Here is a 57671-nt window from a genome sequence, read left to right on the forward strand (position 1 = left end):
TTGTGTTTTCATACAAAAAAGGCTGCCACAGCAACCTCTTAGTTAAGTAAGGACTCTTGGATTATTTTAATAAAACATTCTTAAGGAAATTGGAACAAATATTATAATTGTTGCAAACCAAATGGGGTAGCTAAACGAGCAGAAGAAATTGCTTAATCAACAATTATGGCTAACGTAACCCGCAACGAGGAAAGTACCACATTGAGCACGTGGATGAACAAAATGGAACAGGTACGATCGTTTCACTTGATTAACCCAGTAAAAAACAAAATGTTGTGCAACCGGATTAAAAGAACAGTACTAATTTCCTCGATACATTAATTAACTTCCACCTTCGGGTTTGGTTTCATGACAGATTAAGTTCATTGACCATCTTCTTTAACAATCTATCCCCTTGTTTAAGCCTACACTATATCTATTTAGCGGATTCCTGGTTTTACCCACATTCCTCGCAATTTTGGGAATAATAAGATAGCAGATCCTGCTACTACGGTAACTAACGTAAACAACCAATGTTGGTCCGTCATCATCAATTCAGGAGCAGAACTAACAATTACTATTTCAACCATTCCAACACCAACATCAGCAAGCGCATAATCATCTAACGTTTTACTTTTCCCTTCCGGATCTACGATATTTAAAAAGACTATTCCCATTGCTACTATACCAGTCGAAAATCTCCATACTTGGAACGATGCAGGATGATCGGGAATACATGATACATTACCTTCTTAAGAATAAAAATATATTTATTATATTGTGGCAGTCAACGGATTATGTTGCTTAATCTCTTGTATTGATAGATATAAAGAATAGTTCCCATAATCGAGAATTTTATTAAGAAATAGATTCAATAGTTCTTGAGAGTTAACTTTTATTTTTAAATGGTAACAACCTTCTCCCGATACTCGGTGAGCTTCAACTATCTCATTTCTATCATTAATAAAACGTATAAACAAATCATGGTTTGCTGTTTTCATATAAATAATGACAAGTGCTGTATAAGAAAGTCCTAATTTCATTTCATCGACTATTAGTGAGTAGGCTTTAATTACTCCATTTTCCTCAAGTTTTTTAATCCGGTTTCCTACTGCTTGTCCCGTCATATGAATTTGTTCACCTAAGTCTTTCCATTGAATACGTGAATTTTCGGATAATAACCGAAGGATTTGAAAATCAATGTTATCAAGTTCCATAATAAATTCCTTTCACCATGAAATCCTTTGATAAAAAAGTGATTCATCAAAGTATCGATAGAAATCAATATATCATTTATCATTATATTGTACTAAAATTTTTTAAAGAGGTGGAAATAATGAGCACAGCTTTAATCATTGTCGATATTCAAAATGACTATTTTCCAAAAGGAAAGATGGAATTAAGTAACCCTGAAAAAGCAGCCGCTAATGCTGCTAAAGTTCTTGAATGGTTTAGGCAGAATAACAAAGATAATATTTTTCATGTCCAGCATATCGCTAGTGATCCTGGGTTAGGCTTTTTTCTTCCGAATACGGATGGAGTTAAACTAAATGAAGCTGTTCTACCATTAGAACACGAAAGCATTATCGTAAAACATTTCCCCAACAGCTTTTTACAGACTGAATTAGAAAGCAAATTAAAAGAAAAAGGAGTAACAAAGCTAGTGATTGTAGGTATGATGACGCATATGTGCATTGATGCCACAGTCAGAGCTGCAGTGGATCTAGGCTTTGAAACTACACTTATTGAAGATGCATGTGCGACAAGAGACTTACCTTATAAAGATAAGGTCGTTCCAGCTGAACAGGTCCATTATTCCTTTGTCAGCGCACTTAACGGTATGTATGCCAATGTAATTTCGACCGAGGATTTCCTGAAATAAAAAATAACACAACCTTGTAAAACCAATACTTTATTATAAGTGGGAGCTTGTTTTAAAACAAGCTCCCTTTTTCACTGATGTTAGACTGTTATCCAAGTTGTAGCTTGCAGTTTCCTGCTAATGTTCAACTACCCGTTGCACAAAAAAACTCATACAACAATAAAAGAGAAATGATGTTAAAGGTATACCCTCACATGCCATCAAGCCGGGGCATGTGACAGTACCTCAATACTAAAATGCCGCATCAAATAAACACTAATCTCACTCCCAAAATTTCACTTTCATTATTCCCATTAAAAACAAAAAATGATGAATTACTTCTCTGCACCTTTGGGCCTGGTTCGTAAAATTGAAGCTGTCATTGACTTCTCTTTCCTTTATGATTTGATGAAAGATATGCATTAAGAGATTTTTTAATTCAGTACCCCCTTTGTCAACAAACAGAGGTAAGACCATGCAATTGCATGAGGGACTAACGACCAAAAATCATTTTCAATGATAAATCTAGGCATAAAATATATTTCCATTTCATTTTACCCATTATCTTAGTAGAATCGATTTTTGTTGTGTTGCAACTCGATAAATTTCATCAAAACACTCTATGATTTGGAAGGGCTGGCAAAAGCGGAGAATACCCCTAGAACAATATATAAATAACCAGTTATTCGATTCTGCAACCTAGAATTCACTTCACTACCCAGGATCCGCTTTCTAATACTTGCTGCAAGAAATGCATAAAGACCATCACTAATGAAAGCTAGGATAATAAATATAATTCCTAAAAATAAAAATTGTATTGTGACTGATTCGGCCGAAGGTGATATGAATTGCGGAAAGAAGGCTAAAAAGAAGAGTGCTGTCTTAGGATTCATTACTTCTACGAGCGCAGATTCGTAAAATATCTTTAATGACCGTTTACGAGGGGCTGTTGGAATTGCTGAAGCCGTTCGATCAGATGTTGAAAATAAAGTCCTGCACCCGAGATAGATTAGATAAACAGCACCCAAGCATTTAACGATATTAAAGGCTGTCGCTGATGTCATAAGAATCGCTGAAACTCCAATCGCTCCAGCTAAAACGTGAACAGAACCACCAAGAGATACACCAAGAACTGATACTATACCCGCTTTCTTACCTTGTTCAATACTTCTTGCCATAATATACAACACAGCCGGTCCAGGTATTATTAACAACGTAGCAGCAGTAAGTACAAATAGCCAAATATTTGAAAACTCCATAAAAAGCAACTCCTTATTGTATTTTGGCACATGATTTATTGGGCTCCTCCTTGATGGTGAAAGGAAGGTTACACTTTTTTAAGGTTCGCTTTCATCAAGGAGGCGATTTGTTTCTCATTTAGAAAAGGAATCTGTTCCAACTGTTTTATAAACTCTTGTCTGTAAGGAATGGTATTTACCTAAATGATAAACACCATTTTTGCATTTGCCACAGCAAACCCTAGTAATATGCCAATCATTCAATTAACCCTTTCCTTTGCTCACGCATCCATTGCGCAACCTGAATTTCCCCTTGTTCATTTGATTTTTCAAGCTCTGTAATAATCGCTTTGTAATCGGTGTCATTACGATTTTGACTCATTTTGGCTGCAGCTTGAATAGATGTGATTTCAATTTCAAAGCCCACTATTCCTTTCATTTCACTCTTTATCAACTCTGGATCAAAGGTTTCCCAGGTCCGGCCATTTTCCCGGTGACCCTCATAATGATTAAGCATAGTATCCAAGGAGGAAATCAGCTCGTCTTCAGTGATTAAACGCGCTGATCCATACGCATGTATAGCTAGATAGTCCCATGTAGGAACCTCTTCGCACTGATACCAACTTGATGAAATGTAAGCGTGCTGCCCTTGAAAAATCAGTAACACATCACTATTGTTGACTAAAGTCTTTTTCTGCATGTTTCCATATGCAATATGCCCAGTCGCATAGATTTTTCCTTCGTCTTCGCGAATTTCCAAAGGAATATGAGTAGCCAAAGGACGATGTTCATTAACAGTAACTAATAAGGCAAACGGGTTGGACTTCATAATTTGAACTGCTTCTTCATTTTTCATACGATATTGCTTAGGAATGTACACAGCAATCTTCCTTTCAACTTGTTTTGAATTTTAAAAATAACTATTCGATAAAAAAATATTATTATACAAGTTGACATAAAAAAAGGTACAATAATAAACAAAAATACATGTCAGAGGGAATGCAAATGAATAATACCATTTTTACGTTCAATGATAACGCCCCAAAATACAAACAAATCTATGAGAAATTTAAATCATATATTGAACAAGGAGACATTCTGGCAAATGAGCAATTACCCTCCATTCGTCAACTTGCAGATTCTTTACATGTAAGCCGCAATACAACTTTACTTGCATATGAACAACTTGTTGCTGAAGGGTATATTCGCGGAGAGGGCAGAAAAGGTTATTTTGCTAATGAGTTAGAACCCCGTTTATTTCAGGAACCCTTAATCTCTTATGATAAAAAGCAGACTGAGTCCAAGAGACCTCCAGTAGTAAATTTCAGGGCAGATGCCGTTGATCAAACCCATTTCCCACTGAAGATTTGGAGGAAAATTGCTAATCAAGTATTAACATTACAGGATAGCTTTCGATACGGGGAACCATTTGGGGAAGAGTGCCTGCGGGAACAAATCTCCACATATTTATTCCAATCACGCGGCGTGAAAACAAATGCAAATGCAATTATTATCGGAAGCAGTACCCAACAAATGCTTGTATACCTTGGACATATACTGAAGGATGAATTCCAGAGTATTATAGTTGAAGACCCTGGTTACGACGGTGCTAGGGAAGCTTTTCATTTCCATCGCTTTAAGTTTGAAACTTTGCCGGTTTATGAAACAGGTGCTGAACTTTCACAATTAGAACAAATGAAATCAAGATTAATCTATGTAACTCCTTCCCATCAAAGTCCAATTGGAGTAAGCATGTCTATCCAACAACGGCAAATGATTATTCATTGGGTTAACAAGATGCGTGGATACATTATCGAAGACGATTATGATAGTGAATTTCGCTATACACAAAAACCATTCCCTGCTCTTGCCTCCATTGATTCAGCAAAAGTCATTTATTTGGGGAATTTCTCGAAGTCCTTTCTTCCAGGAATTCGTTTAAGTTATATGGTCTTGCCACAGCCACTTTTAAATCGTTATAAAAATCAGTTTCTTCATTTTGAAGCTACTACATCCCTGCTTAGCCAGCTTACAATGGCTAAATTTATGGAAGAGGGAGAATGGAGTAGACATATTAAACGCATGCGCCTAGTTTATAAAAGAAAAATGCAGCACTTAGTATCCGCTTTAAAAGAGCAATTCGCTCAAAATATATCCATTATTGGAGAACAATCTGGTTTGTACGTATTAGTCAAAGTACATCTGAAGCATTCAGAAGAATGGTTAATTCAGCAAGCTTCCTTACATGGAGTTACTGTGTATCCTACTTCCCTCTACTACGTTAAAAATAACACCGACGGACCAATGGTTAAATTAGGTTTCAGTAATCTTTCTTACAATGAAATTGATGTGGGTGTGAAACTCTTAAAGAAGGCTTGGTTCAAAGAATAACTCCACCATTCTTTGAACAAACGGATTGTAGCTGTTTTAATTGAATGTTTGGTGCTGCAATGATAAATAATCTTCAAAGTGCACTTAATTTTTTATTGCGATGACATTAAGTGCAGCTGTATTCTATTCTTCATAAATAAATTAGAGGGTATTTTTTAGCCTAATTCCCATCTGAAATTAGGCTTATTTTTTAAAGAAATCTACCACATTAGTTGAACAAGACAAAGTCGAATAACTTTTATTTTTGTAGATTTTTCTTCATAAGAGATGCTACTTGTATATTATCTTGTTGAGAAGTGTTTTCAAGATGCTTAACAATTAATTCTTGACGTTCCACAGGGTGATTTTGACTTAATTTAGCTTTCGCTTCAATTTTTGTGATTTTTATTTTAAATGCTACAATCCCTTTACCCATTCCTTCGATAAATCTGGAATCCACATCAATTAAATTGTATGGGCTATCTGTACTTTCATATTTGTTTACCATATCATTCAAGGAATCGAATATGACTTTTTGATCTTTGACAATCTGCATCTTTCCATATAAATGGATAGAGACATAATTCCAAGTTGGAACTGCCATCGTTGTTTCATACCAAGAAGGAGATATATAAGAGTGAGGACCTTGGAAAACTGCAAGAACTTGTTGGTATTCTATATCCTTCCATTGTTCGTTTGGGCGGGCAAAATGACCATATAAGGCACTTTCACCTTTATTTAATGTGAGTGGAAGATGGGTAGCGTATGGTTCTCCATTGTGTTGAGAAAATAAAGTGGCAAAGCTGTACTTTTCAATAAAGTCATAAATTATTTCTTCATCCTTTAGTTGAAAATGTTTAGGTATATACATGATTAGCTCCTCCTCGATAAAGCCTTTATATTCGGCTATCTCAAATTTTAAGTATTATAGGAGATATTCTATTATGTAATTTGACATCTAAAAAGATACAATTATTATTAATTGTACATGTCAATGGTGATTACAATCTTCATATAATGAAGACCTTTGACGTATATAAACTTACATTTAGTGAATTAATTACGACTTCAATTTTATTCAGTAATTAGACATGATTTCACTTTAACCAGACCCGTTATCCACAATCATAGCAAGTTATTTATGAACCAAAATAATAGATAGCTATTAGTGTTTTTTAATTTTATTCCAGCCTTCAACTAAAGTAACTTAATAACTAGATTATTTTATTGGAAGCATACAGATTTAATTATTTTCATTAGAAAGGATTGATATAGTATCGAAATAAGACATTTAGAATATTTCTTAATGGTCAGTAAAGAACTACATTTTACAAAAGCAGCTGAAAAATTAGGAATTTCGCAACCAACTTTAAGCCATCAAATTAAAATGCTTGAACAAGATGTAGGCTATGCACTATTTAACCGTATTGGGAAGAAGATTGAACTTACTAAGGTGGGGGAAATCGTACAACAAGAAGCATTGAATATTCAAAATTCCTTACAAAGTATATCTTCTCAAATTAGAGCAATTACAAAAGTAGAAATCGGGGAATTGAAAATTGCCGTGTTACCAGGAGAAATAACTGATCTGGTATCCACTTTGTGCATTAAATTCAACCAATTATATCCAAACATAAAAGTGCTTGTTCAAAGTACGGATCAAGTGGAAAAGGCTGTTTTAGAGAATCAAGCTGATTTTGGTATTGGTTTTGAATTCAATCGTGAGGATATGTTGATGGTGACGAAGTTGTATGATGAAGAATTTTACCTGATTAGTAATCAAAGTACAGGAGAGCAGAAGGCTTCATTTTCCGATGTTATAGAAAGTCCGCTTATTTTATTTCCAAATATCCATCAATGCAGAAAAATACTTGATAAAACGAGTCTTGAGGTTGGCAGGCAGTTAGAACCTATCGTCGAAACGTCTAGCATTGAATCTATCTTGAAGCTCGTTCGAAATGGGGTTGGCCGCAGTTTTGTTTCGCGTACATTATATGAGTTTTATGATACAGAGGATTTATTTTTCCAGCGTATTGAAAAACCAACTTTGACTAGATCTGTCTATCTCGTGATGAAAAAGAATCGTTTTATCAATTATGCAGCACGTAAGTATATAGAGTTATTATTATGTGAAATCGAAAGGCTGCGTTTTCATACAGAAAAAGATGAGATAGCTTCTTTAAAAAGTTCTATATTATAGTTTTTATCTATTATTATCATAGAAATGATTGGATGGATAAATGATAAATTCCTCTTTACAATGAAAACAAGTTCATAATCAAATTGTAAAGGGGATTTTCATATGTTTCAAGAAGTAGCAGGTATTAAAATTCCAGATTCTCGATTGGCTAAAGAAGCAGCAGATCTTTTACGCGAGCATGGGGACGACTTGTTGTGGAATCATTCAAATCGCGTATTTTTATTTGGTGCAGTCAACGGAAAAAAAACGAAGCGGACTCATGATTTAGAGCTGCTATATGTTAGTGCATTATTCCATGATTTGGGTTTAACAAAAAAGTTCAGCAGTCCAAATTTACGATTTGAAGTAGACGGTGCAAATGCAGCGAGGAGCTTTTTACAACAGTATCAAATTCCAGATGAGTCGATTCGTCTTGTATGGGATGCTATTGCATTACATACGACACCTGGCGTTGCAGAACATAAAGAAGCTGAAGTGGCACTACTCTTTTCAGGTGTCGGTTTAGATGTGATGGGAGATGGCTTTGAACAATTCCCTGACGACTTGCGTGAAGAAATTATAAAAGCCTTCCCACGCAACAATTTCAAAAAGGACATTATTCCAGCGTTTTATGAGGGCTTTAAACATAAGCCAGAAACTACTTTTGGCAATATGAAGGAAGATATTATTGAATATTTTAGACCGGAATATAAAAATAAAAATTTCTGTGATTGTATTTTGCATTCACCTTGGACAGAATAGGGTACAAAAAAGACAGAAAGTTTTTACAAAAAGGTTATATCGACCAAGGAAGCTACTAAAAAATAAAGGCTGTTTTCGCGTACTTTGTTGCTATTTACCAAGTAGTGCGGTGTGGTTGATTTCCCCTCCAGATGCTCGCTTTCCGCGGGGCGGGCGGTGAGCCTCCTCGGCGTAAATGCCTGTGGGGTCTCACCTGTCCCGCTGCTCCCGCAGGAGTCTCGCACTTCCGCTCCAATCAATCTTAAAAAGTTTCGTATTAAAAACAACAATCTTTACGAAAGGAGCCAAAATAAAAAATAAACAACCAATTAGGGTTCTCCCTTGGTTGTTTATTTTTATTCATGACCCCTGTGTTTGAAACAGTAATATTCAACTATTTATACTTTATTCTATTCTGAAATAAAAATCGATTAAGACTTTCCAGCCCATTTTCTGACCTGCCAAACGGATGACTTCCTGCCAGTCACCTATCGGAAGCTTTCGGGAAACGTCCACATACTTATATTCTTAAAGCCGTAAAGCAAATTCCCCCTACGGTTAAGATTAATCTTGAAATGCCTGACTCGGCTCTCTCCTTCTGCCCCAGCCAGACCAATCATTACTAATGCCTTCATGATTCGATACTTGCCCATATACATTGCATCAATGCCGAACGCACTTAAATAGCCTTTGCTGCATTGAGCAAAGGCTTACCTTTTTGACGAGTTTCTACTAATCATAAAAATAAAAATTCCGCCATGCAATTTCGTTTTTCTTCAACCTTTTTTTAAAAAAACAACTCTATTTCTCCACTTTTTCCTTATTTCTTAACTTCTCCACTTTTTCGGGAGTGAGGGTGATGTCCCTGACAGGAGAAACTCTTCCCCATTCATCCTTGTGAACGATGTGTTTTCGTTCAAATTTGGTCGGAGTATCTATACCTGCGGCAGCTGCAAGGTTAAATAGCCCCTCTCGGAGGGATATAACGTAATTGGCGACTCGGTATTGTTTTTCCTCAATGACCAGACCTTCCTGCAACTTTGAATCAGTTGTGGCTACTCCGGCAGGGCAATGATTTGTATGACAGATTTCAGCCATGATGCAGCCAACGCTAATCATAAAACCGCGGGCTATATTGACTAAATCTGCCCCCATCGCTAAAGCGACCGCCACTTTATCTGGAGAAGTCAGCTTGCCTGATGCAATCAGCTTGACCCGGTTACGTACACCATATTTTTTTAACATCTCATCTACGATTGGCAAGGCTGACATAATTGGGAGTCCGACTGCATCTGCAAGCTCCTGATAGGTTGCCCCAGTTCCGCCTTCTCCGCCATCCACCGTGATAAAATCCGGCCCTTTACCTGTATCTTTCATGGTTTTCGTCATTTCCTCAAGTGCATCAAGATCCCCTACAACAATTTTGATACCGATGGGCTTTCCGCCTACATCCCTCATTCTTTCCACAAATTCGAACAATTCATTAAAATTCTTGAATTCATAGAACCGGTTTGGGCTATTGATCGTTTGGCCAGGTTCTACCAGGCGGATTTGTGCAATTTCTTCTGTCACCTTTTGACCTTCAATATGCCCTCCTCTGATTTTGGCACCTTGTGCCAGCTTAATTTCAAATGCCTTTACTTGTTCTATTTCACTTTTCTTCTTGAATTCTTCCCAGGAGAACTCCCCACCTGGTGTCCTTACTCCAAACAGTCCCGGACCGATTTGCATCATGATGTCAGGATTTCCGGAGAGATGATATTTGGAAAGACCACCTTCACCAGTATTCATCCATGTTCCCCCTGCAAGCCCTAATCCTCTCGACAGTGCAGTGATGGCATTCTCACCGAGTGCCCCGTAGCTCATTGCAGATTGTCCTACGAGCCCCTTTAATTTAAAGGGATTCCGGCATGTATCCCCTCCGATTATGACAGCATCCTCGTCTCGTAAAAAGTACGGTTCTATTTGTCTATCTTCCCGCTTCTCCTTTCTGGTCAATAGACCTTCCTCATCTACTTCATATACCTTTGTATTGATTTTTTGGCTATTATCTATTCTCAATTCTTCCCGAAGATTGGGAAACATACTATTTCGAATATAGTATCCAGCCTCATTGAAGTCACGTTCCGATCCAAATCCGATTAAACGCTCCTTATATTTTCCTGCTTTTACAACATCCTCGAATTCCTTTCTTGAGAAAGGGGTGCCTTCATTATTATTTTCAAATAAATACTGCCTAAGTTCAGGTCCTATTTGCTCTGTCATGTATCTTATTCTGCCGATTAGGGGGAAATTCCTCAGGATTGAATGTTGTTTTTGTGTATCATCCTTTCGGTAAAAGTACGCTGCGGCCGCAACTGTCCCTAACACGGCAGATCCTTTTAAAACTGTAGGAAGGTAATTTTTTAACTTGGACATTTTATCACCCTTTGCTTCTTATTTTTTGTGCAAGTTACTCGAGTTATCTATAATCTTTGGAGTGCTTCATTAATCAGAATTTCTCCAGAAGTTACATGGAACGTTTTATTAAATACTTCTTTAGTATCCAGCGCTTTGACCAATACAGAAGCAATATCCTCTTTTGGTATCTCGCCTTTGTCATGCACAATTGATGGTCCAGCTTCTACTTTACCTATTCCCGGCTTATCCACAGGCATACTTGTCCGTATAACCGTATATGTAAGCTTTTCCTGTCTTAATAGCTCTTCCGAATGGTACTTGACATCGCTTGTACTAGAATCTAAGCTCTCCACTTCTTTTGCTCGCATGGTGTTCATCAGAACAAAGCGCTTCACCCCATGTTTCTTAGCAGCCTCAACTGAGTCCATTATTGACTGATGGTCAACCAGTATTGGTTTGCCCTCCCCCGTCCGAGGACTGGCGCCACTCAGGTAGATTACTGCTTCACAGCCCGAAAAAGCACTGGAAAAATCCCTACTTTCCAAAGAAACTACATCTCTTGCTCCAAGTTTAACCATTTCCTCTACTTTATTTTCTGCTCCCACCAGTGCTACCGGGCTATGGTGCCTGTCTGCCAGCTGTTTTACAACGTGCTCTCCGGTCATGTCCTCTGTTCCTATTACTAGAACTCTCATTTTAATACCTCCCTGCTAGTTTCATAATTTATATTTACCACTTTAATGTATAATGAAACAATTAAGCGTCTTCTGCCGTTTCGTTAATTTTAACGATTCTTTGATTGTTAAATATTAGGGAACCCTATTTATTCACTTTTTTTACTTATATTGGACGTACGTAATCTCTATCTGACATCCATTATTACTGAAGCTGTACAATTTAAAAATAAAGAAACCCAACTACACTGCTCTTGTGGAGTAAATTGGGTTTGATTTAGGTGATTATAAAAAACTTGACATTAATGAAGATTATTTCCTGGGGAAACTAAACCTAAAATTATCTCTTATAAAAATTAGTTTTTTCATACATTCCATAGTTAATCGCACCCAAACTTTCTTACGAACACCATATTGAGGAATTCCACACGAAGGATACTGGCCATCTATAAAGTATAAAAACTATATTTATCAATCCGGAAATGAGGATCCCCATTTTTTTCAAAACTGAAAAATTACTAACTACAGGAATGCTAAACTGACAAGCTTTCCATATATGAAAAAAGAACCTCTAGTAATAAACTAGAGATTCGGGATTAATAAATATATTGTAATTTTAATATATTAAATGAAAGCAATTAAATTAATATATTTCCATAATACGAGATAAACGAATAGAGAAAATCTTTTGATTTTCATCCTTTAAGGAAAGGGTTTGTTCATTAAGGTTAAGTTTATGCAATTGTCCCTTGCATGTTTTTAATACTCCTTCTTTATTATAAATAATGGTTGTTATACCCTTTTTTTTCAACGATTTCAAGATCAACTGATTATCTCCTTTCTGTCGATTCAATTATTTATTAAAATTGTATGATAAGTGGTGCAAAACTATGAAATCAATTAGGATATATATATTATACAATGAAAACAGTAAGCGTTTTCATTGTTGTTGTGAACAATTTGTGAAAGTTTGAACATTAGAATATTTTAGGAAAATCAAATAGCCTAGGAAATAGTAAAATCAGTAATAAAAAAATGGATATTAAGTGAATTGACTTTTAGACTGAAAATTACTTAACGTATAATATCCGCGTCTTATTGGCGCACTCCCTTATCGACAAAACGGGCTGATTTCTTTCATGATATATCCAAAGTCATTCCAAGATCATTCATAGATTTTCTAGTCTAGAAAGAATTAAACTTCCTATATTTTTCAAATTGTCATTTGGACTAAACGGTATTGCTTTTCAAAAGTTAGGTTTAAAAGAGATTGATAGATTTGAATGTTTGATCATTTTTTTACAATACAATTTATTGATGGCTTGAATACGTGATGCAATTCTTCATTAAGAAGGATCGCTTTTTCTTTGCGGCATAATCTTAAGGGAAAGCGGGTGTCAGATACCGATTGATATTCGGAATTTAAAGACTAATGCCTCATTTACAAATTATTCAGTTAAATGCATAATTAGGAAGATTATGAATAAGGAGGGATTATATGTATAGAAAATCACTAACAGTACTATTAGCTGCGGGTATGGTTCTATCTACTGGTACAGTATTTGCACAAACAAACGGAGCAATAAATGCCCAGTCTGACACAGCTTTTGATAACAAAGTTATCAAAAAAATTAGTGCGGACAATATGTATAATACGATTGCCTATCTATCAGAGCAACCGAGGGCTGCTGGTACAGAAGGGGAGCTCCGTGCAGTCAAATACATAGAAAGTCAGTTTAAAAGTCTTGGTTTTGAAACAAAGATTCAGCCTTTTCCCATCTATGATACGGTGCAAAATGTAAAAGTGAAAATTGGTGAAAGTGATTTAGGAGGAACACCGCGTGCCCTTAGCGGCAGTATCAGCGGGAAGGTAACGGCCGAACTTGTTAATGTCGGAAAAGCAAAGCCAGAGGAAGTTGGAGAAAATGTATCCGGGAAAATTGCACTAGTTGAACGTGGGGACATTACCTTTGTTGAAAAGGTTCAGAATGTCTTAAATAAAGGAGCGGTTGGCGTTTTAATGTACAACAACTCACCATCAGGAAATAATTTCGGACAAGTATCAGCGGGGCAAAATATACCTGCTGTAGCCATTACCCAAGCCCAAGGGTTAGAGTTGGTCGAACAGCTTAAAACTAAACAAATCACGTCCACTCTGGAAGTGGGAAAAGCTGAAAGAATCGAAAAGACATCCTACAATGTCATCGCTTCCCTAAAACCAAAAGCCAATAAGGATAATGGTCAAATCGTGACTGTGGGAGCCCATCATGATTCTGTCCCGGGCGGCCCTGGTGCAAACGATGATGCTTCGGGTGTATCAGCTGTGCTGGAACTGGCAAGGATCCTGGCCAAAACGCCAATTGACACTGAAATTCGCTTCCTCACGTTCGGATCTGAGGAAAGAGGGCTCGTTGGATCATCCTTCTATGCTGATTCCCTTCCCAAAGAGGATGTTGACCGCATGGTGGCTCACTTCCAAATGGATATGATAGGCGGACGTGATGCTGGCGAGGATAATCCTGCAGGTGGTTTGATTATGTATACCATTGATGGAATGAAAAACCTTGTGACGGACCTGGGTTCCTCAGCAGGGGCCAGAACGATGGATGTTGCGATTCCTTATGGACAGCTGGGCAGGAGTGACCACCAACCATTCCATGAACTTGGCATTCCATCCGCCTTGTTTATTCATTCCCCTGTAGAGCCTTGGTATCACCAGCCTACAGATACACTGGATAAGATATCGAAAGAAAAATTGCAGCAATCAGCTGAAATTGTCGGTGCCAGTGTGTATCAAATTGCCCGTCCGGAAACTCCGGCATTAACAAATGCACGTGTAGCTCCTGGCACGGTAGACTATGATTTTGATGACCGTCCGGTAGATTAGTTGTACAGAATTACTAGATTAATAATGGATCTTGGAGAAAATCAGGAGGGCACCTGTGTAGTTTACAGATGCTCTCTTCTTTTTATCGGCCAGCCTATAAAGCAAAAACCTTTTTAACTTACGCTATCATTTTGCAAAGCTTCCGAAACTTTTTTTAATAGGTATTATCTAATTCGACCAATGAAGTTCCGATTTAGATTTTTAGCTGCTTGTCCTGTTTACCCTTAACCCATAAAACAATCTAATTTAGTTTCACCTTTATTATTGTATGGATTTTATGACTATAACTGGCTTTTGACTTTGACAAATAAATTAATTTAATTGCTTTCATTTATCCCCAACAAAAACAAAGGATGATGAATTACTAGAAAACAGCGTATAACGACATATTTGTTAGATAAACTGATCATCCCTTTTATAAGCCAAACTATTCAAAAAAGGTAAGAGCATACAAGTAGCTCTTACCTCCCTTAAATTTTCCCCTGTTACTCTTCCTTACTTGCTGCCATATTCATGCTCGCTTTGACATTCTCCTGGCTGATGGTGGTGAATGGTAAATTTCGTTTTCCCGAGAAATTCTCAAGCAAGTCTTTGACATCAATTCCCGAAGATGCTTTTAATGACTCCTGCAAGGATGCCATTAAATCCGTTGCATACCCAGTCACTTTATTAGCCCCGCCATTCGCAACAACTCCAAACGCATTATTCTTGAGGTGCTCTTACACTTGTACGCAAAGACTTGTCGGTGATTTCTAAGTTGTGGATTACTGATCTTTCACACACCACCACTTGGCTTCGAGATTCTTATTCTGTTTTTTGTATCATGGATTCTGTGCGGCAGGGTCTCACAAATATTAGCTTATTTCCTCTCTAATTACGAGAGCCGCGAATGGCCTTAAACTACACTGATTCCCCTTTCGCATCCAAAGATGGTTGGAATTGAGATTGCCGTTTTTTTACTATTAATATTAATGTGACACCAACTACAAACAATGTGCTCGTCAATAATAATCCGGTGCTGAATCCAAAAAAACCAAGCAAAGCAGCCCCTACTAAACCACCTAAGTTACCTACAGAATTTATAATGGCAATGCCGACTGCAGCTGATGTTTCTGTAAGAAATAAACTCGGAAGTGACCAGAAGGGTCCTGCACCTGCAAAGATACCCATTGATGCAATCGTAAACATAGCAACTGCGATATATGGATTGTCAGTTAATGCACATCCGATAAAACCTGCTGCGGCAAAAATAGACCCTGCTATCGTGTGGATCCATCTTTCACCCTTCTTATCCGAATGACGAGCCCATAATACCATTGCAATAACCCCTGCAATAAATGGAATCATCGCTAATAAACCGATCAATGTATTAGACAACGTCCCAGATAGCGAATCTATAATAGACGGCATCCAGAAACTTAATGCATACATTCCTACCAGCGACGTAAAGTAGGCGAATCCCAGCATCCATACATCAGCATTTTTAAATACTTCCTTCTTTGAGTAGTTGTTCACCTTGACCTTTGCCTCATGTTCAGCTTTCAGTTCGCCCTCCAGCCAAGTTTTCTCTTCTTCTGTAAGCCATTTTGCATCTTTCGGACGGTCAGTTAAATAAAATAAGGTAACGATTCCGAGAATAACAGCAGGGATTCCTTCTACAATAAATATCCATCTCCATCCTGTCATGCCGAACCAGGTGATATTGTCAAGAATCCAAGTGGAAACCGGAGCGCTAATGATTCCTGCTACAGGGACAGACATGGTAAACAGGGCGACTGCCCGGGCCCGTTCCTTGCTTCTAAACCAATAAGTAAGATACAGAAGGATCCCAGGAAAAGCCCCTGCCTCAGCAGCCCCCAATAAAAAACGTAAAATATACAGATGAGCAGCGGATTGCACCCAACCGGTCAAAACAACGATCAAACCCCAGGTTATCAAAATTCTTGCCAGCCAAATTCTTGCCCCGATGCGGTCCATCAAAATATTGCTCGGCACTTCAAACAGAAAATATCCGATGAAAAAAATACCCGATACAAGTCCAAACACTTCGGCTGCTAAAGCAAGGTCTTTATTCATCTCTAAGGCTGCATACCCCAAATTGACCCGGTCAAGGAAGGCGATGACATACAAAATAAAAACAAACGGAATAATTCTTCTCATCACCTTTTTCATCGTACGATTTTCAAATGAGACTTGACTTTCAGTCACAGAGCATCTCTCCTTTATAGTTTAGCGATACCTGCTGTGATATAAGATGTAATAGACACTGGAGGTGTAATACCGGTGAAAATATCAAAATAAAAGACAAAGAAGTGGGCGGCGAAGACTCCGACATTTGTGAGTGAACTCACAACAACTTAAGAAATGGCTATTCCAATAAATCAGGCTGTTCTTTGACAATTCGACTCCATAAAGGCTGGAACTGAAACCAACCCGTTTGCGGAGATCCGACATAGTTACTTGTACGCTCTGCATGATGTTCGTCAATGAGCACAGGATTACCGACTGATTCAGCCATTAGTTGCGCTTGACAGGAACGTTCCATCGTGATGAACCACCATGCACACTCATCTACCGTTTTCCCAACAGTGAGTAAACCATGGTTACGCAAGATGACCGCTTTATGAGGCCCAAGCGCTTTGCCTATACGTCTTCCTTCTTCAAGGTCATGGACCACACCTGTGTAATCATCAAACACCGAATGATCCTTGTAAAAAGCACAGGCATCCTGCGTGATGGGGTCGAGCAAACGTCCCAGGGTCGACCACGTTTTCCCGTATACGGAATGCGAATGGGCCGCAGCGATAATATCCGGACGTGTAGAATGTACTTGGGAGTGAATAGTGAACGCTGCCCGATTAACAGGCCTCTCCCCTTCTACCACATCACCATTGTGATTAACCAGAATCAGATCAGAAGCCTTGATTTGGCTAAAGTGCATGCCGAACGGGTTCACCCAGAAACAATCTTTTTCTCCCGGATCTCTTGCCGTGATATGACCGGCTACGCCTTCATCAAATCCAAATTTGGAGAACAAGCGAAAAGCAGCTGCAAGACGTTGTTTGATATGTTTCCTTTCTTCTTCAACAGAACTGAAAGTCGGTGGTTCTTTTAAATTTTTTGTTACCATATTTTATCTATCCTCCTTAATTTTTGGCCTCTACCAAAAGGGTTCGGTCAAGTTCCACCACAGATTTTCTGCCGGAAAGGGCTATTGTTAAATCCATATCAGCGATGAGATTCCGAATAACCTTTTGGACACCTTGTTCAACTGCTAATGCCAATCCATAGTCATAAGGTCTTCCCAGGAGAACAGCAGACGCCCCGAGAGCCAATGCCTTTACTACATCTGCACCGCGTCTAATGCCACTGTCAAACAGTACAGGAACTTTTCCCTGGGCAACGTCACACACTTTTGGCAGCGCATTCAGTGCCGCTATCGCCCCATCCACCTGCCTCCCACCATGGTTAGATACGATTAAACCATCCACGCCGTAGTTTAACGCCAGTTCTGCGTCTCCAGAGTGAAGAATTCCTTTCAATAAGATTGGTAATTTCGTGTGATCACGGAGAAACTTTAAGTCTTCCCATGTCAGACTGGTATCTCCAAATATCTGCGACCAAAGGGAAATGGCACCACTCATATCTTCTTTAGGCGGTTTCAGTAACTTTGCACAAAAAGCAGGATCATTCAAATAGTTACCGAGTCCTTCTCCAAACGAGAATGGATGATACATATTTGCAAGATCGAACTCTCGCCATGCCATCATCGGGGTATCTAGTGTAACAACAAGCGGAATAACCGGCCGCTTCTGCACGACGGAGCATACTTGCAGCTATGTTGCGATCTTTACTCCAACACAATTGATACCACCTGGGTGAAGTATCCATGACATCAGCCACCTCTTCCATGGAACAACTCTCTTTCTTTACTCTTTCAAACAGTTCTACACCGGCAATCGCTGAGACCACCCACCATCGATGTTGTACAATCCCGTTCGGTATTACCGGGTCATATTCGCCACTGCCAGCCTGCTGACTTAATCGGGCTAAGGCATCATAGGATAGCGATGACAGATTTTCCGAGAAGGGAGTTAAAATATATCACTCATACTAAGAATGAAGTGTACATTCCATTCAGAGGGTATCTACCTAGAATTATGGAAGTTTCCACAGTACAGACAACTTCACTAATATACCAATGCTGATTAGTCAGTATATAAATAACTCTACTATTTAACTTTTTAAAAAATCTGGTTTCATGTAATTAGGGTTAGGATATTTGTAGAATCCTTCTCCTGATTCTCTTCCAAATTTCCCTTTATCGATAAACTCTGTTTTTAACCACTCAGCAACTTCAGCAGCTTGATTATCACCAGCTTTTGCTTTTTCAAGAAGGGCATTGTATGGAGTATTAAAACCAATAACATCATAAGCACCAAACGGCCCTATAGGAGAACCAGAAGCTATCATCCAAGTCTTATCAACAGTTTCTGGATCAGCAATCCCTTTCATCACCAAATACGTAGCAGCCTCTAAAAACGGACTTAATAAAGTATTTAGAATATATCCTGGCTGTTCTTTGTATAGGGGTATAGCCACCATACCAATCGTTTTTGCAAATTCAATCACTTCATCAAACACTTTCATGTCGGTTTCCTTGTGTTTCATGATTTCTGCCGTATTGTTTTTCCAAATTTCATTTGCAAAATGTAAAGCCAGAAATCTTTCTGGGCGTCCTGTCGCTTCCGCAAATTGGCTTGGTAATAATGTAGAGGAGTTTGTCACAAATGTGGTCTTCTCAGGTGCTACTTTCCCTAACTCCTTATAAAAATCAACTTTAATTTGAACTACTTCAGAAATGGCTTCAATCAAGAGGTCAGCATTGGACACAGCTTTCGATAAAACACTGCAAAAAGAAATGCGATTATAAGCCGAATTCACTTCTTCCTCTAAAGCTCCTAAATCTTCTTGATAACGCAGTTCTAAATTTCTGATTCTTACCTTTGCACGTTCTAAAGCTTCATCATCAATATCATATACTGTTACATTGAATCCCTTAAACGCAGTTTGAAAGGCAATCTGACTTCCTAAAACACCACTACCAGCAATGGTTATATTCATATATTCCATACTTTCAATCTCCTCTTTCATCCTTTTCAAGGTTCCTGTTTACACTTGTTATGACTATTTTTGAAGATTTACAAGTGAAACCTATTTACCAAATGAAAGTAGTATATTCTTGTCCTAATGTATAGTTCTTTATATTAGATTCGGAAAGGAATCGCCTGACCTTTTCTATTGTCTATATGGAACATTCCCAGTGTTTCACGTCCTCTGATTTAATTAATACAATGGTACTGATACGATATAATTGAATTAATATTTTCACATATATAGCTGAGTACTCATCTCGCACTTCTTGTACACGATTTTTGAAGGCATGATATATAGCCTTCAAAAATCGTGTATTATTACCAACTTTGTTGTATTATAAATGGAGTATTTCTCCCTATGAACGACCTCATCGACTGTTATTTCAGACCATCTACTATTTGGACGATTGCCCTATGAGATGAAAGACACTAGCATCCTAGTAATGAATATGGATTGAATTAAAATCTTGTTACATCAACCGGTTCGATACCGTTTTCAGCACAATATTGGTGATATTTCTCCAATGACGTTTGCCAATTGCTGATAAATAAGGTGTTGCCGTTTTCATCTTTAAACTCAAGTGCGCCATCAATGACAACAAATGTCATGATATCTTCATCTTGAGATATAGCCACTGGCCTATGCAGTGAACCAGCTGGTTCAAATACCACGTCCCCTGGTCCTGATACCCATTCCTCTTCAACATACTTCCATTTACCTTGAATAGTATAGACAATTATTGGGCCATGATGAAGGTGGGCAGGCACGTCTTGGTCACCCCCAGGGCTTTTGGTGAGCACAATATATTGACCTGTTATTGGGTTTACCTTACATAATTTTGTTTCCATACCACCTAATCCAGTCGGAACCCAAGGCAACTCCTTCGGGTCAACATAATTAGACGGTAGTACGTTGTTTGCAAATTTCATTTCCATTCCCCTCTTTCCATTTATTTACAGTCTTTTTCTCTCTTAACTTATACTTCTACCGAACAAACTGCACATCATTACTGTAAGCATCGGAAAAACAAATATTATATTGGTAGTGAAAACCTCCTATTCTTTATATTTTTTTGGAATATTCAATATATTCACAAATATAGTGTACCAATTAATTTCATTCTGATAAAATAGCTATTAATCATGATAAACATGACTAACAATCATATATAGAAAGCAAGTAATGGGTGAGTTGGTCATAAGTTCCTTCTGCACCATTTTTTGCGATCCCCCAAAGCTCTTGGTTTCCTCCTCAATTTAGGATCCAGGCTCTCATTCATCGCAAGAGTAAGCTGCGACTATTAAACATAAAAAAACACCTTGCTTTCGATCAAAAATTAAGGATTTTTGGCATTTTAATGGACTTAGGGATACGAATAATCTATGGTTGCATTGTTGAAGAAACGCACCATTTCATATTATAAGATCTGCCAGATATTTAAAGTGTACCCTTTGTAAAGGACATTTTTAAAAAGGGCACATGGAGAAGATGATTCTGTATTGAACAGGATTTACTTTTGGGGACAAGGATTCATAATAAAATATATAGAAGGATACGGGGAATGATCCATGCATATTGAGCAATTGGAATATATCGTAGAAATATCAGAAACCGGTTCATTTTCTGTTGCTGCAGAAAACCTTCATGTAACCCAATCCGGTATCAGTAAATCAATCGGAAAACTTGAAGAGGAATTAGGGATCAAAATATTTAACCGGTCACGGTCAGGGGCTTTGCCAACTGAGGAAGGAAAAACTGTAATTGAAAAAGCGTATGAGGTAATAATAAAACTTCAAGAATTCAGGAAAACAGCAAAAATACAATCGAGTCAAGCGCTTGAAGATCTGAAAATATCTGTATATCCACTTCTTATAGAATCTATATTTAAAAGCCTGTCGTCCTTTAAAGAGGACAACCCACACATCCAAATTGAAATAAAAGAAGCTCCTTCACATATCATTATTGAAAAAATCAAAAAAAAATCGGTTGATATTGGGCTTACGTATATCACTAAACAGATAATAGAGGATGAGGAATTAGATTCTGAGGTATTATTAAATAGTAAAGCGAAAATATGTGTAAGTAAAGACTCCCCATTGGCTTCTAAAGATTACTTGACGCCCCAAAATTTGCTCAATCAGTCTATCATTTTATATGATTCAAAGGAAATGAGAGAGGAAATGCATAATTTTTTAAAAAATTACGGGAAAATGAATGTATTGTGTGTTACAAATAACGTTAATTTGATTAGACAATTTGTTGCAGAAGGTTTAGTCATTTCCGCTACTTCTGACATATTCTTAAGAAACAATCCTTATATATCATCCGGGAAAATTATCCCAATTGATTTATTGCAATATTCCAATACATCAACATCCATAGGATGGGTAAGATTGAAAGAAAGAATGATTACGAAATCTACTAAAACATTCTTAAACCATTTGAAAGATCAGTTCCTAAAAGGTAATTATTAATTACGTGAAACAATTAGGATGTTAGTTATTTCCCAGATAGAATCTGTAAACCCAAGCTAAAAGGTTCTGGTGCAAATATGACCTGTTAGAAACATAGAATCTCAATATCCTAATCATCTATGAATTATGAGGCTACTCCAAATAAGTGAGACGTTATAGATATTTAAACTTCGCAATCACATTATATATTATATAATTAAATGCATCCCATTTTATTCTCTGTTACGGTAATAAATAGAGAATAAAAGCCTCTAGGTTCATCTTAGAGGCTTTTATTTATTGTATCTCATTGCAAAGAGTATTCTTACCTTATGAAACGATAAAAATAAAAAAAGAAATATTACCAATTAATACTGTTTCACCTTTATTAGAAATGGGTTGCAATTATTTTTTCGAGAACAGCAACTGGCTTTTGACAAGGGTGAAATCTCACTATTCCACTAACTATAGGTGCTTCATAAGAAGCCCTATCATAATAGGAATTAAAAGTTCTTTTTGCCCCTTTAGTATAGGAAATAAAATATTCTCATGAGTTTGACAAATAATTTACTTTAATTGCTTTCATTATCCCCAACAAAAACAAAGGATGATGAATTACTAGAAAACAGCGTATAACGACATATTTGTTAGATAAACTGATCATCCCTTTTATAAGCCAAACTATTCAAAAAAGGTAAGAGCATACAAGTAGCTCTTACCTCCCTTAAATTTTCCCCTGTTACTCTTCCTTACTTGCTGCCATATTCATGCTCGCTTCGACATTTTCCTGGCTGATGGTGGTGAATGGTAAATTTCGTTTTCCCGAGAAATTCTCAAGCAAGTCTTTGACATCAATTCCCGAAGATGCTTTTAATGACTCCTGCAAGGATGCCATTAAATCCGTTGCATACCCAGTCACTTTATTAGCCCCGCCATTCGCACCGCTCCCACCTGTGTCCACTACAGTGATCTTGTCTATATTACTAAGCGGGCTTGCCACTTGTTTTGCATATTCCGGCAGCATTTTCAAAATCATGTCCATTACGGCGGCTTGCCCAAACTGTTCAAATGCTTCAGCTATCTTCTGCTTGGCTTCTGCCTCCGCTACCCCTTTTAACCTGATGATTTCCGCTTCTGTCGTACCTTGTGCCCTTTGGGCGTCCGCTTTAGCGAGACCATCCATACGAACGCGTTCCGCTTCCGCTTTCGCCATGGCTTCAATTTTATACTTATCGGCATCCGCTTCTGTAATCTGTTTCATCTTGTTGGCGGAGGCTGCCTGCTCTACCGCATAACGGTCGGCATCGGCCTTTTTCTTCACTTCCGAATCATATTGCTTTTCACGGCGAAGGATTTCTTTTTCCTCCAGCTCAATTTGCTTTTGCCGTTCGATGATCCTGATTTGCATTTCCTGTTCGGTTACGTCCTGTTTAGACCTGGCGGTTTCAAGATCGTAAGCCTGGTCAGCCCGTGCCTTGGCAATATCCTGCTCGCGACGGAATTCCGCAACCTTTAGCTTGTTGATTTTTTCGGCTTCGGCTATTTCTGTTGCCCTTTCAAGTTCGGCACGCTGCGCTTCCTTAGAAGCTTCGGCTCGCTTGATTCGCGTTTCTTTCTCTGCATCGGCGGTAGCTATATCGGCATCCCTCTTTACCTGTGCAATCCTTGGCTTTCCGAGCGATTCAAGATAGCCATTTTTATCCCGAACATCTTTAATCGTGAACGATACGATAATGAGTCCCATTTTAGCCAAATCCTGCGAGGCAACCCTCTGTACTTCCTGGGAAAACTTTTCACGGTTTTTATAAATTTCCTCGACGGTCATCGAACCAAGGATGGAGCGAAGATGCCCTTCCAATACTTCCCGAGCTTCCTGTTCACGGTCATCTTTTGATTTACCAAGGAACTGCTCTGCCGCTGTGGCTATATCGGTGATTGAACCGCCAATCTTGATGATTGATACACCATCTGCCATGACAGGAACTCCCTGTTCCGTATATACTTCCGGAGTTGAAACCTCAAGCTTGCTAGACAATAAGCTCAGTGGTTCCGCTTGCTGGAATACCGGGAGAACGAAAGCCCCCCCGCCGCGGACGATTTTAATTTTATTTCCTGATTCGTCGATGTGAACATTTTTGCTTCCTAAGTAGCTTCCGGTCACGATCAATGCCTCATCAGGACCAGCCGTGCGATATTTCGTAACAAAGACAGCAATAAGTGCGATAAGTAAAACTGCAACAATGGCGACAACTATCCAAATCAAATCAAACATACCTTACCTCCTATTCTTTTTTCAATCCTGGTGGGGTATAACATAGATAACCCCATTTTTCACTTCGATGATCAAGACCTTTGTATCCGAAACAATTCCTTCATTCTTAAAGCTAGCCGCAGTTTTTGCGATGCTTCCACTGATGCTTTCTATCAGTACTTCCCCAAACCCGTCAACAGGGATTGATGTGAGAACCCTGCCGACCCTTCCTCTCAGGTCATTATCATGAAATGTCAAACTTTCTTCCGCTGATGAAATGGGAATCAAAACAAATACATTCAGTAAAGTGACGATGGTAAATGAAATGATGAGGGAAATGCCGCCACACAATCCAGCATTAAGCCCTGAAAGCGATTCAAGCAAAAAACCACTTGCAAAAAACACGGTCAAAAAGCTAAAAATGAGTGTAGGATTAAATATATCAGGTAATTCCAGGCCGGAAAATATATCATTAAACAAGATAAATAAGAATGTTGCCCCCCCGAATATAATTAACCCATATAAATAGACTGTTTCTAATGGAACTCCAAATAACTCCATCTCTGTCATCCTTTAAATTCGATTTTTCCAAGCCGCATAGTGCTTTAATGGCCTATGATAAGCGTTTTACCAATATTATTAATCTATGGTTTTAATCCCCTCCATTTACTTCGCTTACCATACATACGAATGATGCATAAAAAAGTTTCATTTATTTTCCAAGTTTTGAATTTACATTTAGAAAACCCTGTATTCTCTAGGACCATTATTGAAATAAAATGCATAATACCATTGACAGTGTTTACTTAACATATTAAAATTCTTTATATGTTAACTCGTTACATAACCAGGTTTACATTAGGAGGAAACACGATGAAGGAGCGTCATGAGAAGTTAAGAATGATGATGGTTACAGCATTATTTGCAGCACTTATAGGAATACTTGCCCAAATTACAATTCCACTGCCCTTAGTTCCGATTACAGGACAGACTCTAGCTGTTGGACTGGCAGCAACGATACTGGGTTCACGTTATGGAACCTCTTCCGTTTTATTATACCTGTTCATAGGGGCAGCGGGCGTACCGGTTTTCGCTGAAATGTCTGGGGGACTAGCTAAGATATTCGGTCCGACTGGCGGTTATTTATTATCCTATATCCCGACAGTATATATAACGGGTCTGATATTGGAAAAAACCCGTTTCTCAGTTGCAATGGCTTTCGTTGCAAATACAATCGGGATGATAATTACTTTGGTAATCGGTACGGTTTGGTTAAAATATATGAGTTCATTATCTTGGCCAGTGGCATTTGCCAGCGGTTTTGCACCATTTATAATCGTAGGCGTTTTAAAGGCATTCCTTGCATCTTGGCTTGGCATCACGATCCGTTCAAGGTTAGCGTCGGCTAATATGCTGCCTAAAAAAAATGCACCAATTTCCCAATGATGGGTATATGAAAGAGAGGATACCGCTTATGGTATCCTCTCTTTTCTTCTATATTAACTTCCAGATGACTGCAAAAAAAAAGACTCTTAAAAAAGAATCTTTTTTGCAAGTGTTTATTGCGGTCCTATCCCCATAAGTCCGAATATGAATAGCAAATGTATATTATCCCCTTTGCTAACCGAAATCATTTTACTATAGGAACAGTAATTTGACAACTATTGTCGGCACATATGAATATGTGGAATATAGTAACGTATTTTAGTTACTTATTATTCACTTTATATTCTTTTTTCGTACTATCTTCGAAAACGACCTCTAAATCAAATTCTTGATAGTCATCCTTCAAATTAAAAGCTTTTGTCACTTCTTGAATGACTTCCTCATCTGTTGAATCTTTATTGAATGTCAATTTTTCTAGAATCGGCGTCAATTCTTTCATTGCTTCATCACCGTGAGCTTCGTGTTTGTTAAGTTTGTCCTCGATCGAAGCTTCAGTTTGTGCTCCCATTGTATCATATTCAGCTTCGTATTCGTTATCATTGCCGGTATAATCCACTTCTAATTGAAAGTCCTTATATGTGAAAGGCAGTTTTTCATTATTATCCGTACCTGTTTCAGGATTATTTTCCGCTTGATTTTCATTTTCCTGAACCGGCGGGTTTTTCACTTCATCGTTTTCTTCGCCGCATCCGGCCAAAACAATCATAGCGGCAAACGGCACTGATAATATTTTGATTGATCTTCTCATTAGTCTTTTCCTCCTTTAGATTGTATACCTAAATTATTTCCTGATCGGGGTCATTTAAAACCTCAACCGCTCTCTCAAATACATCAAATCGGCCAAGTGATCATAGTGGAAGGATATAAAACAATACCGCAAAAAAGTGTGTGGCAGTTCCCCCAAGCACGAATACATGCCAAACCGCGTGATGGAACGGAAAACCTCGCCAAACATAAAAGATGGCTCCAAACGTATAAAGCAATCCCCCTGCAATCAGTAACTGGATACCCGCTGCAGGCATCGTAGCTGTGAGTGGTCCCCAAACGATAACGATCATCCACCCCATGGCAATATAAAGAATCGTCGAAAGGAAGAGGAATTTTTTCACATAGAAAGCTTTGAAGATGACGCCAATGATTGCAACTCCCCAAATGATACCTAGCAGGGTCCAGCCCAGTGACCCTTTGATCACAAGAAGCATGATGGGCGTGTATGTTCCTGCAATGAATATATATATGGCTGAATGATCAAAGATTTCAAATATATCCTTTGTTTTACCTTCTGGAAAACTATGCACTAAAGTGGAAGAGACGTATAAAAGAAGCATGGAAACACCATATATGACCGAAATGACTACATTCCACGGCGACCCTGTTTGGTCTGAGAATATGATTAAAAACACAAGTGCGGCAATACTCAACAAAACGCCGACACCGTGGGTTATCGCATTGACCACTTCTTCTTTTTTTGTATAAACATGAGTATTGGCCATGTTACAGCTCCTTAATTCCGGATTTTCTTTTAGTATTCCCCTAAAGTATACATCAGATCTTCCAAGCAATATAGAAAAGTGAATAGTAACTTGATTAACTGCCACTAATTAGATTATTATCTAATTAGATAATAATCTAATTAAAAGGAAGGGGATAAAAGTGCAGTTAGAAAAATTGGTGGCTTTCCACAAGACGATTGGCGATGTGACAAGGATCAGGATAATATCCATCCTGTCAAACGGTCCAAAACACGGACAGGCACTTGCTGGAATACTTAAATTGACGGCTCCTACCATCTCACACCATTTATCGAAATTGAAAGACATTAATTTAGTGAAGGATCGGAGGGAAAAAAATACGGTCTATTATTTTTTAAATGAAGATGTACTGAAGCATTATTCATCAGCATTACCTAAAATCGTTTCAACTAAGGGGGACTCCAATAAAATGGATAATCAAAAGCTGATTTTAGAACATAAAAAGATTCTTGAAAACTTCTTTACTCCAGATGGTCGCCTAAAAACTATACCAGCACAGAGAAAAAAGAAAATGATCGTACTTCATCATATTGGAAGCCTTCTGGAAAAGGGACGTAAATATCCAGAAAAAGAACTGAATGAAGTCATCCAGTCTTTCCATGATGATTATGCAACCATAAGACGTGAACTCATTATCGGAAGCATCATGTATCGCGAAAACAGCATTTATGAACTGAATCCCCGCGAAATGTGGGCTGATATCGGTTAAACTATTCTAAAATAAAAGAACCGGCTCCCCATTTGGAAAGCCGGTTCTTGTGATGCAGTTTATATGGCAAAATGGTGTCCGCCGATAATTTTTATTACTTCTAATTTTTTCATCCATTCGCTGTCCGAAATACTGGGATTCCAAAAATACAAGGCATCATTTGTGTAGCCATGAATAGCCAATGCTTCATTGACAGCTCTCTTGGCATCATTTCCTGCCGGTTTGTTAATACTGCCATCACCAACAGGCGAGAATTGGTTTTTTTGATAAATCACTTCCCGGACCGTATCAGGGAATTCATTGCTATCAAGGCGATTCAAAACAACTCCCGCCACCTCGACCTTTCCTCTGTATGGTTCCCCTTTGGCTTCTGCATGCACAAGCCTTGCTAATAATTCTTTATCTTTATCATTCATTACATGCGGAATAATCAATGTTTTACCAGGTTCGGCAACATTATTTACGTTATGATTGACTTCTTTTAATTTTCCGATCGGCACACCGTGCTGCTTTGCGATATCCCAGATCGATTCACCTTGTTTAATAACATGTTTGGTTGCCCCATCAGAAGCTTCACTTGTCGTTCCCTTAGGAAAAGCTATACCAAGTACGATGACACTTAGAGTCATTATCACGGATATTAATACTGATAATTTCATCCTGTTACCTCCTCGTTAAGCACCTTCCTAGGATAACAGACCATATGGGAGAAAACAGTGCTAAATTTTTTCCAAGGAAATGAAGGAAAAATTTTCTCGGTTCCATTTACCTTCGGAATTTTAATGATTCCCACTCTTCCCGCAGCATTCCCATTCTGATTGAATCATAATAATAACCATCATGATAGCGGCATTTTCTCAGTCTTCCCTCTACTTGCATGCCCACCTTTTTGCCAACTGCAATCATGCGTTCATTACCTGACCAAGTTGTAAGTCCAACCCGTTCAATCTCCAGGCTTTCGAATAAATACCCAATGAACATCATTAATGCTTCTGTCCCATGACCGCCATTCCAATACTTGGGATCAAAAATAGTAATCCCGATTTCAAGCCAGCGTGAAGGTTCATGTTCCCAGTAATATACAACAGATCCTATAATTTGATCGTTTTTTTCCATTAATAGCTCAGAGTGAGCCCCGATTTTCTCATCATAGGTTTTATGTTTCGTTTCTTTATCGATAAACGTATGGAAATCAATGAGTTCAAGAGGGAGATAAGGCGCATCCCACTTTTTCCATTCTGGATCTGTTTCGCCATATTTGAGGCTCCATAAACGTTTTAAATCGTCTTGTTTAACATTCCTCAATATGACTTTGCTTCCTTCAATCCGAACATCGTCCAATCCGCTTCCTCCCACTTCATCCATGCTGTACCTTCCATTTTACTGGTCGACACATAATTTAATAAAATATTGCCTTTCTCTTGGACCATCGAATTCACAAAAATACACACCTTGCCAAGTACCAAGGACTAAGCTCCCTTTATGGATGATCACCTGTTGTGAAGAACCAACCGTACTTGATTTCAAATGGGCAGCCGTGTTTCCTTCCATATGTAAATCCAATGTATGATTCCATGGGTATTGCTCATCCAGTCTTCTTAATATATCCTTTTTGACATCGGGGTCAGCATTTTCATTGATCGTGATCCCAGCAGTCGTATGTGGACAATATATAAGAGCTACCCCTTCTTGAATCCCCTTTTCCTTGATGAATGCCTGTACTTCTGTCGTAACATCAATCATATCATCCCTTTTCATCGTTTTTAAGGTATTTTTCTTCAGCATGTACATTCACTCCTTTTGTTCATTTTAATCACCTTTACCCATAAACATAAAAATCCATGCTTTCTTAAACCAATCACGACTAAAATATAAGGAAATCTTATCGATGGCAATTAAAAAAATAATCTATCCTTATTAATCTTTTTATTTTAAAATTGGATATATAAGGAATTGGAAGGGGGTGCAAGATGAACTTCATTTTTAAGTCAATCGACCATTACCAATTAGCATCTCCTAAAAATACCGAGGACCAATCAAGGAAGTTTTTCACTGAGATACTAATGTTCCGGGAAGTGAAAAAGCCTCCGTCATTAAGTTCCAATGGCGGGTTATGGTTCGAATCGGGATCAATCAAGATTCATGTCGGAACGGAAGATCATTTCATTCCCGCAAGAAAAGCGCACCCAGCAATTGAAGTTGAAAATCTCAACGAATTTAAACAACATTTAATGACTAAGCATATTTCTTTTACAGAAGATGGAAGGTTGCCCGGTGCGAACCGTATATATTTATCCGATCCCTTCGGCAACCGGATCGAAATATTGGAATGGAAATAATAAAAAGCGGGTCCATTTATCCCGGACCCGCTTTTGTAGAATATTTATTTTTGTTTCTTTTTCCAGAATCCCAATATTAAAGCGGTAATGAGGGCTCCTATTAAAATCGCCAGCAAATAGCGGAAAGGATGGTTGACTAGGGGGATGACGAATATACCCCCATGCGGCGCTGGCAATGTTACACTAAAAGCCATTGACAGCGCTCCTGCCGTCGCTGATCCAACAACACTGCTGACAATAACCCGCAATGGATCCGCAGCCGCAAAAGGAATGGCTCCCTCTGTAATGAATGAAGCACCCATGAAGTAATTAGTGAAACCGGATTTCCTTTCCATTTCACTGAATTTACTTTTAAAGAATGTAGTTGCAAGTGCGATTCCAAGAGGAGGAACCATTCCGCCAGCCATAACTGCAGCATGCGGTCCAAAACTTGATGCTTCAATGGCTGCAATCCCAAAAGTGAATGCCGCTTTATTTAAGGGGCCACCCATATCCACAGCCATCATACCCCCAAGTATCAAGCCCAGGAATATGGCGTTCGTGCCGGATAAGCCCTGCAGCCAATTGGTCAGGCCTGTGTTAATTGCAGTTACTGGTTCATTTATGAGAAATATCATGATAAACCCTGTAATTAACATCCCGAATACAGGATAAAGTAAAACCGGTTTAATGCCATCAAGTGTTTGCGGTAACTTGGAAAACAATTTTCTTAATAGTAAGACGACATAACCTGCAAGGAAACCTGCGATCAGTCCACCAAGAAAACCGGCATTAGCCTGTGCTGCCAATAATCCCCCTACCATACCAGGGGCAAAACCTGGACGGTCGGCTATACTTGAAGCAATGAATCCTGCGAGTACTGGGACAAGTAAGAAGAAGGCTCCATTTCCCCCACCAATATCACTTAATGCTTTGGCAATGGGATTATAATCCGGATTTGCCGGATCGGCTGCCTCAATTCCAAAAAAGAAAGAAAGCGCAATCAAGATTCCGCCCCCGACGACAAATGGAAGCATATTACTTACGCCATTCATTAAGTGCTTGTAAATCCCCAATCCTCTTTTAGCTGAATCACCTTCATCATTTTTATCATTTCCAGTTCCTTTGTAAACAGGTGCATCCTGATTCACGGCTCTGGTTAACAGTTCCTCGGTCTTCCGGATCCCATGGGCAACAGGGACAATAATGACATGTTTTCCATTAAAACGATCCATTTCAACCTGCTTATCAGCCGCAACTATAATGGCATCCGCCTCTTCAATTTCTGTTGCGGTTAGTCCATTTTTTATACCTGTGGAACCATTTGTTTCCACTTTGAAATCGATTCCCATTTCCTTCGCTTTGGCCTTTAACGCATCGGCTGCCATATAAGTATGGGCAATTCCTGTTGGACAAGCTGTAACGGCAAGGATTTTACCCCCTTTATCGTTACTGCTGGCGCCATTACTCGATTGCTGCTCTTCACTTTCTTCTTCATAAGCTTCCATTTCTTTCTGATTGATTATCTCCAACACTTCCTCACCAGAAGAAGCAGAAATCAATCGGGTCCTGAATTTATCATCCATCAGTAACGAGGAAAGCCTGGAAAGGGTTTCCAAGTGATCTGCATTCGCTCCTTCACTGGCTGCAATCATAAAGAACAAATGGGCCGGCTGTCCATCAAGCGATTCATAATCCACACCACTGACCGATTTGCCGAAACAGATGGCAGGTATCTTTACAGCATTTGTTTTTGCATGCGGTATGGCTATCCCTTCACCAATCCCGGTTGTGCTTTGCTCTTCACGTTTTAAGATGGCAGCTTTGAAACCATCGACATCATTTAACCTGTTCGCCTCGGCTAACTTTCCTGATAGTTCATCAATGACTGCTTGCTTTGTAACACTTTGAAGATTGATTATGATTGTATCCAATTTTAACAAGTCTGTAATTTTCATAGAGTCAGCCTCCTGTTAGTTGATTGATAGCAATTTGCGGTAATAACTCTTCAATTTTATCCAATGTACCGAGATCGGATGAAAAGGCTGTAGCACTTCCTGCCGCAAGACTGAAGCGGAAAGCGGATAGAATATCCCCTGTTCTTTCATATGTCCCGATGAAACCTGCGACCATGGAATCACCGGCACCCACTGAGTTGATGACGTTCCCTTTTGGAACATTTGCGGAATATGATTCTCCACCCGAGCAAAGCACGGCACCCTGTCCCGCCATTGAGACAATAACGTTTTGTGCTCCTGCTTCAACCAATTTAGCGCCATATTCCCTAGCATCATCAATGGTACTTATTTCGGTGGAAAAAAGCTCACCCAGTTCATGATGATTGGGCTTTATTAAAAATGGCCGGTGTGGAAGGACATTCAGTAATTCCTTGCCGCTAGTATCCACCACCACTTTAATGCCATTATGGGTACAAGACCTTGCCATGGCTTCGTATACATCCGAAGGAACGCTTGGAGGGATGCTTCCTGACAAAATGAGGATATCATTATTGTTCAACTGTTCAATCTGACTAAATAATTGTTGATAATTCCCTTTTGAAATGACTGGCCCTTGGCTATTTATTTCGGTCTCAAGCCCTGTTTTCAATTTAATGTTAATTCTTGTATCTCCAGCTATTTCTGTAAAGTCCGTGAAAATCTCTTCCTGTCTTAAAAACCTTTTAACAAATTCACCTGTTTGTCCACCGATGAATCCTAACGCTGTTGTACTATTTCCCAGCCTTTTTAGCACACGGGAAACATTGATCCCTTTCCCCCCAGGGAATTTTGCATCATAACTGGTTCGATTTACCTTGCCCATTTGAAAGCTCTCCACTTCGACCAGGTAATCGATGGATGGATTAAGTGTCACTGTATAAATCATTAAATGGTCACGACCTTTACCTTTGGATTTTTTTGAAGGTGAGCAACAGCCTCTTCATCATTGCTGTCAGTAAGGATAATGGCATCGCTTACATCTGCCACCTTGGCGAAAGTAGCTTCATTAAGTTTTGAACTGTCAGCAAGCACGTAGGTCTCGTTAGAGAGACGTAATGCCATCTTCTTCAGCAGGGCTTCCTCCGGGTCGGGGGTTGTGAAACCCAATTCTTGATGGATGCCGTTCATTCCCAAGAAACATTTATCAAAACGGTATTCATTCAAAAACTGTACAGCATTACTTCCTATAACCGCATTTGTCGAAAACTTTATCGTTCCGCCAACTAACACTGTTTTGATTTCCAATTCGATGAGTTTTGGAATATGCATAAGACCATTTGTCAGCACCGTTATATTTTTATCTTTTAAATAAGGAATCATTTCGGCAGTTGTCGTGCCTGCATCAAGATATATACAATCGTTTTTCTCTATGAATGAAGCCGCCAGCTTTGCTATAAGTTGTTTTTCAGCTCTTGCTTTGTATTTCTTTTCCATAGTTGTTGGTTCAAGGCCTTTTCTTTGCAGTAAAGAGGCCCCGCCATGTACGCGTTTCAAGAGCTTCATTTCTTCGAGTTGCACTAAATCTCTCCGAATGGTCGACTCCGAGGCTTGTAACTGATCTACAAGCTCCTGCAGCTTTACCGTTCCTTGTTCTTTAAGGATCGATAAGATGAACTGGTGCCTTTCAGTTGTCAACAATTCACCCACCTCACTTTAATATCATCATCATATATGAAAATGAAGGAATAATCAATCATAAACGTTTAAAAATAATCAAATTCATCCAAAAATACATTCAAAAACATTCATTTTTTATTAGAAATGAACTTTGTTGAATTTCATTATCTTTTTTTCTATGAAAATATCCTTTCTGTTCAACAAAAAAACCCCCCATGTCAAGATGACAGGGGGGTAGTATTATTTTATTAGCCTTGAAGTAAAAGTTGTTCTGGATCTTCAAGCATATCTTTGATGGCCACCAAGAAACCAACAGCTTCTTTTCCGTCTACGATACGGTGGTCATAAGATAATGCAAGGTACATCATTGGTCTGTTTTCGATTTGGTCTCCAACAGCGATTGGACGAGTCTTGATTGTATGCATGCCCAAGATCCCAACTTGAGGGGCATTCAATATTGGTGTTGATAATAGGGAACCGAAAGTCCCTCCGTTAGTGATGGTAAAAGTACCACCTGATAAATCTGAAAGTCCCAGTTTGTTGTTACGCGCTTTAACAGCTAAATCAGAAATGTTCTTCTCGATTTCAGCAAAGCTTTTGCGGTCGGCATCCCTTACAACCGGAACGACAAGACCTTCATCAGTGGATACTGCTACACCGATATCATAAAAGTTCTTTTTCAGGATATGGTCGCCTTGGATTTCAGCATTCAATAACGGATATTTTTTCAATGCGCCAATGACCGCTTTAGTGAAGAATGACATGAAACCAAGTTTAACATCATTTGTTTTCACGAAAGAATCCTTATGGCGGTTACGCAATTCCATGACTGCAGAAAGATCGACTTCGTTAAAAGTTGTAAGCATGGCTGCTTCTGATTGTACTTGAACTAGACGTTTGGCAATGGTTTGACGACGGCGTGTCATCTTAACCACTTCAATGCGGTCATCATTTACTTCAACAGGAGCGGCTGCTTGTTTAGTTGCAGGAGCTTGTTTTGGAGCTGCCGCCGGTGCTGCAGGAGCTGCAGGTGCATTACTTGCTGCTTCTACGTCTTGTACACGTACTCGACCCAGTGGATCTGCTACAGGCACTTGAGTCAAGTCAATTCCTTTTTCACGAGCCAATTTCCTTGCAGCTGGTGATGCAATAACTTGTTGAGTGGATGATGCTTCTTTCGCTTCCGCTTTTGGAGCCTCTTTAGCAGGAGCCGCTTGTTCAGCCTTAACTGGTTCTGCTTTAGCTTCTTCAACCTTAGGAGCTTCCGCTTTTGGAGCTGCTGCAGCTGATCCATTTTCATCAACGATGGCGATAGCCTGTCCGACTTGGACAGTATCGCCTTCTTCTGCTAAATGTTCCGAAAGTGTACCAGTATAATCTGAAATGATTTCAACGTTCACTTTATCCGTTTCAAGTTCAAGGACATATTCTCCTTTTTCAACGTGATCACCGGGTTGTTTTAACCATTGCGCAATAGATCCTTCAGAAATTGATTCTGCTAATTCAGGTACTTTTACTTCAGCCATTTTACTTCTCCCCCTCATTATTGCGTGTAATTGCTTGAGTCATAATCCGTTGTTGTTCATTTTTATGGACAAGTGGATCTCCCTCAGCCGGGCTTGATCTGCGCTTCCTTCCTATATATGTTACTGAAAGATTGCCAGGAGCCGCTGCATTTAGGCGAGGTTCAACAAATGTCCAAGCACCCATGTTTTTAGGTTCTTCTTGAGCCCAGAAGATTTCTTTAAGATTTGTATATTTTTTCAGGGCTTCCTGAACTCCAGTGAATGGGAATGGATAAATTTCTTCGATACTGATGATTTGCAACCAATCCGTATTTTTTTCAGTTGCCGCTTTTTCACGAAGTTCAACCGCCAATTTACCTGTTGCAAAAACAATGCGTTCAACCGATTTAGGTTTTTTGCCCAAAGCTTTAGTTTCTACGAATGATTCAAATGCGCCTTCACTGAATTCTTCTGTTGTAGAAGCCATCACTTGATTACGAAGCATACTCTTCGGTGTCATGATGACAAGCGGACGTACTTGTTCTTGATCCAAAATCTTAGCTTGTCTTCTAAGGATATGGAAGTATTGAGCTGCCGAACTTAAGTTAGCAACTGTCCAGTTGTTTTCAGCTGCTAATTGAAGAAAGCGTTCCAGTCGTGCACTTGAGTGCTCTGGCCCTTGTCCTTCATAACCGTGTGGAAGCAGCATGACAAGACCTGATTTTTGACCCCATTTTGCGCGGCCAGCCGCGATGAATTGGTCAAAGATCACTTGCGCTGTATTGGCGAAGTCACCGAATTGGCCTTCCCATAATACAAGTGTCTCAGGTGCAAAAACATTATAACCATATTCATATGCCAGAACTGCCGTTTCCGTAAGTGGGCTGTTATGAACAGCGAATGAAGCTTTGGCAGTTTCAAGTGTGTGAAGTGGTGAATATGTTTTTCCATTAACACTATCGTGTAACATGATATTACGTTGTGCGAATGTTCCACGCTCTGAATCTTGTCCTGTCAAACGGATTGGCGTGCCGTCACTTAAAATCGAGGCAAAAGCCAATGTCTCGGCATGTGCCCAATCGATTTTTCCTTCAGGACCAAAGGAATCCAAGCGACGTGATAAAATCTTTCCTAATTTTTTATTAGGGGTGAATCCTTCCGGCCACTTAACAAGCTCTTCGTTAATTGTAACAAGTTCTTGTTTCGGAACTGCCGTTTCAATGGCTGGAAGTCCTTTTTCAATAATCCCAGGAGGATTACACTCTTTGGAAGCTTCCGGTTTATTTCCGGAAATTTTCGCATATGCATCTGCAAGCCTTGTATCCACTTGCTCAGCAATCGCTTTAACTTCAGCTTCAGTGAACTCGCCGGATTCAATAAGTTTTTTCCCATAAAGCTCTTTTACGGTTGGGTGCTTATGGATTAATGCATACATTTCAGGTTGAGTCACCAATGGCTCATCCATTTCGTTATGGCCGAAACGTCTGTAACCGATCAGGTCAATCAAGAAATCCTTGTTGTATTTTTCACGATATAGGGTAGCAAGGTTCACAGCAGCCATACATGCTTCTGGATCATCTGCATTTACATGCACGATCGGCACTTCAAAGCCTTTTGCCAAATCACTAGCATATAAGGTTGAACGTGAATCTTCACTTTCCGTTGTAAAACCGATCATGTTATTGGCGATGATATGGATTGCTCCGCCAACTTGATAACCGCGTAAACGGCTTAAGTTAAACGTTTCAGGTACAATTCCTTCACCTGGGAATGCAGCATCACCATGAATGAGGATTGCAAGAGATTTGGAAATGTCTTGCACCGGGAATCCTTTTTCTGTACGGTCTTCTTGAGCCGCACGAGAATACCCTTCCACGATTGGACCGACTACTTCCAAGTGACTTGGGTTATTGGCAAGTGTAATCCTTGCTTTTTGTATATTAGCTTTAGTAATCTGTTTGTCCAGACCTAAATGATATTTAACATCACCTGTCCATCCATTGTTAATGCCTGTCGAACCTTCGGAAGGAACCAAATCTTTATTCGGTGAATGTTGGAATTCAGAGAAAATGACCTCATAAGGCTTTCCTAATACATGTGCAAGCACATTCAAACGTCCACGGTGAGCCATGGCAATATTCACATTACCCGTTCCGTTTTGGACAGTTTGTGAAATCATTTCATCTAAAATCGGAACCATAGCATCCAGTCCTTCAATTGAGAAACGTTTTTGCCCTACATATGTGCGGTGAAGGAATTTCTCGAAACCTTCTACTTCATTCAATCGTTTAAGTAATAGTTCTCTTTTCTCTTTTCCCACTTCCGGGAACATGTTTCCAGATTCGACCATATCAGTAAGCCATTGCTTTTCATCCAAGTCATTAACATGATGAAATTCAAAGGCTATCGTTTTTGTATAGAGTTGTTTTAGGTATTGTACGGCTTCGTATCCGTCTTTCACGTCTTCAGGTGATTCGGGACAAATAAAGTCAGCCGGTATTTTCCTTAAATCATCTGCAGTCAAGCCATATTTTTCAAAATGAATTTGTTCAGTGTCCAGAGCTTCTTCTTTTAAAGGATAAATATTTGCAGCAAGATGCCCGTATGCACGGATATTTTCAGCTAACTTAACTGCAGACATAATTTTCTTCATTGGAAGAACTTCTCCAGTTTGTACAGTTGATGCACTTACAGTCGTTGTTTCTGCCGATACATCGAATGAAGGAGGACCTGCTACTTCAAAAAAGTTTTTCAGTTCCGGATCCACTTCTTCCGGGTTGGCTAGAAATAAATCGTATTGCTCCATGACATACCCAAGGTTTGGACCCGAAAAAGCTTTCCAGTGGTCTAATACCTTAGAATCATTGATGGTCATTTTGTAAACCCCCAAATTTTTCTCATAATTTTTTTCATTCCGTTTTATCCATCCCCAAATTTCTTTCTTCTAAATTTTCCCCAAATATATGATATATATAAGATATATAATAAATAACTTTGGTTATTGAATAATAAAATTTTAAAGGATAAAACGTTTTCAGATGTTATATTAACATGTTTTTGTCGAAATATCCAAAGGTTAAACCACTTTATACAACCTTTTTTCAACTATATTTCTGCTTAATTCGTCAAAAATCGCTTTTAACTGTCTTTTTTGCTCATTTAAGTCTTTTTTTCGCTAAAAAAAGATTTTTGTATTTTTGTATAATGATTATTTTTCAGGTAAATTTAACTAGTTTGAAAACCCTTTCACCTTATTCAAACTTCCAAGCTGTTAAACTTAGATTGCCATATTGAAAGCTTCTGTGCAGAAGAGCCGCTTTTTTATTGTCATCCCCTGAGCCCATTGCGATGACCAATGGAATGAAATGCTCTTTGGAAGGGACAGCCTCTGTACTGTAAGGGGCGATATTTTCATAATTGAACAAAGATTGCAAATCCCAATTCATTATTTTTTCTTCGACCCAGTTCTCAAACTCGATTGCCCATCCCTCTGCAACATGCATATCTTTCTGAATATGTGTGAAATTATGGACAATTCCACCGCTTCCTATGATCAGGACATTATTTTCCTTTAATTCCCTCAATACTTTCCCAATTTCATACTGCTTGTCCAATGGCAGCGAAGGACTAATGGACATAGATACGGTCGGGATATCAGCTTCCGGGTACATGATATGCAAAAGCCCCCATGCTCCATGATCCAGGGGGCGCCTTTCATCAAGTTCCCCAAATACATCTATCCTGGACAATAAGGTTAAAATTCGATCTGACAGCTCCAGGCATCCCCTCGCAGGATATGTTATCTGAAATATTTCTTCAGGAAATCCCGCAAAATCGTAAATGACTTCATGCTTCCCCACTGCAGAAATCATTTGATCTTCATTTTCCCAATGTGCTGACAAAATAACGATGGCAGCAGGTTTCTTCATAGTTTGCATATACTCCTTCAAAAAAAGAGTATAGCTATTCTTTTCCAAAGCTAATAGCGGTGTTCCATGTGATAAAAACAATGATGGCATCATAGAGACGATAAATCCTTTCACATTGTAATCTCAATATCCTATACCTTAATTTACTATAGTTAAACAATGTGTTCATCAATTAAATTGCATTTTCGGCGTAGTCTCATCAATAGTATCAAAGGCATATCCTTCTTTTTTAAGGAATTCAATTATATCTGGCAACGCTTTCACTGTATTTTTCATACTATTGATATCATGCAATAAGATATTAACATGCTTTTGATTTTTCGTCCCTTTTTGTACAGCAGAAATGATTTGTTGTTCACTTATTGACGGACTGAAGCCATCTGTCGAGTCAATGGACCAATCAAAATAAATATACCCTTTTTCCTTTAGTTGTTGAAGGATTCCATTGATGATCGGTTTCGTTGATGCCTGATGCCGCAGCCGATTATTCGAGCCGCCAGGAAGGCGCACAATACGGCTTTTTATCCCATACTCCTCTTGCAGCATGGTTTCAAGCCTATTCAAATCTTGAAAGAAACTCTCAGTCGACCGATAAACGATGGAATAATCATGTGTATAAGAATGAAGGGCGATCGAATGACCGCGGGATATCATTTCCTGATAACATCTCTTTGCGTATGGTTCTTCGTTACCTTTAACGAAGAATGTGGCCTTAACATGATAGCGGTCCAAAATATTCAATATCTCCATGGTATTCAAGGATGGTCCGTCATCGAAGGTCAAATAAGCGATTTTCTGATTCTCCTTACTTTTTAGCAGCGGTGTCATCTCTTCAGGAACCACTGCATGCACTTGAATGCTATGCACATCCACATCAAACAAAATAATAATGAAAGAACTCGCCATGACAAGAATTAATTTTAGCATCTTCTTCATAGGTGCTGCATCCCCTTCCTTTTGACCATTAAGGTGTACCAGTTAAGGGGTTTCATGCGCAATAAGGCAGCGGTAAAAAATACCGCTGCCTTTATTAAATGAAGTTATCGATCGACATTAAAGTAACGAGCTTCAGGATGTGCAAAAACAATGGCGGAAACGGAAGCCTCTGGTTCCATCATGCATCCTTCAGTCAATTCCACGCCAATATCTTGAGGTTGCAACAGGCGGAATAGCTTCTCCTGGTCTTCCAGATTAGGACAAGCAGGATAACCAAATGAAAACCTTTGCCCGGTGTACTTAGCTGCAAATCGCTCTTTCATGGACATATCAATCGGATCGCTTATACCTAAATCATCCCGCATTAATTGATGAATTCTTTCCGCGAACCCTTCAGCTGTTTCGAGAGCAAGTGATTGAAGGGCGTGATTTTTCAAGAAATCACCTTCAAGCTTCAGTTTTTCTGCCCATTTTCTGATTCCTTTTCCGGCAGTGACCAGGAAGAAACCAACATAATCCATTTGCCCGGAGGAGATCGGTTTTGCGAAGTCCGCTAAACAAAGATGCGGATTCGTATCTTGCCGGGGGAATTCGAAAGTTTCCAAAACCTCCTGATGATTGTCCGGGTTGTATATAAATAGCTTATCTCCTTCGCTTTGAGCAGGGAAAAATTGATAAACTCCGTTCAAACCATATTCCGGTTCCGCCTTTAGGAATTCGATCAATTCGTCAACGAGATCATTGAGCTGCACTGCTTTTTCATTCCCTTGTTTAAGCAATTCGGAAACTTTGCCTTTTAACCCCAAATGATGACCAATCAGCATTTGCCTATTTATATATGGTTGGACGACATCCAATGGATAGTTTTTCAGGACGTGACGTTTGATGTCACGCGGTGTTTGAACAGGAACATCGCTTAAAGGAGCCGCTGTGGACTGCTTACGAACAGGTTTCTCCAAAGTGGCAGCAATGGCGGCATTCGCTTTCGATCTTTCTCGTTTCTCGACCAACTCTTCCAAGTACACCACTTTTTTGTCGGCGTCATGTAAAATATTCGTTACCGCCAAACCATCCATCGCATCTTTGGAATATAAAACCGGCCCTTCATATTCAGGTGAAATTTTAAAATCGGTGAATTTACGGGATAATGCTGCCCCTCCAACTAAAATTGGGGTATCTATTCCCGCCTGCCTTAAATCCTGTGCGGTTAAAACCATTTGCTGTGCAGATTTGACAAGTAACCCAGATAGGCCAATGATGGTTGGCTCATGTTTACGAACCTCTTCAATGATTTGTTGCGGTGCGACCTTTATTCCCAAATCAATGACTTCATAGCCGTTATTGGAAAGGATGATATCCACTAGGTTTTTCCCGATATCATGCACATCTCCCTTGACGGTCGCCAACAGGATTTTCCCTTTCTTAGCACTATCTTCAGAGTTTTCCATAAGTGGTTCAAGGTGAGCTACAGCCGCCTTCATCGCTTCAGCACTCTGAAGCACCTCTGCGACAATAAGTTGGTTGTCATTGAACAGCCGCCCCACTTCACTCATCCCATCCATCAATGGGCCATTGATGATTTCCAATGGGGTATCACCGCGCTCTATAGCTTCATTTAAATCTTTAATCAATCCTTCTTTCGTTCCTTCGATAATATAGTTACCAAGACGTTCGTCCAATGGCAGGATCACACCATTATCCTTCTTTTCCGCTTTTTTTCCACGATAAAATTCGGTGAAAATCGCTAAAGTTTCAGTTGAAGTCTCAAACAGGAGTGCCTCAGCCAGTTTCACTTCCTCTTCCGGTATCAAGGCGAAACGTTCAAGTTTTTCTGTATTCACGATAGCATAATCGAGACCCGCTTTTGTACAATGGTAAAGGAAAACGGCATTTAATATTTCCCTTCCCCTCGCCGGCAGACCGAAAGAAACGTTGGAAATCCCAAGTATCGTTAGGCATTCCGGAAACTTTTCTTTAATAGCCTTTATTCCATTCACCGTCTCCAATGCAGATCCAATATATTGTTCATCCCCTGTGCCTACAGGAAAAACCAGCGGATCAAAAATGATGTCATTTTTGTTTAGACCGTACTTATTAACGAGCAAATCCACAGACCGTGAAGCCACTTCCAATTTCCGTTCCGCATCAACGGCCATCCCAATTTCATCAATGGTTCCTACGACAACTGCAGCACCATATTGATGGATTAAGGGTACTATTTTTTCAAAGCGCTCTTCACCATCTTCAAGGTTTATGGAATTTATGATCGATTTTCCTTGTGAATGTTTTAATGCTTGTTCAAGTACGACTTCATCCGTAGTGTCGATGACCAATGGGACTTTCACTTTTTTGACGACTTCTTCTACAAATTCCTTCATGTCGCCAAGCTCATCCCCATCAGGATCAGCAAGACAGATATCAATGACATGAGCACCTTTTTTTACCTGGTTACGCGCAATTTCGGCAGCTGGCTCGTAATGCTTTCCACGTATCAGCTCCTTGAATTTTCGGGAACCGATAACATTCGTTCTCTCCCCTACGAATAAAGGACGCATTGAATCATCATAAATTAGCGGCTCTATCCCTGATACGGCATGACCATGGGCAGTTTCCGTAATTGTACGGGGCTTCATGCCTTCGAGTACCCTGGAAAGTTCTTTAATATGTTCTGGTGTCGTACCACAACATCCGCCAATGATATTGACCCATCCCTTTTCGGCAAATTGCTTCATTTTCTCTGCCAGGGAAGTAGGTGATTCATGATAGTGGCCTTCTTCATCAGGGAGCCCGGCATTCGGATAACAGCTGATGGCGCTATTTGATATATCTGCAAGTGTCCTGATATGATCTATCATGAATTCCGGCCCTGTTGCACAATTAAGGCCGACAGCTACTGGCTTCATATGTTCAACCGATAAATAAAAAGCTTCTATGGACTGGCCGGCAAGTGTCGTGCCCATCGGTTCGATTGTTCCTGATATGATGACTGGCACATCTTTTCCCGTTTTAGCGAATGCTGCTTTGATTCCAGAAAAGGCTGCCTTGACATTAAGCATATCCTGACAGGTTTCCACCAACAGCAAGTCTACCCCGCCATCCAAGAGACCCAGTGCCTGTTCTTCATAAGAATTTGTTAAAACATCAAAAGTCGTTCCGCCCGTTACGGAAAGCGTTTTTGTAGTGGGGCCCATCGAGCCAGCTACATATCTTGGCCATTCATCATTGGAATACTGTTCACAAGCTTTAACGGCAAGCTCTGCCGAAATTTTATTTAACTTGTAGGCAATCGTACTTATTTGATATTCCTCAAGGACGATGCTGGTCGCTCCAAAGGTATTGGTTTCTATGATATCTGCGCCCGCCGCTAAATATTTTTCATGAATGGATTGGATGATTTCCGGTTGCGTCAGTGATAGATATTCATTGCAGCCCTCGAATTGTTCCCCGCCAAAATCGTCTGCTGTCAAATTCTCCGCTTGAAGCATCGTTCCCATCGCTCCGTCAAGAAGGAGAATCTTAGAATTCAACTGATCTTGAATCGCTTTTTTATTCATGTGCTTTCCACCTCTGATGTCTGTTTACTATCGACTTTTCTAATATATTTCGTAAGTTCAGCCGTCATTTCATAGCGAAGGAACGGAGTGATTAAATAAATCCCCTTGAACTTCTCCCTTGCCGCGTCCACCAGTTCCCGCGCGATATTCACCCCTTCAATCCTTGACTTTACAGGGTCATCCCCCGCTAAAGCCATAGCCCTTCTAACATTATCAGGCAATTTGATGCCTGGGATCTCATTGTGGATGAATTCGGCGTTCCGAGTGCTTGTCAACGGCATGATACCGATGAAAATCGGGGTTTCCAAATGTTTTGTAGCTTCATGTACTTCTTCGATCTGCTCCACGGAATAAATCGGCTGCGTCAAAAAGGATTGTGCACCGCAGGCAATCTTCTTTTCCATCCTCAGTACGGCTTTATCCAGATATTTCACATTGGGATTAAAAGCTGCCGCAATTTTAAAATTTGCCCGCTGGCCCAAGCTTTGACCGGAATAGGAAAGACCTTCATTAAATTGTTTGACCATACTTATCAGGTCAAAGGAAGATAAATCATAAACCGAAGTGGCACCCGGGAAGTCCCCTATTTTTGAAGGGTCTCCGGTGATGATCAATAATTCGTTCAACCCCACCGTCTGCAGACCCATTAAATGGGACTGCAGTCCGATCAAATTTCGATCACGGCATGTTATATGCACCATCGGCTTTATATTCAATTGGTTCTTCAGTAAATTAGCCAGTGCATCATTCGATATCCTCGGTGAGGCAAGTGAATTATCCGCTAATGTGATGGAATCGACCCCTGCTTTTTTCAAAACCTCAGCACCAATCATGAAGCTCTCTATTCCCAACTTTTTCGGTGGATCGAGCTCAACAAGAATCGTCCTTTCCGTTTTGGCCTTTTCGTACAGGGGAAGTTCCAATTCTCTAACGCTCACTTCAATTTTTTCTATTTCGCGGGATTTCGTAAATTTATATTTTACTGGAACCAAACTTCCAACCGCATTCTTTACAGCTTGAATGTGCAGTGGAGTCGTTCCACAGCACCCTCCTATGATTGCGGCACCTTGCTTGCGAAGTTCCAGGGCACTGGAACCGAAATATTCCGGCACAGCTTTATAGACGAGCCTTCCATCGACATAATCCGGCAGGCTGGCATTAGGGTATATGGCAATCGCTGCTTGCTTTGGCAAACTCACTTCTTCCAAGGCCCGAATCATATGATGTGGTCCGAGGCGGCAATTCACACCAACCACATCGGCACCCAATTGCTCAAGTTTTTGAAAGGCTTCATTTAAATGGATTCCATTTTGAAGATTCCCCAGTTCATGCATCGAGACATTTGCGATGATCGGCAGTCCAGTTTCATTTTTAACGATTTGCAGGACGGTTTCCAGTTCTTCCAGGTCATAAAATGTTTCCAGGAGAATCCCATCAGGATTTTCCATCAACAGACTGTATAGCTGTTCACGAAAACCCCGTTTTATCTCTTCTATGCTTAAATCCGATTTCCTGATACTTCTCTGTGCCCCTATGGTACCGAAGACGTATGCCTTTCCTTTTGCGGCTTTTTTAGCAAGAATGACTCCCTGGCGATTGATTCTGCTCACTTCATCTTCAAGTCCATACCGCTTCAATTTATTGAAATTGGCTCCGTATGTATTCGATTGAAGGATATCTGCACCAGCTTCCAGATAGGCTCGATGGATGGACTCTATTTGATCTGGGTTCGTGCAGTTTAACTCCTCATAACATTGATCGATGCCATTAGAGTAAAGCAAGGTCCCCATTGCACCTTCCCCGACCAGCATTCTTTCTTTTAATTCTTTACGAAAATTCATCATTACACCCTCTCTCAAAAACAATCCTGTTTTTGTCGTATTCTATGAGTATGAGAGAAAAGGAAAAAAAACCTTCTCAAAGAAGAAGGTTTTTGAAACATTCTCCTCATCTATCAAGCTCTGCTTGCTGGATTTAGCACCTTTGCCTAAGCTGGTTGCTGAGGTTTCTTCGGGCCAGTCCCTCCACCTCTCTCGATAAGATCCATTTATATAATTTTCATAAGATTTCAAAATTTGATTATATTTAATTTACATTAATAATCTGTCAATTTCAATACCTGATCGACATTTTTTTAACTTTTGCAAAAATCATTCAATCTTTTGCTGCTTGAACCCTCTTTAAGATCCTTTGTTTCCAGTCTTCCGCCAACGGGTCTAGTGCAAGTAAGGCCTTAGCACCTTCTAGCCCATCTCGTTTATGAAGGATGACCTCTGCGGCGTAATGGACAGAAATTTTTTCTTGTAGACGATCTATCAGCACAATCTCGTTTTGTTTATTTATCGTTCCTTCTTGAAGTACTCTTGCAAAATAACCAGTGAAACTCGTTTTCAGCACAAGTTCCAAAAACTTAGGTTCTTGATTGAAGAGGGAAATGGTCGAACAAGGTATCCTCCCTTGGTTAATTTGAACAACCACATCGCCTATTTGATAAATATCACCGATATACGTTGTTTCTTCCCTCATCCCCGCTATCGTTAAATTTTCACCGAATGCAGGGATATCCAGCTTTTTAGAGAATTTTTCATTCCATAATGAATAATGCTCAAATGGGTAAAAGCACAAAGCCCGATCAGGGCCTCCATGGAACTTTTCATTACCGACACCATCACCGGTTATGCCAGCTTTAGTCACTGTCAAATTATCCTGTGCTTGTTTATCCATGGCTGAAAAGATATCGATATTCGAAAAAATTTCATGTTTCGGCTTCCCCGCATGTAGTGATTTGATTTTTCCATTTTCCATTTTGCATCTTCCATTCATATTAAATTTATATCATCCTATATGTATAAATTATACTAAAAATCCATTTTATTCAGTACCTTTTTATATGTATATGAATAGAAAAAGCCATATGATCAGTAAATGGGCGAAATATCATTGATTTCCAGAAAAATTCATAGGTTAGTTTCAGTAATTTAGTTGCTATTTCAGAATTAAATATGGTAGAATATGAACACAATATATAGTCGAAAACTACAACCGTTCGCCTATATGTTGATTTTCACGATTGAATTCCTCATTGTCGCTCTTTAGGGAGCGAATTTTTTTTGCTTTCATTAATATCCACTAATTCCCTGTAATTCCATGCAGTTTCTTGCATCGTGATCGACCTACCTATTTATACCTTCCTGCCCTCCTTATCAAGTCCCTTTCATTTCCTTATAAAAAGCCTGATTAACAAGCAGAAAGCCGAGCGACATCATGCGTCTTCCGCTCAGCTTCCTGTTTACGCTTGTTTCTTTTTTTTCGGTGCCGCTTTCTTTCGGGTCGTCTTTTTCTTTTCCGGTTCATCATGTTTGGTACGGTCTATGGACGCCTGTAATGCCTCCATTAAATCGGTTACATTGTTGGAAACTGGTTCTTTTGTTTTCGCTGTAATCGTCGTCTGTCCCGTTTTCTTTGATTCAATCAATTCTAGTAACGCGGTTCGATAGTCATCGGTGTATTTTGTCGGATCGAAAGTAGTCGTTAATTGATCTATCAATAATACGGCAGTATCGATTTCCTTTTTTACAATGGTATCATTGGCAGGGATATTCGGAACATCCGCTGTCGAGCGGACTTCATCCGGATAATGAATCGTTTCCATAACTAAGGTATTATCAACGACTCGGATTACCGCCAATTGTTCTTTGGAGCGAATGATGATTTTTGCCAACCCAACCTTATTCGATTCTTTTAGGGCCTGCCTTAAAAGGGAATAAGCTTTTATCCCCCCGTCATTTGGGGACATGTAATAACTCCGGTTAAAATAAATGGGATCTATTTCTTCAATTTTAACGAAATCCACGATTTCCACGGCTTTTTCTTCGTTTTGTTTTTTCAGTTGTTCTAGTTCATGGTCTTCCAATACAACAAACTTTCCCTTTGTATACTCAAAAGCGCGGACTATATCATCCTTTCCCACTTCTTTCTCGCATACAGGACAAACCTTCTCGTATTTAATCGGTGTATGACATTCCTTATGCAACGTCCTTAAAGATATATCCTTGTCCTCCGTTGCAGCATGAAGTTTGATCGGAATGTTCACCAAACCGAATGATATGCTCCCCTTCCACATCGTATGCATATTCGTCACCTCATAACTTTTTTTGATGAGAAGAACAAGTTTATTATTCCCCTATGTTCAAAAAAAACCGAAAAAACAATTGCCAACTCTAACACTTCGTTTTTTTGGCAAAATAATGGTATCAATTATTTGCGGAGGTAAATACAAAAATGAAACCGATGCTGCCTACCTATTACCCTGAAGCCCCCAACTCCAAGGATTGGCGTTATGAAGTCAAATATGATGGCTTTAGGGCTATTTTAACGATAGACTCCGACACCATAAGCATTTCGAGTCGAAATGAAAAGGAATTATCACCTCAATTCCCAGAAATCATTGCTTACATCAAAGACCTGGACCTGGAAGATTATCTCCCGCTTCAGTTAGATGGAGAATTGGTCTGGCTTACGAATCAGGCGAAAGCGGACTTTTTTCAAATACAGTGGCGAGGACGGCTTGGGAAACAATCCTTAATTTCAGATAATGCCCGTTTTTCCCCATGTCGGTTTATAGCGTTTGACCTGCTTCGCATCAGCGGAAAAGCCGTAGCAGATAAACCTATGGTGAAACGAAGGGAATTGATGTTGAATATGGGGGAAAAACTCGGTCTTCCTATGCCTCCTGATCCCAACGATAAGGCTTTGATACAATTAATAGAGAGTTTTGACGTTTTGGATATTGCCTTGAATAAGGTCACCTTGTTAGACGGCGAAGGGATTGTCGCCAAGGAAACTCGGGGGGCTTGGCAAGAAGGAAAAAGAACAACATCTTGGATTAAGGTGAAAAATTGGAAGACCGTTTCTTGTTTCATCACAGCATTGCACAAAGAAAATGGCTACATTTCCCTCGCAGTTTTCAAAGAAGGTGCCGTAACGAAAATCGGGAGTGTCAAAAATGGTCTGAGTGCTCGAGATAAAAGTATATTGCATCAATTGATCAAGCAAAATGCATCAGATGAAGACGCACAATTTTTTTATATCCATCCATCCATTTGCATTGAAGTTCAATTCTTGCACGTATATGAGGAAAATGAATTGCGTGAACCTCAGTTTTCGCAGTGGCTTTTACAAACTTCTCCCGACGAATGTACCTGGGAGAAATTCGTGCTAGGGCAATATACATTTCCAGATACTGTACAAATAACTTCCAGGGATAAACCGCTTTGGAAAACAGAAGGTAAACAGGTGGTAAAAGTAGAATACCTTCATTATTTACGGGAGGTTTCAGCTTTCTTCTTACCCTTCTTGAAGGATAAGCTCCTTACAACGATCCGCTATCCTCATGGAACTTTAGATAAAGAAAGATTTTTCCAAAAAAACAAACCTGATTATGCGCCGGACTTTATTAAAACGTTCATTGATGAGGATATCGAGTATATGCTGTGTAACGACATTGAAACTCTCCTTTGGTTTGGTAATCAACTTGCATTGGAATTTCATGCCCCATTTCAGAAAGCCGGTAAAACAAGACCCGACGAAATCGTCCTGGACTTGGATCCTCCTTCCATCGAATATTTCTCCTTTGCGGTAAAGGCTGCACAGGAAATAAAAAAGGTGATGGAATCATTAAGGATTAAAGCTTTTGTAAAAACTTCAGGTAACAAAGGACTGCAGATTCACATCCCTCTACCTGAAAACAGATTTACTTATCAGGAGACACGCATATTCACTGATTTTCTAGGTGATTATTTAACAAGTTCCAATCCGAATGATTTTACAACGGAAAGAATGAAAATAAATCGGCATAATCGACTTTACTTGGACTTTGTGCAGCATAGTGAAGGAAAAACCATCATACTTCCTTATTCCCCACGGGGTAATTCTTTCGCTGGTGTGGCTACACCTTTGTTTTGGGAGGAAGTGAACGAAAGTCTCCAGTTAAAGGACTATACGATTGAAACCATACCAAACAGAATAAAAAGGGACGGGTGTGCGTTTATGGATTACCGACTGGTAGATAATGGGCCAGCCTTTTTGGAAGTATTGTCGTTCCTAAAACAAAAAAAGACCAATAACTGATTGGTAAGATGGAAAGTTGCTCTAGAAAATCGCTTTCCGCTGGCGGTCTGGGAGCCTCCTCGGCGCTTTCCTGCGGGGTCTCCCTTGGCCACGTTTTCCCGCAGGAGTCTCGTACCTTACGTTCCAATCAACTGGGACTTTCTTAAAGAAAAACTCTAGGCTAGTCTCATCCCGATTAGTGTTTAAGACTAGGTTACCTTCATGTTTTTTACTATAATCTTTAATGGATTGAAGAAATTTCCGACACACATACCGAATAACTGGCTAGCCGAGGAGGCTTAGCAGACAATCGGCAAAAAGCGAGCGGATCTCTGAAATTAACGGCAACTTTTTTTAAATAACAAAACTGCAGGAAAACTCGTTTTTTTCGAGTTCGCCTGCAGTTTAAAAATTTCATTATAATTTTGTTCTCAAATAACTTTGCACTTCATCCTGCAGCTTGGCATATAAGCTTGTTTCCAATTCAAAATCTTCTTTTTCAAGCATTTCAAATTTTTCAGGCTGATCTAAGTCTATTTCAATCGATACTTTGAATTCATAGGTTGCATTCCCGATTAAATCAATTGAATACGTTTGGCTTTCTACATCTTGGTGGACCACGCATTTAACTTTTCCACCGTTATTGTAGACAGATATTTCACTTTCCAACGCGTTTAACCCAACAGAGCATGTTACTAGGCTAGAAGCCGACATCGCCGTTCCACATGCATTCGTGAAGCCTACTCCACGTTCGAATGTCCGCACATAAATGCTCCCTAGCTCCAACTCTTTCACAAAGCTGACATTGACACCATCAGGGAAAAGCTCATTCGGTTGATTGACCTTTGTTGAAAGTTTTTCCTGCAAATCACTTTGTAAAACATCACTATCCACAAGTGAGATCAAATGTGGATTAGGAACCGCTAATGCCGAAAATAAAAGGGTATCATGCAGTTCCGGCAATGTTTCGTTTTGCAGCTGTTCTTTAGCCAATACAAGGGGTAGATCCCTAACATTAAAACTTACCGGGGAAATTTCCACCTTGAAAGTCGGAATCCCCTCATAAATATCTTCCGTTTTTTCGACTAGTAAATTCGCCTTCATGGTTTCCACGATCATTTTATCGAGCCCAAGAACGTCATTCGCGTAACGAGCCACACAGCGAAGCCCATTGCCGCACATCGAGGCTTCCGATCCATCCGCATTAAAGACACGCATCCGGCAATCAGCATGTTCACTTTTCATTACGAACAAAATACCATCCGCTCCTAGCCTCTCCCTATTGCATAGGGCCTTCGCGAAATTTTTCCGCTCTTCTTCAGTAAACGTCAGGGTCGTTGTCAATTCATCAATGATCAAGAAATCATTTCCTGAACCATGGCTTTTTAAACCTTCAATAATCATCCTGTCACATCCTCTAATATGCTGCTTGTCATTTATCATTTTTTTAATATTCTATATCATAGCATTTTCATGATGGGTGTGTCATTGCGTAAATCATAATAACTCCATTTTTTTGGCGAAAAACCCAATAAGAAAAGCGGTTGGAATAAGAATTAACTCATACCAACCGCTCCTTTAGAATTATTAACCGATCATACCGATTATGAAATAGACGATAAACATTCCGGCACTCACATACATCGGGGCTGACACATCTCTCGCTTTTCCGGTTACAAGCTTCAAGAACGGGTACAGGATGAAACCGAATGCCATTCCATCGGCAATACTGTAAGTGAAAGGAATGATCGTAATGATCATGATTGCAGGTATGCTCTCGGTTAAATCGCTGAAATCCAGCTTTTTTATATTTCCGAGCATCAAAATGCCAATGATAATTAATATAGGGGCTATGGCGCTATCAGGGATCACTTTAATCACCGGTATGAATAACAGTGATAGCATGAATAGCACGCCCGTCACCACTGAAGTAAAACCTGTCCTGCCCCCTGATGCGATTCCTGCTGCCGTTTCAACTGTAGCAACAGTAGGACTCGAACCGAATAAGCCTGAAAACAGAACGGATACACTAGTCGCCTGCAGCGACTTTTTATAGGCATCCTGGCGGTTTATGCTGTCTACATGCCCGTGAACAAGACCAATATTTTCAAAAACAAGAACCATCGTCATCGCAAATACACTTATCCAGAATTCAATCCGGTTCGCTTCCAAGAACGACAATGAAAAGAAGAGATCGCCGTAGGAAGCTGTGTTAATGCCTGAAAAATGGATTTCCGATAGTTGAACCGTCCCGAACCAATAGGCAATGAGGCTGCCTGCCAGGATGGTTATCATGAAATTACCGGGGACATTCTTGATGAACAGCGTGATTGCCAGTAAAAAGGTCAACACCGTTGCAAACACCGCCGGATCGCTTAAATCTCCCAGTGCGACGATTGATGATGAACCTCTTGTGATTATCCCGCCCTTTTCAAGTCCGATCAGCATCAAGAATAAGCCAAGACCAACAGATATGGCTTCTTTTATCGAACTTGGAATCGAATCACTGATGATCTTGGAGTATTTTGTAAAAGCGATGATTACAAAAATTACCCCTGAGATAAACACAGCACCAAGAGCCGATTGCCATGATAGATCCATTCCTTGAACCATGGTATAAGCAAATAGGGCATTGACGCCCATTCCTGGAACGAGAAGGATTGGGACATTCGCCCAAACTCCTATCATGACACAGCTTAAAGCAGATAAAAGAATCGTGGCGATCACTGCACCATTAATCGGTATGCCCGCTTCCGATAAAATCAGGGAATTCACGATGAGAATATAGACTATCGTAAAATAGCCGACCACTCCAGCAAGGATTTCACGTTTTCCATTCGTACCATAGTCGGAAAAATGAAAAAACGTCTCCAAGTTTAATTTCTTCATGTTGTATCCTTATTAAATTTATCCCTCACCCACCCGTTTGTATTAGTGACAAACTACACTTGGCGATTTTAACAAAAAAAAGGATAAAAATAAATAGCAATGATAAAAATTTGAAAAAAACTGTCGGAAATGTTCCCGACAGCCTTGATGAATATATTATTTTTGTTCTTGCGAATACCCATCGACTACCAATTCCAGCTTCCCTGTATCAGGCGAAATGATTAGACCATGCACAGGAATATTTTTAGGAATCAATGGATGTCCTTTAATCACTTCGACGCTATTCTTACAACTTTCATAAACATCATCAAATCCGCGAAGCCAACTGCGGATATCGATTCCTGCAGCTCCCAGTGTATCGATGGTGCTCTTTGGTATATCACGTTCGATCATCTTGTCCATTACAGAATCGGCATCGACTGATGCCATCCCGCAGTCATGGTGAGGTATGACCAATACTTCATCTGCCTTTAGCTCATAAATAGCAACAAGGATACTCCGCATGACACTTCCGAATGGGTGGGAGACGATTGCCCCTGCTGTCTTCAGGATTTTGATATCGCCATTTTTGACATTCATGGATTTTGGCAAAAGCTCAACGAGACGAGTGTCCATACAGCTTATGATGACCATACGTTTCTCAGGAAACTTGTCGGTTCTATACTTAACATATTCACCTTTTTCTACAAATTGTTCATTGTAATCAAGAATCTCATTAAGTAAACTCATAATTTACCACCTTTTTATTATGTATTTAATCTATGTATCTCCTTTTATTATATCAAATAATTAAAAGATTTGCTAAAGGGGAACCGTAGTCAATTTGAACGATGATTCAGCGTGGCTGCACAGAACCCAAAAACAATGATTTTAGGAATTTCAGCAACATTCGATGAAAAAGAAAGTATGGGTGTATTAGACTTGAATCGTTTCCCCCACTCCAAAGGCATCCAGCCTTCTTGGTATGAAGCGATCTTTTCCCCGTCTTTTGTGGCTATCTCGAAAGAATTCACACTTCCCGGCGTTTCAATTGGCATCCATTCCGTACCATCTTCCTTATAGATCATTCCATTTACCTTCACGAATGACCGATTTTCTTGATACGATCCAATAATGCCGCCCTGATCATCCAGGATCGTCATTTTATTGAAAAGCCCCCTTTTGATATCGTACTTAGCCAGCAAACGCCCCTCATGGTCCACCAGTTCATATCGCTTGGCCAATAGCATCGACAAGAAATTGGGAATCATCCACATGAACCACTTCATATTCAAATCACGTACCTCGCCCATTAGTGACCCATCCGGCGCAAAGAGAAGCAGTCGCAAAGTCGGTGCTGGCATAAAAGTCAATAAAACGTGTTCATTTTTTAATAACCCGGCATTCGTCCCGATGTGTTCATCAGGCAATTCCTTCATTCTATTTTCATATATACGATGACTGACAAATTGAGCAATGCTAAAGAAAATAAAAGGAGACGTTATCAATAATATATTGCCCGGAATCATTGCGAAAATATGGCAAATGAAAAAAACAACGGCCAAAAGAAGAGATACCCAAGATGCATGAAAATTAGAATTGCTCGTTTTCTGATAATATTCACGTATATTCATATCGAGCCCTGCTCCTCACTCCTTACAAGAAAGATTACCGCCTTTAGTGCGGCCATTGGTTAGCAGTACCACAATCCGCCCGGCATCCCCTTCCTAAACGTGCATGGAAGTGGTTATCATAATACTTTATTCGCTTTAATGTGATCTATTCCCTTTTTAATGAAGGGCAATTCCCAACACGGTCCAAATAAAAAGGACTTCGCATCGAACGGAATCCTATAATAGAAAAAATGGGGGTCTACCTAATTTATTCTTAACGTTTTTTTATTGTATTCCTTATTGGATTGAAGAAATTTACGACACTCCTGCCGAATTACCGGCTAGCCAAGACACCGCAGCCGCTAGGTGAGGAGGCTTGGCAGGCAGTCGGCGGAAAGGGAGCGGATTCCTGAAATCCACTGGAACGTTTTTCAAATAAAAAACTGCAGGCAAACTCACTTTTCTTCGAGTTTGTCTGCAGTCTCAAAGGACTCCGAATGAACGGAATCCTTTTACATCATTCTATAAGATCCTGAAAATCAACGGGAATCGATAATCCGTTCCTTCATAAGCCCTAACAGCAGCAATGATGGTGAATACGACTAAAGCTATCCCGATTACCGGCAATAGCAAGAATCCAACCAATACTATAGTGAGTATCCCTGCGACTATTGAATATACGGTGTAGGAAATGAAAAAATTCAAGTATTCCCTTCCGTGATAATCCACAAATTGGGACGAGTCCTTCTTCAATAACCAAATCACCAAAGGACCGATAAATGCTGTAAAAAAGCTGATCACATAAATAAGGGCAGCAAACACTCTTTCATCTTTAGTAGGCATAGTGTCTTCTCCTCCTTTCTCATATAAATAATTACGAATCAAATGAAAAATAGTTTCATTTTTCCACTCATTATATTCGAAAGAAGATAAATCTGGACTGCCTTTTCTTGATATGAACAATAAAATACGGACATGTTCATCGGTCTTGAGCATACAGTTTAAATAATGGATTGTCCTATATCTTCTAGAATGGAGTGATGTTTTTTTGCTGAATGAATTTCAAGCCTTCATCCTTGGGATTATTCAAGGCTTGACTGAGTTTTTACCTATTTCAAGCACTGGACATTTATATTTAGGTCGGCATATTTTCCACCTTGACGAGGCCGGCATTTTTCTGGATACCATGCTCCACATCGGAACCTTGCTGGCGTTATTGGTCGTCTATAAGAATGACATAATTGCCATTTTGAAAAATCCTTTCTCCAAAATGACTCTGCTTCTCATAGCTGGGACGATTCCTGCAGTGATTGCCGGCATTTTACTTGGTGATTGGTTTGATGGCCTTTCAAAAACAGGCGTGACCATAGGTTGGGAATTTTTAGCGACCGGACTGATTTTATGGGTAGCCGACGGAGTAAGAAAAGGCGGCAAATCCCTTAATGAAATTTCGATTAAAGACGCGCTGATCATCGGTACTTTCCAAGCTGCTGCTATCATGCCCGCTCTTTCGCGCTCCGGCTTAACGATAGCAGCTGGCCTCTTCTGCAGGCTGGATAGGGCCACTGCAGCCTATTTTTCCTTTTTGCTTTCCATTCCTGCCATTACGGGTGGCATCGTATTTCAGATGAAACCGATTTTTACAGGAGAAGTTGAACGGCTTCCACTCACTGCGCTTTTCGTCGGAACCCTGTCAGCGGCAATCTTTGGTTATATAGCCGTAGTATGGATGATCGATTTCTTAAAAAAGCGTTCACTCAAAATATTCTCCATTTATGTATGGGCCCTTGGCGCAGTCATTTTATTCATGCAATTTACAGGTAAATTTTAAAGAAAAAAGCGGGCGAAAAAAGCAGTTTTTCATGGAAGAATGCAGACGGTTGCCTAAAGATTTCACCCCTCTCGAAAAAGTTGAAATTTGACGAAAAAAAAAGGCAAAAAACCTATTCCCAAACCGTTTTTTTTTTAGTATTATACCTTCGTAAGGTTCTTTAGATTTGCATACTTTCTGACAATAAAAATAGGGAAGGCAAATGGTGCGCCACCGGTTTCCGGTTCTAGTGGGTTCGATTCCCACCCCGAAATTTTTTGATGAACGACTTAAAAAATTTCGAGGGTGGGCAGCGACTACGCATAAGAACTGCCCTCAAACGGAGGGACGGAAATGTTAAAAAAGAGAGATTTCACAGATTGTTTTTCTCTTTATGAACAAATGACGCATCCAGATGTCTTCCCTTTCGTGCGCCATAAGGTAGATTCATATGAAGAATATGTTTTCATTACTAAGCAAACGATTGAAGCCGAAGATGCTGGGCAACTCATTTCACGAACAATCTTGGATGAATGGGAAAATCCCATCGGTTGCATTTCTTTATACGATATTGAAAATGGTGCAGGTTTCTTAGGCACATGGCTTGGCAAGCCTTATCATGGAAAAGGGTATAATGCCATCGCAAAAGACGCTTTCTTCAAAGAGCTTTTTTTCGAGCTAGGTTTGGAAACGGTCTTCATGCGAATTCGCAAAAAAAATATCCGCTCCATAAAAGCCGCAGAAAAGCTTCCCTATGCCATCAATGCCAACGAAACAAGAAAATCCCTTTATGAGCAGATCAATCATGAAGGAGATATCTACGATTTGTATGAAATCCCTAAAGATTTATACACCTTTCATATCCTTAGACAGCATGATGATGACGAACAGCAGTTACTTGAAGCATAGAGCGAAGAACATTTCAATATGGCTTTGTTTATCCTTTCATATAATGGCCGGAGCTTCCATACCTGGAAAGCTCTTTTTTCCAGTTTCACAGGATGTTTAACATTAGATTGCTGCAAATCCCTATTCTTTTTAGGGATATTTTTTTATAATGAATACAATTGACCAATTCAACAATATATTCAAAGCGTCATTGAAAGGACTTAATCATGAAAAAAACATTTGCTTTTATCGTGCAGCTTATCTTCCTGCTCATCATTTGCAAGCTTGGCTATTATTTAGCCAATTTACTTCACTTACCTATACCAGGTAACGTCATCGGCATGATTCTGTTATTCGGTTTATTACAGACGAAGGTCATAAAAGTCGAATGGATTGAACTTACTTCAGGATTTTTGGTAAAGCACCTAGCCTTTTTCTTCATTCCCATTTCAATCAGTTTAATGACCATGGGCTGGCTTTTCATTGAATTCGGTCTGCCTTTGGCACTTACATTGGGAGTCAGCCTGATATTTGGGTTCATCGTTTCAGCCTGGACCGTTCAGAAGCTATCCCATAGAGGAGAGGTTAAACAGCATGACAACGCCCATCACAATATATAGTATCTTGATAACCATCCTTGCCTATTTCATT

Annotated in this window: 49 protein-coding genes, 2 pseudogenes and 1 riboswitch (1 of these 52 running past the window's edge); of the genes and pseudogenes, 14 read left to right on the forward strand and 37 right to left on the reverse strand. The window is 39.6% G+C overall.

What is annotated here, in order from left to right:
* Window positions 1-419: 419 nt before the first annotated feature.
* Complete coding sequence (locus tag J7I90_RS10710; RefSeq protein WP_214771374.1) at window positions 420-656, reverse strand: hypothetical protein; 237 nt, start codon at window positions 654-656, stop codon at window positions 420-422.
* Between the two features lie 96 nt (window positions 657-752).
* Complete coding sequence (locus J7I90_RS10715) at window positions 753-1196, reverse strand: Lrp/AsnC family transcriptional regulator (RefSeq protein WP_214771377.1); 444 nt, start codon at window positions 1194-1196, stop codon at window positions 753-755.
* 119 nt (window positions 1197-1315) lie between these two features.
* Between J7I90_RS10715 and J7I90_RS10720 the strand changes: the two genes are divergently transcribed.
* On the forward strand, window positions 1316-1861 hold the full coding sequence (locus J7I90_RS10720; protein ID WP_214771484.1) for a cysteine hydrolase family protein: 546 nt from the start codon (window positions 1316-1318) through the stop codon (window positions 1859-1861).
* 599 nt (window positions 1862-2460) lie between these two features.
* Here the strand turns inward: J7I90_RS10720 and J7I90_RS10725 are convergent.
* Both J7I90_RS10725 and J7I90_RS10730 read right to left on the reverse strand, forming a co-directional pair.
* Complete coding sequence (locus J7I90_RS10725) at window positions 2461-3099, reverse strand: LysE family translocator (RefSeq protein ID WP_214771380.1); 639 nt, start codon at window positions 3097-3099, stop codon at window positions 2461-2463.
* A gap of 235 nt (window positions 3100-3334) precedes the next feature.
* Window positions 3335-3958 (reverse strand): FMN-binding negative transcriptional regulator, encoded by a 624-nt coding sequence (locus J7I90_RS10730; protein WP_214771383.1) that lies wholly within the window; start codon window positions 3956-3958, stop codon window positions 3335-3337.
* A gap of 125 nt (window positions 3959-4083) precedes the next feature.
* On the opposite strand from J7I90_RS10730, the gene pdxR reads away from it, so the two are divergent.
* The gene (gene pdxR, locus J7I90_RS10735) at window positions 4084-5469 is read left to right on the forward strand and encodes a MocR-like pyridoxine biosynthesis transcription factor PdxR (RefSeq protein ID WP_214771386.1); all 1386 of its coding nucleotides are present in this window, start codon (window positions 4084-4086) and stop codon (window positions 5467-5469) included.
* Between the two features lie 238 nt (window positions 5470-5707).
* On the opposite strand, the gene J7I90_RS10740 is transcribed toward pdxR, so the two are convergent.
* Window positions 5708-6319: an FMN-binding negative transcriptional regulator gene (locus J7I90_RS10740; RefSeq protein ID WP_214771389.1), complete on the reverse strand. Its 612-nt coding sequence runs from the start codon at window positions 6317-6319 to the stop codon at window positions 5708-5710.
* Between the two features lie 411 nt (window positions 6320-6730).
* Between J7I90_RS10740 and J7I90_RS10745 the strand changes: the two genes are divergently transcribed.
* Window positions 6731-7648, forward strand: a complete 918-nt coding sequence (locus J7I90_RS10745) for a LysR family transcriptional regulator (protein WP_311315262.1) — start codon at window positions 6731-6733, stop codon at window positions 7646-7648.
* Window positions 7649-7750: 102 nt separating this feature from the next.
* Entirely contained in the window at window positions 7751-8389 is a 639-nt protein-coding gene (locus tag J7I90_RS10750) for an HD domain-containing protein (protein WP_214771393.1), read from the forward strand.
* Between the two features lie 780 nt (window positions 8390-9169).
* On the opposite strand, the gene J7I90_RS10755 is transcribed toward J7I90_RS10750, so the two are convergent.
* The 3 genes from J7I90_RS10755 to J7I90_RS10765 all read right to left on the reverse strand — a co-directional run bounded on the left by J7I90_RS10755 (window position 9170) and on the right by J7I90_RS10765 (window position 12295).
* Window positions 9170-10786, reverse strand: a complete 1617-nt coding sequence (locus J7I90_RS10755) for an FMN-binding glutamate synthase family protein (protein ID WP_214771395.1) — start codon at window positions 10784-10786, stop codon at window positions 9170-9172.
* Between the two features lie 47 nt (window positions 10787-10833).
* Window positions 10834-11463, reverse strand: a complete 630-nt coding sequence (locus J7I90_RS10760; protein WP_214771397.1) for an NAD(P)H-binding protein — start codon at window positions 11461-11463, stop codon at window positions 10834-10836.
* Between the two features lie 622 nt (window positions 11464-12085).
* On the reverse strand, window positions 12086-12295 hold the full coding sequence (locus J7I90_RS10765; RefSeq protein WP_396020159.1) for a YolD-like family protein: 210 nt from the start codon (window positions 12293-12295) through the stop codon (window positions 12086-12088).
* Window positions 12296-12940: 645 nt separating this feature from the next.
* Here J7I90_RS10765 and J7I90_RS27770 point away from each other — a divergent pair.
* Window positions 12941-14329 carry a M28 family peptidase gene (locus tag J7I90_RS27770; RefSeq protein WP_214771399.1) on the forward strand — a complete coding sequence of 463 codons (1389 nt, stop codon included), beginning with the start codon at window positions 12941-12943 and terminating at the stop codon, window positions 14327-14329.
* Between the two features lie 485 nt (window positions 14330-14814).
* Here the strand turns inward: J7I90_RS27770 and J7I90_RS10775 are convergent.
* The 6 genes and pseudogenes from J7I90_RS10775 to J7I90_RS10800 all read right to left on the reverse strand — a co-directional run.
* Window positions 14815-15012, reverse strand: a pseudogene (locus tag J7I90_RS10775) (flotillin family protein); the annotation flags it as partial.
* A 217-nt stretch (window positions 15013-15229) separates the two neighbouring features.
* Window positions 15230-16537: an MFS transporter gene (locus tag J7I90_RS10780; RefSeq protein WP_264894889.1), complete on the reverse strand. Its 1308-nt coding sequence runs from the start codon at window positions 16535-16537 to the stop codon at window positions 15230-15232.
* A gap of 160 nt (window positions 16538-16697) precedes the next feature.
* Window positions 16698-17459, reverse strand: coding sequence for a class II aldolase/adducin family protein (locus J7I90_RS10785; protein WP_214771401.1), 762 nt, complete (start codon window positions 17457-17459; stop codon window positions 16698-16700).
* Window positions 17460-17475: 16 nt separating this feature from the next.
* Window positions 17476-18241: pseudogene (locus J7I90_RS10790) on the reverse strand (alpha-hydroxy-acid oxidizing protein).
* 324 nt (window positions 18242-18565) lie between these two features.
* Window positions 18566-19462 carry a 3-hydroxyacyl-CoA dehydrogenase gene (locus J7I90_RS10795; RefSeq protein WP_214771404.1) on the reverse strand — a complete coding sequence of 299 codons (897 nt, stop codon included), beginning with the start codon at window positions 19460-19462 and terminating at the stop codon, window positions 18566-18568.
* A 482-nt stretch (window positions 19463-19944) separates the two neighbouring features.
* Window positions 19945-20415: a 2,4'-dihydroxyacetophenone dioxygenase family protein gene (locus J7I90_RS10800; RefSeq protein WP_251025223.1), complete on the reverse strand. Its 471-nt coding sequence runs from the start codon at window positions 20413-20415 to the stop codon at window positions 19945-19947.
* A gap of 639 nt (window positions 20416-21054) precedes the next feature.
* Between J7I90_RS10800 and J7I90_RS10805 the strand changes: the two genes are divergently transcribed.
* Window positions 21055-21960, forward strand: a complete 906-nt coding sequence (locus J7I90_RS10805) for a LysR family transcriptional regulator (protein WP_214771410.1) — start codon at window positions 21055-21057, stop codon at window positions 21958-21960.
* A gap of 718 nt (window positions 21961-22678) precedes the next feature.
* On the opposite strand, the gene J7I90_RS10810 is transcribed toward J7I90_RS10805, so the two are convergent.
* Both J7I90_RS10810 and J7I90_RS10815 read right to left on the reverse strand, forming a co-directional pair.
* Entirely contained in the window at window positions 22679-24211 is a 1533-nt protein-coding gene (locus tag J7I90_RS10810) for a flotillin lipid rafts scaffold protein FloT (RefSeq protein ID WP_048679968.1), read from the reverse strand.
* Between the two features lie 21 nt (window positions 24212-24232).
* Window positions 24233-24751 (reverse strand): NfeD family membrane protein, encoded by a 519-nt coding sequence (locus J7I90_RS10815; RefSeq protein ID WP_214771413.1) that lies wholly within the window; start codon window positions 24749-24751, stop codon window positions 24233-24235.
* A 312-nt stretch (window positions 24752-25063) separates the two neighbouring features.
* Here J7I90_RS10815 and J7I90_RS10820 point away from each other — a divergent pair, with 312 nt between their 5' ends.
* Entirely contained in the window at window positions 25064-25636 is a 573-nt protein-coding gene (locus J7I90_RS10820) for a biotin transporter BioY (protein WP_048679976.1), read from the forward strand.
* Window positions 25637-25898: 262 nt separating this feature from the next.
* Here J7I90_RS10820 and J7I90_RS10825 read toward each other — a convergent pair whose 3' ends face one another.
* On the reverse strand, window positions 25899-26384 hold the full coding sequence (locus J7I90_RS10825) for a YusW family protein (protein ID WP_214771416.1): 486 nt from the start codon (window positions 26382-26384) through the stop codon (window positions 25899-25901).
* Window positions 26385-26484: 100 nt separating this feature from the next.
* Window positions 26485-27129: a PAQR family membrane homeostasis protein TrhA gene (gene trhA / locus J7I90_RS10830; protein ID WP_214771419.1), complete on the reverse strand. Its 645-nt coding sequence runs from the start codon at window positions 27127-27129 to the stop codon at window positions 26485-26487.
* 160 nt (window positions 27130-27289) lie between these two features.
* On the opposite strand from trhA, the gene J7I90_RS10835 reads away from it, so the two are divergent.
* A complete protein-coding gene (locus tag J7I90_RS10835) occupies window positions 27290-27877 on the forward strand; it encodes a DUF2087 domain-containing protein (protein WP_214771422.1) in 588 nt (195 codons plus the stop codon).
* A gap of 59 nt (window positions 27878-27936) precedes the next feature.
* Here the strand turns inward: J7I90_RS10835 and J7I90_RS10840 are convergent, their stop codons facing one another.
* The 3 genes from J7I90_RS10840 to J7I90_RS10850 form a co-directional block, all read right to left on the reverse strand.
* Window positions 27937-28536: a cell wall hydrolase gene (locus tag J7I90_RS10840; RefSeq protein ID WP_251025224.1), complete on the reverse strand. Its 600-nt coding sequence runs from the start codon at window positions 28534-28536 to the stop codon at window positions 27937-27939.
* 106 nt (window positions 28537-28642) lie between these two features.
* The gene (locus J7I90_RS10845) at window positions 28643-29218 is read right to left on the reverse strand and encodes a GNAT family N-acetyltransferase (RefSeq protein WP_214771493.1); all 576 of its coding nucleotides are present in this window, start codon (window positions 29216-29218) and stop codon (window positions 28643-28645) included.
* 39 nt (window positions 29219-29257) lie between these two features.
* On the reverse strand, window positions 29258-29662 hold the full coding sequence (locus J7I90_RS10850) for a secondary thiamine-phosphate synthase enzyme YjbQ (protein ID WP_214771425.1): 405 nt from the start codon (window positions 29660-29662) through the stop codon (window positions 29258-29260).
* Window positions 29663-29847: 185 nt separating this feature from the next.
* On the opposite strand from J7I90_RS10850, the gene J7I90_RS10855 reads away from it, so the two are divergent.
* A complete protein-coding gene (locus tag J7I90_RS10855) occupies window positions 29848-30216 on the forward strand; it encodes a VOC family protein (protein WP_214771428.1) in 369 nt (122 codons plus the stop codon).
* Between the two features lie 44 nt (window positions 30217-30260).
* On the opposite strand, the gene J7I90_RS10860 is transcribed toward J7I90_RS10855, so the two are convergent.
* From J7I90_RS10860 to ku, 11 genes are all read right to left on the reverse strand, one after another.
* The gene (locus J7I90_RS10860) at window positions 30261-32153 is read right to left on the reverse strand and encodes a PTS fructose transporter subunit IIABC (protein WP_214771432.1); all 1893 of its coding nucleotides are present in this window, start codon (window positions 32151-32153) and stop codon (window positions 30261-30263) included.
* 4 nt (window positions 32154-32157) lie between these two features.
* Window positions 32158-33078 carry a 1-phosphofructokinase gene (pfkB, locus tag J7I90_RS10865; RefSeq protein ID WP_214771435.1) on the reverse strand — a complete coding sequence of 307 codons (921 nt, stop codon included), beginning with the start codon at window positions 33076-33078 and terminating at the stop codon, window positions 32158-32160.
* On the reverse strand, window positions 33078-33830 hold the full coding sequence (locus J7I90_RS10870) for a DeoR/GlpR family DNA-binding transcription regulator (RefSeq protein WP_214771437.1): 753 nt from the start codon (window positions 33828-33830) through the stop codon (window positions 33078-33080). Before J7I90_RS10870 ends, pfkB begins: the two co-directional genes overlap by 1 nt.
* A gap of 227 nt (window positions 33831-34057) precedes the next feature.
* Window positions 34058-35335, reverse strand: coding sequence for a 2-oxoglutarate dehydrogenase complex dihydrolipoyllysine-residue succinyltransferase (gene odhB / locus J7I90_RS10875; RefSeq protein ID WP_214771440.1), 1278 nt, complete (start codon window positions 35333-35335; stop codon window positions 34058-34060).
* Between the two features lies 1 nt (window position 35336).
* Window positions 35337-38189 carry a 2-oxoglutarate dehydrogenase E1 component gene (locus J7I90_RS10880; protein ID WP_214771442.1) on the reverse strand — a complete coding sequence of 951 codons (2853 nt, stop codon included), beginning with the start codon at window positions 38187-38189 and terminating at the stop codon, window positions 35337-35339.
* 376 nt (window positions 38190-38565) lie between these two features.
* Window positions 38566-39336 (reverse strand): dioxygenase family protein, encoded by a 771-nt coding sequence (locus tag J7I90_RS10885; protein ID WP_214771444.1) that lies wholly within the window; start codon window positions 39334-39336, stop codon window positions 38566-38568.
* Window positions 39337-39411: 75 nt separating this feature from the next.
* Entirely contained in the window at window positions 39412-40179 is a 768-nt protein-coding gene (locus tag J7I90_RS10890) for a polysaccharide deacetylase family protein (RefSeq protein WP_214771446.1), read from the reverse strand.
* 104 nt (window positions 40180-40283) lie between these two features.
* Window positions 40284-43733, reverse strand: a complete 3450-nt coding sequence (gene metH, locus J7I90_RS10895) for a methionine synthase (RefSeq protein WP_214771448.1) — start codon at window positions 43731-43733, stop codon at window positions 40284-40286.
* A complete protein-coding gene (locus J7I90_RS10900) occupies window positions 43730-45574 on the reverse strand; it encodes a bifunctional homocysteine S-methyltransferase/methylenetetrahydrofolate reductase (protein WP_214771450.1) in 1845 nt (614 codons plus the stop codon). The genes metH and J7I90_RS10900 overlap by 4 nt, the downstream gene beginning before the upstream one ends.
* A gap of 103 nt (window positions 45575-45677) precedes the next feature.
* Window positions 45678-45776: riboswitch (SAM riboswitch) on the reverse strand.
* A 111-nt stretch (window positions 45777-45887) separates the two neighbouring features.
* On the reverse strand, window positions 45888-46538 hold the full coding sequence (locus J7I90_RS10905) for an MOSC domain-containing protein (RefSeq protein WP_214771452.1): 651 nt from the start codon (window positions 46536-46538) through the stop codon (window positions 45888-45890).
* 484 nt (window positions 46539-47022) lie between these two features.
* Window positions 47023-47865, reverse strand: coding sequence for a non-homologous end joining protein Ku (ku, locus tag J7I90_RS10910; protein ID WP_214771455.1), 843 nt, complete (start codon window positions 47863-47865; stop codon window positions 47023-47025).
* Between the two features lie 149 nt (window positions 47866-48014).
* Here ku and ligD point away from each other — a divergent pair, with 149 nt between their 5' ends.
* Window positions 48015-49862, forward strand: a complete 1848-nt coding sequence (gene ligD / locus J7I90_RS10915; RefSeq protein WP_214771457.1) for a DNA ligase D — start codon at window positions 48015-48017, stop codon at window positions 49860-49862.
* A 396-nt stretch (window positions 49863-50258) separates the two neighbouring features.
* Here ligD and dapF read toward each other — a convergent pair whose 3' ends face one another.
* The 5 genes from dapF to J7I90_RS10940 all read right to left on the reverse strand — a co-directional run bounded on the left by dapF (window position 50259) and on the right by J7I90_RS10940 (window position 55165).
* Window positions 50259-51245, reverse strand: a complete 987-nt coding sequence (dapF, locus tag J7I90_RS10920; protein WP_214771460.1) for a diaminopimelate epimerase — start codon at window positions 51243-51245, stop codon at window positions 50259-50261.
* Window positions 51246-51428: 183 nt separating this feature from the next.
* Window positions 51429-52730, reverse strand: coding sequence for an NCS2 family permease (locus tag J7I90_RS10925; RefSeq protein ID WP_214771462.1), 1302 nt, complete (start codon window positions 52728-52730; stop codon window positions 51429-51431).
* 156 nt (window positions 52731-52886) lie between these two features.
* Entirely contained in the window at window positions 52887-53459 is a 573-nt protein-coding gene (locus tag J7I90_RS10930; protein ID WP_096337423.1) for a beta-class carbonic anhydrase, read from the reverse strand.
* An 89-nt stretch (window positions 53460-53548) separates the two neighbouring features.
* The gene (locus J7I90_RS10935; protein ID WP_214771464.1) at window positions 53549-54343 is read right to left on the reverse strand and encodes a hypothetical protein; all 795 of its coding nucleotides are present in this window, start codon (window positions 54341-54343) and stop codon (window positions 53549-53551) included.
* Between the two features lie 501 nt (window positions 54344-54844).
* The gene (locus J7I90_RS10940; RefSeq protein ID WP_034311189.1) at window positions 54845-55165 is read right to left on the reverse strand and encodes a DUF4870 domain-containing protein; all 321 of its coding nucleotides are present in this window, start codon (window positions 55163-55165) and stop codon (window positions 54845-54847) included.
* A gap of 208 nt (window positions 55166-55373) precedes the next feature.
* Between J7I90_RS10940 and J7I90_RS10945 the strand changes: the two genes are divergently transcribed.
* From J7I90_RS10945 to J7I90_RS10960, 4 genes are all read left to right on the forward strand, one after another.
* On the forward strand, window positions 55374-56153 hold the full coding sequence (locus J7I90_RS10945; RefSeq protein ID WP_214771497.1) for an undecaprenyl-diphosphate phosphatase: 780 nt from the start codon (window positions 55374-55376) through the stop codon (window positions 56151-56153).
* A 333-nt stretch (window positions 56154-56486) separates the two neighbouring features.
* Window positions 56487-57041: a GNAT family N-acetyltransferase gene (locus J7I90_RS10950; RefSeq protein WP_214771466.1), complete on the forward strand. Its 555-nt coding sequence runs from the start codon at window positions 56487-56489 to the stop codon at window positions 57039-57041.
* A 206-nt stretch (window positions 57042-57247) separates the two neighbouring features.
* On the forward strand, window positions 57248-57640 hold the full coding sequence (locus J7I90_RS10955; protein WP_214771468.1) for a CidA/LrgA family protein: 393 nt from the start codon (window positions 57248-57250) through the stop codon (window positions 57638-57640).
* Window positions 57615-57671, forward strand: partial view of an LrgB family protein gene (locus tag J7I90_RS10960; protein ID WP_214771472.1) — the beginning only. The gene runs 627 nt beyond the window's last position; the window shows 57 of its 684 coding nt (coding positions 1-57); the start codon lies at window positions 57615-57617; the stop codon falls past the right edge of the window. Before J7I90_RS10955 ends, J7I90_RS10960 begins: the two co-directional genes overlap by 26 nt.

The sequence above is a fragment of the Bacillus sp. ISL-57 genome (genome assembly GCF_018613135.1).
GTDB lineage: Bacteria > Bacillota > Bacilli > Bacillales > DSM-1321 > Peribacillus > Peribacillus frigoritolerans.

Coding starts and splice junctions, on each gene's coding strand:
- J7I90_RS10750 (WP_214771393.1), top strand. CDS start 7,751: ATGTTTCAAGAAGTAGCAGGTATTAAAATTCCAGATTCTCGATTGGCT.
- J7I90_RS10755 (WP_214771395.1), bottom strand. CDS start 10,786: ATGTCCAAGTTAAAAAATTACCTTCCTACAGTTTTAAAAGGATCTGCC.
- J7I90_RS10925 (WP_214771462.1), bottom strand. CDS start 52,730: ATGAAGAAATTAAACTTGGAGACGTTTTTTCATTTTTCCGACTATGGT.
- J7I90_RS10850 (WP_214771425.1), bottom strand. CDS start 29,662: ATGCTGAAGAAAAATACCTTAAAAACGATGAAAAGGGATGATATGATT.
- J7I90_RS10825 (WP_214771416.1), bottom strand. CDS start 26,384: ATGAGAAGATCAATCAAAATATTATCAGTGCCGTTTGCCGCTATGATT.
- J7I90_RS10905 (WP_214771452.1), bottom strand. CDS start 46,538: ATGGAAAATGGAAAAATCAAATCACTACATGCGGGGAAGCCGAAACAT.
- J7I90_RS10815 (WP_214771413.1), bottom strand. CDS start 24,751: ATGGAGTTATTTGGAGTTCCATTAGAAACAGTCTATTTATATGGGTTA.
- J7I90_RS10890 (WP_214771446.1), bottom strand. CDS start 40,179: ATGAAGAAGATGCTAAAATTAATTCTTGTCATGGCGAGTTCTTTCATT.
- J7I90_RS10940 (WP_034311189.1), bottom strand. CDS start 55,165: ATGCCTACTAAAGATGAAAGAGTGTTTGCTGCCCTTATTTATGTGATC.
- ku (WP_214771455.1), bottom strand. CDS start 47,865: ATGCATACGATGTGGAAGGGGAGCATATCATTCGGTTTGGTGAACATT.
- pdxR (WP_214771386.1), top strand. CDS start 4,084: ATGAATAATACCATTTTTACGTTCAATGATAACGCCCCAAAATACAAA.
- J7I90_RS10955 (WP_214771468.1), top strand. CDS start 57,248: ATGAAAAAAACATTTGCTTTTATCGTGCAGCTTATCTTCCTGCTCATC.
- ligD (WP_214771457.1), top strand. CDS start 48,015: ATGAAACCGATGCTGCCTACCTATTACCCTGAAGCCCCCAACTCCAAG.
- dapF (WP_214771460.1), bottom strand. CDS start 51,245: ATGATTATTGAAGGTTTAAAAAGCCATGGTTCAGGAAATGATTTCTTG.
- J7I90_RS10795 (WP_214771404.1), bottom strand. CDS start 19,462: ATGGAATATATGAATATAACCATTGCTGGTAGTGGTGTTTTAGGAAGT.
- J7I90_RS10740 (WP_214771389.1), bottom strand. CDS start 6,319: ATGTATATACCTAAACATTTTCAACTAAAGGATGAAGAAATAATTTAT.
- J7I90_RS10715 (WP_214771377.1), bottom strand. CDS start 1,196: ATGGAACTTGATAACATTGATTTTCAAATCCTTCGGTTATTATCCGAA.
- odhB (WP_214771440.1), bottom strand. CDS start 35,335: ATGGCTGAAGTAAAAGTACCTGAATTAGCAGAATCAATTTCTGAAGGA.
- J7I90_RS10860 (WP_214771432.1), bottom strand. CDS start 32,153: ATGAAAATTACAGACTTGTTAAAATTGGATACAATCATAATCAATCTT.
- J7I90_RS10800 (WP_251025223.1), bottom strand. CDS start 20,415: ATGAAATTTGCAAACAACGTACTACCGTCTAATTATGTTGACCCGAAG.
- J7I90_RS10760 (WP_214771397.1), bottom strand. CDS start 11,463: ATGAGAGTTCTAGTAATAGGAACAGAGGACATGACCGGAGAGCACGTT.
- metH (WP_214771448.1), bottom strand. CDS start 43,733: ATGAATAAAAAAGCGATTCAAGATCAGTTGAATTCTAAGATTCTCCTT.
- J7I90_RS10840 (WP_251025224.1), bottom strand. CDS start 28,536: ATGAAATTATCAGTATTAATATCCGTGATAATGACTCTAAGTGTCATC.
- J7I90_RS10935 (WP_214771464.1), bottom strand. CDS start 54,343: ATGAATATACGTGAATATTATCAGAAAACGAGCAATTCTAATTTTCAT.
- J7I90_RS10900 (WP_214771450.1), bottom strand. CDS start 45,574: ATGAATTTTCGTAAAGAATTAAAAGAAAGAATGCTGGTCGGGGAAGGT.
- J7I90_RS10950 (WP_214771466.1), top strand. CDS start 56,487: ATGTTAAAAAAGAGAGATTTCACAGATTGTTTTTCTCTTTATGAACAA.
- J7I90_RS10885 (WP_214771444.1), bottom strand. CDS start 39,336: ATGATGCCATCATTGTTTTTATCACATGGAACACCGCTATTAGCTTTG.
- pfkB (WP_214771435.1), bottom strand. CDS start 33,078: ATGATTTATACAGTGACACTTAATCCATCCATCGATTACCTGGTCGAA.
- J7I90_RS10805 (WP_214771410.1), top strand. CDS start 21,055: ATGCATATTGAGCAATTGGAATATATCGTAGAAATATCAGAAACCGGT.
- J7I90_RS10930 (WP_096337423.1), bottom strand. CDS start 53,459: ATGAGTTTACTTAATGAGATTCTTGATTACAATGAACAATTTGTAGAA.
- J7I90_RS10820 (WP_048679976.1), top strand. CDS start 25,064: ATGAAGGAGCGTCATGAGAAGTTAAGAATGATGATGGTTACAGCATTA.
- J7I90_RS27770 (WP_214771399.1), top strand. CDS start 12,941: ATGTATAGAAAATCACTAACAGTACTATTAGCTGCGGGTATGGTTCTA.
- J7I90_RS10725 (WP_214771380.1), bottom strand. CDS start 3,099: ATGGAGTTTTCAAATATTTGGCTATTTGTACTTACTGCTGCTACGTTG.
- J7I90_RS10720 (WP_214771484.1), top strand. CDS start 1,316: ATGAGCACAGCTTTAATCATTGTCGATATTCAAAATGACTATTTTCCA.
- J7I90_RS10785 (WP_214771401.1), bottom strand. CDS start 17,459: ATGGTAACAAAAAATTTAAAAGAACCACCGACTTTCAGTTCTGTTGAA.
- J7I90_RS10855 (WP_214771428.1), top strand. CDS start 29,848: ATGAACTTCATTTTTAAGTCAATCGACCATTACCAATTAGCATCTCCT.
- trhA (WP_214771419.1), bottom strand. CDS start 27,129: ATGGCCAATACTCATGTTTATACAAAAAAAGAAGAAGTGGTCAATGCG.
- J7I90_RS10810 (WP_048679968.1), bottom strand. CDS start 24,211: ATGTTTGATTTGATTTGGATAGTTGTCGCCATTGTTGCAGTTTTACTT.
- J7I90_RS10710 (WP_214771374.1), bottom strand. CDS start 656: ATGGGAATAGTCTTTTTAAATATCGTAGATCCGGAAGGGAAAAGTAAA.
- J7I90_RS10880 (WP_214771442.1), bottom strand. CDS start 38,189: ATGACCATCAATGATTCTAAGGTATTAGACCACTGGAAAGCTTTTTCG.